Origin of the sequence: Rhizobium sp. 16-488-2b, from assembly GCF_017741815.1 — a bacterium.
GTDB lineage: Bacteria > Pseudomonadota > Alphaproteobacteria > Rhizobiales > Rhizobiaceae > Rhizobium.
Window position 1 is genome coordinate 169,557 of the sequence record NZ_JAGHMF010000012.1, and the last position, 55,658, is coordinate 225,214.

The following is a 55,658-nucleotide window of genomic DNA, read 5'->3' on the forward strand; positions in this document are numbered from 1 at the left end:
GTCATCGACGTCGTCTCGGATGTCGTCTGCCCTTGGTGCTATCTCGGCAAGGCCCGGCTGGAGTTGGCGATCGCGGAAGTCCAGGACGAAGTCGGCGTCGACGTCAACTGGCGCCCCTATCGCCTCAACCCCGATTACCCGCCCGAAGGCGTCGACCAGAAGGCAGCGCTCGAGAAGAAGCTCGGCGGCGCCGAGCGTGTCGCTGAGGGACACAAGATGCTGGCCGAACTCGGGCGCGAGGTCGGAATCAATTTCAATTTCGACGCCATCAAGATCGGCCCGAACACACTCGACGCCCACCGCCTCATTCACTGGGCGATGATCGAGGACCGCGACAAGGCTGACCGCGTGGTCGATGGACTGTTCAAGGCGAACTTCGAGCAGGGCCTGAATGTCGGCGATCACGCCGTGCTGCTCGATATCGCCGAGAAGTCCGGCCTCGACCGCGCCGTGACTGCCTCCCTACTTGCCTCCGAAGCAGACAAGGGTCTCGTCGTCGAGGAAATCGAATCGGCGCAGAAGATGGGCGTCAACGGCGTCCCCTTCTTCATCTTCGACCAGCAATACGCCGTCAGCGGCGCCCAGACGCCTGATGTCATCGCGGGCGCGCTGCGCGATATCGCCAAGGCCAAGGCCGAAGCCCGCGCCGGGATGAACTGATCGACCGGTTTTCCGACACTGTGGCGTGCATATCCGGACGGAAAGCTCAGGCTTTCCGTCCGGATTCGTTTCAGCCCTTCGCCAGCTCCGCCAGCTGCGTCATGATCACAGCCGCTCCCTGCAGCCGCTTCTCCGGCGTCGGCAGGTCGCGGGTCAGGAACACGCTGTGGTCGGGGCGGATCTTCGCCATCGAGCCCTGCTTGGCGATATAGCCCACCAGATTGCCGGGGTTCGGGAATTCCTTGTTTCGGAACTGGATGACCACGCCCTTCGGCCCGGCATCCACCTTTTCGACATTGGCGATACGGCAGAGCGATTTGACGTAGACGATCTTCAACAGATGCTGCACCTCGATCGGCATCGGCCCGAAGCGGTCGATCATCTCGGCGCCGAACGCATCGATCTCCTTGAGCTCGGTGATCTCGCCCAGGCGCCGGTAGAGCGCCATGCGCAGGTGCAGGTCCGGCACGTAGCCGTCGGGGATCATAACCGACGTGCCCACCGAGATCTGCGGCGACCAGCCGGTATCCTGGATCTCGTCGACACCCTTCACCTCGGCCACCGCCTCTTCCAGCATCTGCTGGTAGAGTTCGAATCCGACCTCCTTGATGTGGCCGGATTGCTCCTCGCCGAGCAGGTTGCCGGCGCCACGAATATCGAGGTCGTGGCTCGCAAGCTGGAAGCCGGCGCCGAGCGTATCAAGCGATTGCAGTACCTTCAGCCGGCGCTCCGCCGTCGCCGTCAGCACCTTGTTGACGGGCAGCGTGAACAGCGCGAAGGCGCGCACCTTGGAGCGACCGACGCGGCCGCGCAGCTGGTAGAGCTGCGCCAGACCGAACATGTCGGCGCGGTGCACGATCAGCGTGTTGGCCGTCGGCACGTCGAGGCCGGATTCGACGATCGTCGTCGATAGCAGCACATCGTAACGCCCCTCGTAGAAGGCGTTCATGATGTCCTCGAGCTCGCCCGGCGGCATCTGGCCGTGCGCGATCGCAACCTTCAGCTCCGGCAAGTCGGACTGGAGGAAGGCATGAACCTCTTCCAGATCGGCCAGACGCGGGCAGACGTAAAAACTCTGGCCGCCGCGATAATGCTCGCGCATCAGCGTCTCGCGGATCACCAGCGAATCGAAAGGCGAGATGAAGGTGCGCACCGCCATGCGGTCGACCGGCGGCGTGGTGATCAACGACAGCTCGCGCACACCCGTCATCGCCAGCTGCAGCGTGCGCGGGATCGGCGTCGCCGACAGCGTCAGCACGTGAACGTCGCTCTTCAGCTCCTTCAGCCGCTCCTTGTGCTTGACGCCGAAATGCTGCTCTTCGTCGATGATCAGCAGGCCGAGATTGGCGAACTGGATGCCCGAGCCGAGCAGCGCATGCGTGCCGACGACGATATCGGTCTTGCCATCGGCGATCTCCTTCTTCGTCAGCGCCAGCTCCTTGGAGCCGACGAGGCGCGAGGCCTGCTGCACGCGCACCGGCAGTCCGCGGAAGCGCTCGGAGAAGGTCTTGAAGTGCTGGCGCGACAGAAGCGTCGTCGGAACCACGACAGCGACCTGAATGCCGTTCATCGCCGCCACGAAGGCCGCGCGCAGCGCAACCTCGGTCTTGCCGAAGCCGACGTCGCCGCAGACCAGGCGGTCCATCGGCCGCCCGGCGCCAAGATCGGAGCGCACCGCCTCGATGGCGTTGTCCTGGTCTTCCGTCTCGTCATAGGGGAAGCGCGCGGCGAACTCGTCGTAGAGCCCCTCTGGCGTGGTCAGCACCGGCGCATGCCGCGTCAGCCGCTCGGCGGCGATGCGGATCAGGCCGTCGGCCATGTCGAGCAGGCGCTTCTTGAGCTTGGCCTTGCGCATCTGCCATGCGCCACCGCCGAGCTTGTCGAGCTGTGCTTCCGTCCCCTCGCCGCCATAGCGCGACAGGAGATCGATGTTTTCGACCGGAAGGAACAGCTTCGCCTCGTCGGCATATTGCAGCTCCAGGCACGCATGCTGCGCGCCGGCCGCCTGAATGGTCCTGAGCCCGATGAACCGGCCGATGCCGTGCTCAGCGTGGACCACAACGGATCCCTCATCGAGACCCGCGACCTCGGAGATGAAATCGGCGGCGCGCTTGCGGCGCTTTGAGCGGCGCACCATGCGGTCGCCGAGAATATCCTGTTCGCCGATGACGACGAGATTGCCGACCTCGAAGCCCGTCTCCAGACTGTAGACGCCAGCAGCCGCCTCGCCCTGATCGAGCTTGTCGATTTCCTTGAGCGCCGCGATCGGCTTGACCCGCGCCAGCCCATGCTCGGCGAGAACCTGCAGCAGACGCTCCAGCGATCCTTCCGTCCAGGCGGTGATCAACACCTTGGCGCCGCTGGCCCGCTTGTCGGCGATGTGCTTGACGACGACGTCGAACACGTTGACGCGCTCGGCATTACCGCCGCCCTCGGCACTCGGCCGCGCCCAACGTTCACCCTGTCGGGCATCGAGATTGACGACGCGGCGCGCCTCGCCCTCATGCTCGTTGAACGGCGTGATCCGCATCGCATCGAAGGCGTCGAGCGTCGCCGCAAACATCTTGCCATCAAGATAGAGCTGACCGGGCACGACGGGCTTGTAGGGCGTGCCCTGCGACATGCCCTTCACCGGCTTGCCCGAGTTCAGGCGCGCGTCGTAATAATCGAAGACCAGCTTCGAACGCTCCTCGGCCGCCTCCCGCACCGTGTGGTCGGTGACAAGGCGGAAGCCCTTGAGATAGTCGAACACCGTCTCCAGCCGGTCGTAGAACAGCGGCAGCCAATGCTCCATCCCGGGATAGCGCCGCCCTTCCGAGATCGCGAGATACAGCGCGTCGTCGCGGGTCGCGGCGCCGAAGGTCGAGAGATAATTCTTGCGGAAGCGGCTGATCGTATCGGGCGTCAGCGTCACTTCGCTCATCGGGTTGAGGTCGAGCGAACGTACCTGCCCCGTCGTGCGCTGGCTGGCCGGATCGAAGCTGCGGATACTCTCCAGCGTATCGCCGAAGAAATCGAGCCGCACCGGCTCTTCCGAGCCCGGCACGAAGACGTCGAGAATACCGCCGCGCACCGCGTATTCGCCGACTTCGCGCACCGTGGCGACGCGGTCGAAGCCGTTGCGCTCCAGCCGTCCGGCGATATCGTCCATCCGCACCTGGTTGCCCGGCCGCGCCGAAAACGTCAGGCTCTCGATCACATCCTGCGGCGCCACCTTCTGCAGCATGGCATTGACGGTCACCAGCACGATCGCCGCATGCGGCTTCTTGCGATGCGCGATCAGCCCGCCGAGTGCGGCGAGCCTGCGCGCGGAGGTGTCTGCGCTCGGTGACACGCGGTCGTAAGGCAGACAGTCCCAGGCAGGCAGCGTCAGAACGGGAATATCGGGCGCGACGAAACCGAGCATCTGCTCCAGATCGGCCATACGTTGACCATCCGAGAGCACGTAAGCCACCGGTTCGCCGGCGCGGGCAAGCTCGGCCAGCAGCATCGGCTCCAGTCCGGCCGGCACATTGCCTATCGTCAGCGGCACGTTGAGCGCCGTCAGCTTCTTCGCATCAAAACCGGGGATCATCATCCATTCCTGGGCAGGCTGTCGGCGGGGTATTCGAAATCGGGCTTGTAGGCGCACAGGCGCGTAAACATCGGTGTCTGGAAACGCTCGGGGATCGGCCAGGTTCCCATGATCCAGCGCACCAGATCATTATCCTCTTCGGCCATGATCGTCTCGAACTCGTCGAGTTCCGCATCCGAGAGCCCCGCGATCTCGCGCTCGGCGAACTGGCCGAACACCAGATCCATCTCGCGGATGCCGCGATGCCAGCAGCGGAACAGTATCCGGCGGCGGCGGGGATCGAGATCGGCGCTCGAGAGTGTGACACCTGTCATGGCATAGCTTCCTGTTGATGCGCCTCTATAGACCCTCGAAAGCGGCTTGTCAGCCTTGCCAAGCACGCATTGTTCGTCGCATTTTGCCGGCATGCGCCCCGCCATTCTCGATCCGCTGTTCTCCTCCGTCTCCGGCCTGCCCGGCGTCGGCCCGAAGATCGCCGAACTGCTCGCCAAGCTCTTCGGCCGCGAGACACCGGAGGATTGCCGTGTCGTCGATCTGCTCTTCCATGCGCCGCACTCGCTGATCGACCGGCGTAACCAGCCAGGCATCGCGCGCGCGCCGCAGGGCGCCATCGTGACCATCACAGGCCGCGTCGACCGCCATCAGCCGCCGCCGAACAAGAAGAGCAACGTCCCCTACCGCGTCTTCCTGCACGACGAGACCGGCGAGCTGACGCTCGTCTTCTTCCGTGGGCAATCGACATGGCTGGAGAAACAGCTCCCTCTCGACGAAGAGGTCACCGTCAGCGGCAAGATAGACTGGTTCAACGGCCGCGCCTCGATGGTGCACCCTGACTACATCGTGAAAGCCAGCGAAGCGGAAAACCTGCCACTGGTCGAGCCGATCTATCCGCTGACCGCAGGCCTGTCGCCGAAGACGCTACGCAAGATCATCGAAGCAGCCCTGCCGAAGACACCCGAGTTCCCCGAATGGATCGATGCGGCGCTAGCCCAAAAGCAGGGCCTGCCTTCGACCGCCGATGCCTTCCACGGCCTGCACGAGCCGCGCGACCCCGCCGATATCGATCCGCAGGCGCCGGCCCGCCGCCGTCTTGCCTATGACGAATTCCTGGCCGGCCAGTTATCTCTGGCGCTGGTGCGCCAAAGGTTGCGCAAGGTCGCCGGCCACCCGGTGCATGCGACCGGTCAGCTCAGCCGCCAGATCCTCGAGGCCCTGCCCTTTTCGCCGACCGGCAGCCAGACCGAGGCGATCGCGCAGATCCTCAAGGACATGGCCGGCGACGACCGCATGCTGCGCCTGCTGCAGGGCGATGTCGGCTCCGGCAAGACGCTGGTGGCGCTGATGGCGATGGCTGCGGTCATCGAGAGCGGCGGCCAGGCCGTGCTGATGGCGCCGACCGAAATCCTCGCCCGCCAGCATCATGCAACCATCGCCAAATACACGGCCGCCGCCGGCATCCGCATCGAGGTGCTGACCGGCCGCACCAAGGGCAAGGAACGCGACGAAATCCTGGAGCGTATAGCGTCGGGCGAGGCGCAGATCGTCATCGGCACCCACGCGCTGTTCCAGGATACGGTCAACTACAGGAACCTGATGCTGGCTGTCGTCGACGAACAGCACCGCTTCGGTGTCCACCAGCGCCTTCGTCTGACCGCCAAGGGCATCACGCCGCACATGCTGGTCATGACCGCGACGCCGATCCCGCGCACGCTGGTGCTGGCAGCCTTCGGCGACATGGACGTCTCCAAGCTCACCGAGAAGCCCGCCGGCCGCAAGCCGATCCAGACGATCACCATCCCCACCGAGCGCATCGGCGATATCGTCGGTCGCCTGAAGGCGGCGCTCGCCGACGGCAAGAAGGCCTACTGGATATGCCCGCTGGTCGAAGAGTCCGAGGAAAGCGACCTGATGTCGGTAGAGGAGCGTCACGCGACGCTCGTGTCCGCCCTTGGCCCAGGCATCGGCCTGATCCACGGCCGCATGAGTGGTGCGGAGAAGGACGCGGTGATGATGGCGTTCAAATCCGGCGAAATCCGCCTTCTTGTCGCGACCACGGTGGTCGAGGTGGGCGTCGACGTGCCGGATGCGACGATCATGGTCATCGAGCATGCCGAGCGTTTCGGTCTGGCACAGCTGCACCAGCTGCGCGGCCGCGTCGGCCGTGGCGACGAGGCATCGACCTGCATCCTGCTCTATCGCGGACCGCTCGGCGAAACCGGGCACGCGCGTCTCACGATCATGCGCGACACGGAAGACGGTTTCAGGATCGCCGAAGAGGATCTCAAGCTGCGCGGCGAAGGCGAGTTGTTGGGAACGCGGCAGTCGGGAACCCCGGGCTTCAGGATTGCGAGCCTCGAGGCGCATGCCGATTTGCTGGAGATTGCCCGCAAGGATGCGGCTTATCTGATCGAGCGTGATCCGGACCTGACATCCGAAAGGGGCAACGCCGTGCGCACCCTGCTCTATCTCTTCCGCCGCGACGAAGCGATCCGCTTCCTCCACGCCGGCTGATCGCCGATATCACCAGACATCGACAGATTGAAAAACGCCGCGCGCCCATTGGGCCGCGCGGCGTCCGAAATCAGATCTGAGCGCCGCGTGCCTTGGTCGTGGCGTCGAAGGCCTTCTGCACGTAGGTGTCGCGGTCGTAGACGTCGTTGAAATACTGGACGACGCCGTTCTTGTCCGGCCAGGCCGTGAAGTAGGCGATGTAGACAGGGAACTTCTGCGGCACCTGCACCGCATGGTTCTTGCCGGTCGCGATCTCCTGGCCGATCTTGTCGACCGTGGTGTTCAAGACGGCAGCCGCCATCGCGCGCGGATCGGCGAGACGCACGCAGCCGTGGCTCAGCGCACGCATGTCACGCTTGAAGAAGCTCTTCGAAGGCGTGTCGTGCATGTAGATGGCATGCGCGTTCGGGAACAGGATCTTCAGTTCGCCAAGCGCGTTGTCACCGCTCGGTGGCTGGCGCACGGACACGTTCGCCGTCGAACCGTACCAGTCGACGCTGGACGAAGGCACGGCGCGGCCGCCGACGGCGACTTCATAGCCCATGCGGTCGAGATAGTTCGGGTCGGAGCGCAGCTTCGGCAGCATCTCGTTGATGATGATCGACTGCGGCACGCCCCAGAACGGGTTGAATTCGACCGTCTGAATCTGATCCTGGAAGAAGAACGTCTGGTGCGACGGCTGGCCGATCACCACGCGCATCGACAACTGTTCCTTGTTGTCGTTGTTGTAGTAGACCATGAAGGCCGGCTGGTTGATGAAGACGTAGCGCGGGCCGAGATCGGCCGGCAGCCAGCGGGCCTGCTCCATCGCCACAACAACCTTCTCGATCTTCGAGCTGTTGCTGTCGCCGCCGGTCATCGTGCGAACTGTCGCCTGGCCGACGATGCCGTCAGGCTTAAGGCCATGTTCCTTCTGGAAGGCTTCGACCAGCGTCACGATCTCGGGCGAGTAATCGATACCGCCGGTGTAGGCTGCCAGCGTCGCGGCGTTCTCGCTCTTCAGCGCGGCCGAACCGTGCTTGTCGATCGCCTTGACGATGTTGGGGATTTCAGAGGAGGTTTCGCCGGGATGGAGAACGCCGCTGAGTTCGATCTTGATCGGCTGCTCGCCATTGCCTTCGCCCTTCAGCTTGGCAAGCTCGGCCTGCAGTGCTGCGAACTGCGGACCATTTGGCGTGCGGCTCGAGAGATAGGCGGCGACATCGGGGCTCATCCGCGCCAGCTTCAGCACCGGATCGAGATTGACCGTCTTGCGGGCGAAGTCGTGATAACCGGAAAGCTTGTTCGGGTCGACGCGGCCACGGATCGTGTCCTGCACATAGGCCAGAACCTTGGCCGACAGCGCCAGCTCGAACTGCGTCAGCGCGCGGTCGCGCATGGCAGGATCCGGGTTTGCCGGATCGACAGCGGGAACCTCGACGGCATAGTCGGCTGGGTCGAGACCGACGGAGCCGGCATTGGCGAGGAAGGCCATCGCTGCCTTGGCGCGATCGTTGACCTCGGTGCCGGTCAGCCAGACCAGTTCGTTCTTGGTGTCGCCGTAATAAGTCTCAAGAGCCTTGGCGACTTCGACAGGGGCGCGAACCTTGGCATCGATCAGATAGCGACGCTGCACCGACGGCGTGGCATCGCTCGGCGTACCGACGGCGGCAACCGCGCCGGTGACGACAGGATCGGTGAACTTGCCGGTATCGACGAGCCGCATCGGATCCACCTTGTAGGTGTAGTAACGCGGTGCGGATACCTTCGGCAGCGGCGCGCTGGTATTGACCTGCGGCGGCAGCACTTCGGGAGCCGGATTGATGATGGTGCTCTGGGTACGGGCACGATCACCTCGGATCATGTCCATCAGCGTATAGGCATGCGCGGGTGCGACACCCATCGCGGCCATGCCGCAGGAAAGTGCCAGTGCGGAAACCGCACCTTTCAAGAAGAATGTCATGCTTTTTCCAGTCCCAGTCTCATGCTGTCTTCGGTCATGGGCATCGCCCAGCTCAAACTCTTTACTCACCCGTCGCTGTCAGGTGACATGGCAGAAACGGGACGCCACCGCCACCCTCGAAGAACTCACTCTTCCGTAACGTAGCAAACCCGCCGCCTCCCGGCAGTTCACACAAAATTATGAAATTATTGGTTAATTTTTTACTTTATTTTCGCCTGCTCACACAGTCCCCCAAAAGACGTTGTTGGATAAAAAATAAGACGTGGCCAAAAAACCACGTATAGCGCAGCCACTAATATGACTTCTCGGCTCATATTTTTTGATCGCCGCTGTTTTCTTGGGCTGGCTTGAGACCTATAAGACGGCATCTCCGCAGCCGCTCACGCGAAAGAAAGGCATGGCCATGACTTCCACCCGTATCGAAACCGATACTTTCGGCGAGATCGAAGTACAAAGCGACAGGTATTGGGGCGCGCAGGCGCAGCGCTCGCTCGGCAATTTCAAGATCGGTTGGGAGAAGCAGCCGCTGTCGATCGTGCGCGCGCTGGGCATCGTCAAGCAGGCCGCCGCGCGCGCCAACATGGCGCTCGGCAAGCTGGACCCGGCGGTCGGCAACGCCATCATCGACGCCGCCCAGGAAGTCATCGACGGCAAGCTCAACGACCACTTCCCGCTGGTCGTCTGGCAGACCGGCTCCGGCACGCAGTCGAACATGAACGCCAACGAAGTGATCTCCAACCGCGCGATCGAGGTGCTCGGCGGCGTCATGGGCTCGAAGAAGCCGGTGCATCCGAACGATCACGTCAACATGAGCCAGTCGTCGAACGACACCTACCCGACGGCCATGCACATCGCCTGCGTCGAGCAGATCGTCCACCACCTGCTGCCGGGCCTGAAGCACCTGCATGCAGCACTCGACATGAAGGTCACCGAGTTCAGCCACATCATCAAGATCGGCCGCACCCATACGCAGGACGCGACGCCTCTGACGCTCGGCCAGGAATTCTCCGGTTACTCCGCGCAGGTCGCTTCCGCCATCGCCAATATCGAGCTGACGCTGCCCGCACTCTCCAAGCTCGCCCAGGGCGGCACCGCCGTCGGCACCGGCCTCAACGCGCCCATCGGCTTTGCAGAGAAGGTCGCGGAAGAGATCTCCGCTGTTACCGCCCTACCCTTCGTCACCGCGCCGAACAAGTTCGAGGCGCTGGCTTCGCATGACTCGATGGTCTTCGCACATGGCGCCATCAACGCGGCAGCGGCGGCCCTCTTCAAGATCGCCAACGACATCCGTTTCCTCGGCTCCGGCCCGCGCGCCGGCCTCGGCGAACTGTCGCTGCCGGAAAACGAGCCCGGCTCCTCGATCATGCCCGGCAAGGTCAACCCGACGCAGTCGGAAGCGCTGACGCAGGTCTGCGCCCATGTCTTCGGCAACAACGCCGCGTTGACCTTCGCCGGCAGCCAGGGCCATTTCGAGCTCAACGTCTACAATCCGATGATGGCCTACAACTTCCTGCAGTCGGTGCAGCTGCTCGGCGACGCCGCCGTCTCCTTCACCGACAATTGCGTCGTCGGCATCGAAGCCCGCGAGGACAACATCAAGAAGGGCGTCGAGAACTCCCTGATGCTGGTGACGGCGCTGAACGGCCGCCTCGGCTACGACATCTGCGCCAAGATCGCCAAGACCGCGCACAAGAACGGCACGACGCTGCGCGAGGAAGCCGTCGGCGGCGGTTACCTGACGAACGAGGAGTTCGATCAGTATGTCCGCCCTGAAACGATGATCGGTCCGAAGTAAAGCCATCCCGGATCATCGATGAACCACCAGACACCGCCACGGCCTCCGCGGCGGTGTTTTTTCATGCATTCTTGAGCGTTTCTCGAAGGTTTTAGAATGATTGCAATTCGCACATCGCCCGCATAGACCGTCTGCGATTTCCATTCCGGCCCGCATGAAAGGTCATTCGATGGCTGACGATCTGTTCCCCCTCGGCAAAGACTCCACCCAATACCGCAAGATCAGCAGCGACCACGTCTCTGTCGACAGCTTCAAGGGCCAGGACATCCTGACCGTCGAGCCCGAGGGCATCCGTCTGCTGGCCGAGACCGCCTTTGCCGACATCAACCATCTGCTCCGCCCCGGCCACCTGAAGCAGCTCGCCTCGATCCTCGACGATCCCGAGGCGACAGACAACGACCGCTTCGTCGCCTACGACCTCCTGAAGAACGCCAACATCGCCGCCGGCGGCATCCTGCCCATGTGCCAGGACACCGGCACCGCGATCATCATGGGCAAGAAGGGCCGCCGCGTCTGGACCGAGGGCGAGGACTATTCGGCGCTCGCCAAGGGCGTGATGGACGCCTACGAGAAGAAGAATCTGCGCTACTCGCAGCTCGCCCCGATCAAGATGTTCGAAGAGAAGAACACCAAGAACAACCTGCCGGCCCAGATCGACATCTACGAGGAAGGGACGGACGAATACAATTTCCTCTTCGTCGCCAAGGGCGGCGGCTCGGCCAACAAGACCTTCCTGTACCAGGGTACGCCCTCGCTGCTGACCCACGACCGGATGATCGACTTCCTTAAGGAGAAGATCCTCACGCTGGGCACGGCAGCCTGTCCTCCCTACCATCTGGCGATCGTCATCGGCGGCACCTCGGCCGAGATGAACCTCAAGACCGTCAAGCTCGCCTCGACGCGCTATCTCGACGATCTTCCGACCGAGGGTTCGGAAAGCGGCCACGCCTTCCGCGACGTCGAGATGGAAAGGGAAATCCACAAGCTGACGCAGCAGATGGGCGTCGGCGCACAGTTCGGCGGCAAGTATTTCTGTCATGACGTCCGCGTCATCCGCCTGCCCCGCCATGGCGCCTCGCTGCCGATCGGCCTCGGCGTCTCCTGTTCCGCCGACCGCCAGGCAAAGGGCAAGATCACCCGCGAGGGCATCTTCGTCGAGCAGCTGGAAACTGATCCGTCCAAGTACATGCCTGAGATCGACGAGGCAAAGCTGTCGGAATCGATGGTAAAGATCGATCTCAACCAGCCGATGGCCGATATACTTGCAGAACTTAGCAAGCATCCGGTAAAAACCCGCCTGTCGCTGACCGGCACGATCATCGTCGCCCGCGACCTCGCGCATTCGAAGATCCGCGAGCGCCTTGAGAAGGGCGAAGGCATGCCGGATTACATGAAGAACCACCCGGTCTACTACGCGGGCCCGGCCAAGACGCCCGCCGGCTACGCCTCAGGCTCCTTCGGCCCGACCACCGCCGGCCGCATGGATTCATATGTCGATCAGTTCCAGTCCTTCGGCGGCTCGATGATCATGCTCGCCAAGGGCAACCGCTCGCGCGCGGTGCGCGAGGCCTGCAAGACCCATGGCGGCTTCTATCTCGGCTCCATCGGCGGCCCGGCCGCCCGTCTGGCGCAGGATTGCATCCGCAAGGTCGAGGTGCTGGAATATCCGGAACTCGGCATGGAAGCGGTGTGGAAGATCGAGGTCGAGGACTTCCCCGCCTTCATCGTCACCGACGACAAGGGCAACGACTTCTTCCAGGAATTCAACCTCGGCTGATCGTTCAGTGGGCGGTTGCGGTCACGCCGCCGCCAGCCACTTCGCCTTTGCTTGTCGCGATGTAATCGCTCGCGACAAGCACGTCTTCGGCATTGACGCTTGCCAGTATTTCCGAAGTAAATGCGCCATGAAAGAAGCCTTGTTGCTGGATCAGAAAAAGAGATCCGGCAATAACAGCGGCAGCGAGCACGGCTGGAGGCGAGTTATGGGACGTTTGCATGGCCTGTTGCTTTCTCCTGACACCGCTACGGTGCCTTGAAATGCAAGTTGCCACGTCCTTATCGTTCACAAAAGAACCGATATCGGAAACCGATTGTCAATGGATCATTGACAGAAATGATGTCTGGCGAATATTTCGCTCAGGTCATCTAAAGAAAGATACCCTCAGGACGCGTAGGCGCGCTGCGTCGCTGCCGGGATTCCGATATAAAAATCATAAAGATAAGAACAAATCGGCCAATTCGAATAAAATTCACATGTAATCTCTGGTATATCCAACCTTAATCATTTCAAAACAATTGTAGCTTAAGAAATAAGAGAGGACTTTTGAGATGTACCATAAGGAGTGGCCGGATGACGACGGCTGTGGCGCCAAAGACGCAGGTTCCCGATGTGGCAAGCCAGATCACTTTTGCGATGCGCTCCATGGGTGTTGCGCCCATTCCGCGAAACTATGAACTGTTCTATGAAGCCTATATCGGCTCCAACCCGGCATTGACGCGCGATCTCGCGGCCCTTGGCAACCAGGCGACCCAGGAAGAACTCGACGAACTGGGCGCGCAGCATTTCAGCCACGGCGCCGGCCGCGTCTTCGACGACGCCCATACCCGCATCGCCGCCGAACTCGAATCGGTGCTGCGCGTCCTGCGTCAGGAGCAGACCTCGCTCGAAAGCTACAACAGACTGCTCGGCGAAACCTACAACCGTATCACCTCGAAAAACACATCCAGCGTCGACCTCATCCAGAATGCGTTGCATCTGCTGACCGAGGCGACCGGACACACCATGGCGCATGGTGAGCGCACGGTCGAAAACGTTGTGCAGCGCTCCAACGAAATGGATCAGGTCCGCAAGGAACTCGACGAATACAAGCGCATCGCCAATACGGATTCGCTGACCCGCCTCTCCAACCGCCGCGCCTTCGACGATCGCCTCGCAGCCGTCTTCAACAATCCGGCCATGCGCCCGATCACGGCGCTTGTGCTCGCCGATATCGATAACTTCAAGAAGATCAACGACACCTACGGCCATCCCGTCGGCGACAAGATCCTCGCAACGGTCGCTTCGGTCATCCGCGCCAACGTGCGCCGCGATGTCTTCGTTGCCCGCACCGGTGGCGAGGAGTTCGCGCTGATCATCGAGGGTAACACGGCAGAGGAAGTCATGGCCGTCGCCGAGCGCATCCGGCGCACGCTTGAAGCCACGCCGTTCAAGAATTCCCGCACCCGCGTCAACTATGGACCGGTCACGGTGTCGGTCGGCATCTGCATGGCGTCGAGCGCCGAAGATGCGGGCGAGCTCTATCACAAGAGCGACGTCGCCCTCTACGGCGCCAAGAACGCAGGCCGCAACTGCAGCGTCCTCTTCGAGGACGGCATGCAGAAGGATTTCACCAAGAGCTGGCTGATCTACAAGGCCTGAGCCGCGACGAACCGCGGCCCTATATCAAACGCTACCACATCGTCTTGGCCGCGCGTGCGGCCCATTCGCGATCATAGGTCTCGTGGTCGAACGCTTCCGTTGCCGCCTTCAGCATCAGGCCCGGCGTCGGAAGGCCTTTCGGATCGACGAAATTGTCGGGATTCCACAGCTCCGAGCGGATCAGCGCCCGAGCGCACTGGAAATAGACCTCCTCGATCGTCACCACGATAACCGTGCGCGGATGCTTGCCGTCCATCTCGAAGGAGGTGAGCAGCGCCTCGTCGTTCGAAACGACGCCGCGCCCGTTGATCCGCATCGTCGTATTCGATCCCGGGATGAGAAACATCAGCGCAAGCCTGGGATCCCGCACGATGTTCGACAGCGAATCCACCCGGTTGTTGCCGCGCCAGTCAGGCATCTGCAGCACCTTGTCGTCGATGACACGCACGACGCCGCCGAGGTCACCGCGCGGAGAACAGTCCAGCCCCTCTGGACCGACGGTCGCCAGCGCAACGAACGGCGAAGCCTCGATCATCTGCCGGTAAAGCGGCGTCAGGTATTTCGTCACCTTCGCCACGGAAGCTTCCGACAAGCCGCCGCCATAGAGGGCGGTCAGTTCTTCGACGGTCTCGATGATTTTCATGGCCGTTCCATCGCGTTGTTTCTCCACAGTAATTAGCCGCCTAAAATGACGCTGGCGTGACATGTGCCATCTCGTTTGAGGGTAGGCGCGCGGTCGCGCTCAGCGCGGCTTTTCCGATGTGTCGCGGTTCATGCCCTTCTCCCGCAACTCATTCTCGTATACCGCGAAAAGCTCTTCGCCGCGCTCGCCGAGTTCGCGCAGATACGACCATGTAAAGATGCCGGTGTCGTGCATGTCGTCGAAACCGATCCTGACGGCATAGTTGCCGGTGGGTGTCATCGACATGATTGCGACGTTGCGCTTGCCCGGCACGGTGACCTTCTGGCCCGGCCCGTGGCCCTGCACTTCCGCCGATGGCGACAGCACGCGCAGCATCTCGGCGCTGAGCGTGAAACTTTCACCATTATTGAAGGTGATGACCAGCTGTTGCCGATCCTTCGTCACCTTCAGCTCTGTCGGCCAGATGTCGCTCATGATGGTGCTCCTCTTCGTTTCGAGGAGTAGGCAATGCGCCTCTTTGAGGCAAGTTCAATTTAGCGTATGGGTGCCGCCTCTTGCTTGACGTTGCGGTGCACAGTACGCACATTGTCGGAAGATTGGAGACTGTAGTGAACAGCAAGGTTGGAACAATCGCCAACGCCGCACCGCTCGTGGCCGATGCGAAACCCATGATCGACCCGTTTCAGCGGGCCGTCACCTATCTGCGCGTCTCGGTGACCGATCGCTGCGATTTTCGCTGCACCTATTGCATGGCCGAGAACATGAACTTCCTGCCGAAGAAGGATCTTCTGACGCTGGAGGAGCTGAACAGGCTCTGTTCCGCCTTTATCGCCAAGGGCGTACGCAAGCTGAGGCTGACCGGCGGCGAGCCGCTGGTGCGCAAGAACATCATGCATCTCGTGCGCCAACTCGGCCAGCAGATCGGCTCCGGTCTCGAAGAGCTGACGCTGACCACCAACGGCTCCCAGCTCGCGCGTTATGCCGACGAGCTCTATGATTGCGGTGTTCGCCGCATCAACGTGTCGCTGGATACGCTCAATCCTGACAAGTTCCGAGAGATCACCCGCTGGGGCGACTTCCACAAGGTCATGGAAGGCATCGACGCCGCCCAGAAGGCTGGCCTGCATATCAAGCTCAACGCCGTCGCATTGAAGGATTTCAACGACGTCGAGATGCCCGAGATGATCCGCTTCGCCCATGGTCGCGGCATGGATCTTACCGTGATCGAAACCATGCCGATGGGCGAGATCGAGGAAGATCGCACCGATCGCTATCTGCCGCTCTCCAAGCTGCGCGCCGATCTCGAGAAGCAGTTCACCATGAACGAAATCGGCTACCGCACCGGTGGCCCTGCCCGTTACGTCACCGTCGAGGAAACCGGCGGCCGCATGGGCTTCATCACCCCGATGACCCATAATTTTTGCGAGAGCTGCAACCGCGTGCGCCTCACCTGCACCGGTACGCTCTACATGTGTCTCGGCCAGAACGACGCCGCCGATCTGCGCTCCGCCGTGCGCGCCACCGAAGACGACGGCTTGCTCTACGCCGCGATCGACGAGGCGATCTCCCGCAAGCCCAAGGGCCACGACTTCATCATCGACCGCACCCACAACCGCCCCGCCGTCAGCCGCCACATGAGCGTCACCGGCGGGTGACCTGCTGCGCGCGATAGGTTGAGCAGCGTCATTGTGCACTGCGCAATCGAATTATCTCGGGTGTGGCACCGATTTGATTTCAATCGCGCGCGGCAGGCACTAAGAAGTCCGCGGGATGGAATCGGAATTTCTAAATGCCGCGGTCGAGCAATACTGAGGGTGCAATCTACATGACGGCGGCCATGGCGGGTTTTTCCGCCAGCGACGCCCTGTCGAAATCCGTGATTTCAGAGATGAATGCCGGCCAGATCATGTGCCTGCGTGGTCTGTTCACCAGTGTCCTGGTCTTTGTCGTCGCCCGGCGGATGGGAGCCTTGCGCTCTTGGCGGATCGTTCTTGAGCCGATGGTCGCGCTTCGCGTCGGCTGCGAGATTTTGGCGGCGGTCACCTATATAACCGTGCTCGGCATGATGCCGATCGCGAACGCCTCGGCCATCCTGCAGTCCCTGCCGCTCGTCGTCACCGTTGGTGCAGTCCTCTTCTTCGGGGAACCGGTCGGCTGGCGCCGGCTGCTGGCCATTCTCGCCGGCCTGGCTGGCGTGATGATTATTGTCCGCCCCGGCGCCGACGGCTTCAATGCCGCGGCCCTGATCTGCATCGTAAGCGTCCTGGTGACCGCCGGTCGCGATCTGGCGACACGTGGCATCGATCCCAGCATTCCCTCGCTGATGATCACGGTAATCACCGCCGTGTCCGTCACCATATTCGGTGCGCTGCTGACGCCGCTTCTCGGCGGCTGGCGCCCGGTCAGCGCCACCTCGCTGACGCATATCGTTCTGGCAGCGGTCCTCGTGCTCATCGGCTACCAGTCCGTGATCGCCGCGATGCGCACCGGCGAAATCTCCTTCGTCGCACCACTGCGTTACACCAGCCTCATCTTTTCTGCGTTGCTCGGCTGGCTCTTCTTCTTCGAGGTCCCCGACAGCTGGACCATGATCGGCGCCGCGATCGTCATCGCCTCCGGGCTCTACACCTTCTATCGTGAGGCCAAGCGGCGCGGCGCGCCGGTCGCACAGGAATCCGAACCGAGAGTACCGGTCTGATGGCCAAGCCCCCGATCCTCACCCCAGCGAGCGGCTTCACGCTCGACCGATCCAACATTCCAGGCGTCGTGCTTGCTGGCGGACGCTCCTCGCGCATGGGCCGCGACAAGGCAGGCGTTCCACTTTCAGGTCGCACGCTGCTCGATCGCGTCATCGAGCAACTGTCGCCGCAGGTCATCTCCGTCGCCGTCAATGCCGACGCCGCGCCTGATCGCTGCAACCGCCCCTTCATTCCCGATATCGTCCCCGGCAAGGCCGGTCCGATGGCCGGCATCCACGCCGCCATGGCGCACGGTGCGAGCCTGCCCGCCGTCACGCATGTCGCAACCGTCTCCGTCGACAGCCCATTCTTCCCGCACGATCTCGTCGACTGGCTGGCAGCGGCCATCGACACGCCCACGCGGATCGCCATCGCCACCTCCGAGGGCCGCAGCCATCCCGTCTTCGGCCTCTGGCCGGTGGCGCTGGCAGGCGAGCTGGAAAGCTGGATCGCAAGCGATGAGAAGCGCCGTGTTCGCGACTTCCTGTTACGGCATGACGTTACGGAAGTTGCCTTCCCGCTGCGCCCGACGCGGGCAAGCCTTCTCGACCCGTTCTTCAACGTCAACACGCCCGATGACCTCGCCGAGGCCGAACGCTGGATGAAGGTACTGACATGACCGAACGGCCAAGGATCTTCGGAATTTCCGGCTGGAAGAATTCGGGAAAGACAGGGCTTGCGGTTCGCCTCGTCGAAGAGTTCACCCGCCGCGGCTACCGGATTTCGACGATCAAGCATGCCCATCATGACTTCGACATCGACAAGGTCGGCGCCGACAGCTACCGCCACCGCCAGGCGGGCGCGCACGAGGTGACGATCGTCTCCGGCACGCGCTACGCCATCATGCACGAGTTGCGCGGGGCAGCCGAACCGAGCTTCGAGGAAATCCTCGCCCGCATCGCCCCCTGCGATCTCGTCCTCATCGAGGGCTACAAGCGCGAGCCGATCCCGAAGATCGAGGCCCGCCGGCTGGAATCGGCAAACCGCGAGCCGCTGGCATCAGCCGATCCCCACATCGTCGCCATCGCCGCCGATCATCCGGTCGCCGACACTACCCTGCCCGTCTTTGACCTCGACGACACGCTGGCCATTGCCGATTTCATCGCGGCAACCGTCGCCCTCCCGCCGCTGAAATAAGCCCATCTGAAACAGGAGAGGCCGCCGATTGCCCGGCGGCCTCTCCATTCTCGATGCTTATGCGCGCTCTTAGTTGCGCGAGGCCACCGGCCGCACCAGCGCCGTGACGCGGCGAATGGTGACGCGGCGGTTTTCCTGCTCCGGTCCCTGTGTGTTGACCTTCAGGTAACGTTCGCCATAGCCCTGCGTCGCCAGGTTTTCCGGCGGGATGCCATAGACGTCGGTCATCACGTTGGCGACCGATTCCGCGCGCTGGTCGGACAGGATCAGGTTGCTCTGATCGGAGCCTACGGCATCGGTGTGACCTTCGATCAGGAAGGTTTCTGTCGGGTCCTTCTTCAGCACCTCGTTGATCGCATCGGCCACCTTGCGCAGGCTGCGCGCCTGACTCATCGGGATTTCGGCGCTACCGGTCGCAAACGTGACGGTATCCAGGTCGATACGACGAACCTTGTCGCGGATACGGGCCGAATACTTCACTTCGTTCAGAGAATAGACACGCTCGACAGGCTCGACCGGCGGCTCGCGCAGGAAGTCGTAATAGTCGCGATTGTCGTCGCTGCTGGTGTCCATGATGTAGTCCTGCAGCGGAATGCGCAGGCGCATCGGCGGCAGATCGGCACCCGGATCCTCGAAGTAGTCGCGGTCAGGATTGTCGTAGAGGTCAGGCGTATAATAGAGCACGTGCTCGCGGCCGCGATTGTCGATGCGCGAACGCTGGATAATATCGCCGTAGCGGTTGCGCACCGTCACGATCTGGTAGCCATCGCGATCGATCGTCTCGCGGTAGCGGTCACGCGGCAGCTGCTCGTAGATCGGCCGCTCGCCGTCGCGCAGGAACCGGCGGTCGTCATCGCCACGAACATAGGTCTGGTTGTTGAACTGGATGATGACACGGTTGTCGTCACCGCGCTGGCCGAAATTCGCGCCGTCGGGACGGGCGAATTGCGGGCGCTGGTCCAGACGCTGGCCCTGCTCGGCGGTGATCGCTTCGATCTTGATCGGCGCGGGCTTTGCGGCACCGGGCGCCGCCAACTGCGCGTCGGCGTCCGACTTCGGCACGCGCACCTGCTGCTCCTGACCACGCTGCTTGTCGCGGTCACGACGCGACTGCACACCGCCGGAACGATCCGCATCCTTGTCGCTGTCGAGAACGGCCGCACCGTTCTGCACCGGCAGAACGACGGTTTCCGTGCTCTTGCTCGGATCAGCGGCGATTTCCTTGCGGCGCTCGAGTTCCTGCGGCGTCACCTTCTCAGGGGCCGGGATCGGTTGCTCGGTCTGGGCAACGGGAGGCTGACCTGCCGGCGGCTGGCCGGCCTGATCGGCAGGCTGACCGGCTGGCGCGCCCGGCTGGCCCGGAGCGACCTGTTCGCCCTGCTGCTGAGCCGGTGCTTCGCCGGGCTTGGCCTGACCGGGCGCCACCTGGGGCTGCGCTTCGGCCGGCTGCTGAGCCGGAACGGGCGCCTTGCCCGCGGGTGCTTCCTGCGGCTTGGCGGCGTTGTCAGGCGCTGGCTGCTCGGTTGCAGGCGCAGTCTCGGCGGCCGGCTTTTGAGCGGGCTCGGCCTGCGGTGCTTCGGCCGTTGGCTTCTTGTGTGGCTTTGCGGGCTGTTCGCTGCCATCGGCAGCGGCTGGCTTGCCGTTCTTGCGTGGTGGCTTTGCCTGTTCGGGCTGTGCCTGCTCGGCCTGCGGCTGTTCAGCCTGCGGGGCGGCCTGCTCGGCGGGCTGCTGCGGCGCGGCTTCTTCCTGCTGCGGCTGCTGGTCACGCTTCTTGCGGCGCGGCTGTTCAGCCGGCTGCTCGGCACTCGGCGCTGCCTGTTCCTGTTCGGCGGCAGGCTGCTTCTGGCGGCGCGGCTTTTCGGCGGGCGCTTCCTGCTGGGCGGGCTCGGCTGCCTGCGGTTCAGCGGCAGGCTGTTCTGCTGCCGGCTGGCGCTTTCTCGGCTTCTCGGCAGGCGCTTCGGCCTGCGGCGCCGGTTCGGCGGCAGCCGGAGGAGCTTCGGCGGGTGCTTCGCGCTTGGGTGCCGGTGGCGGCTCGGCCGGAGGTTCAGCGGCCTTCGGCGCTTCGGCCGGTGCCTGCTGCTGCTGTTCCTGATCCTGCTGCTGGCGCTTCTTCAGGAGCTCCTCTTCGGACGTCGCATCCTGCGCAACCTCGAAGCTGCCCGCGACGGCCCGATGGCCTGCTCCGACCTCTTCAACGCTCGGCGCTGCCGCAAACACGTGCGCCGGGGGCAGCACAAGCGACAGGGACAGAAGCGGAAAGGCCGCGCTGGCAAACAATCTGGATTTCATTCCCATAAGGTTTCCTCGTTCCTTGTTTATTCTTCGCGTTCGCAACGACGTCTCTTTTCGGCACGCAAACAAGCCTTGCTAAACTGAGCACGCCAGGATTCGTTCCATGGTCTTAAGAATTGCCGCATTAACCCGGTATGAATATGACGGTCTGCAAACGTTCAGCTTCGCCATAGTTGCGATGCACAACAACGCGGTGAAAGCAGTTGCAATCCGCGTAAAAAAGGTTTGATTATCGCGGCAAGGCGTTGCAAAGCAGCGTCCTGCTTCATGCCACCAAAAAAACAAAGGGATGGCATGCGGTAACCAACAGAGAGGACTCACATGCATATCTCCACCCGTTTTCTCGCAGCCGCCTCGATCGCCGCGATGTCTCTTTTCGCGGGCTCGGCAATGGCCGATGGCGAGAAGTATGTCATCGGTACGGACTCGACCTACCCGCCCTTCGAATATGTTGACGCAAGCGGCCAGTTCCTCGGCTTCGACATGGACATCGCCCGTGCGCTCTGCACGCAGATGAAGGCTGACTGCACCATCGTCAGCAGCGATTGGGACGGCATCATCCCCGGCCTCAACGCCAAGAAGTTCGACATGATCATCTCGTCGATGTCGATCACGCCTGAGCGTTCGAAGCTCGTCGACTTCACCAACAAGTACTACAACACCCCGCCGGCAGTCGCCGTGCCGAAGGACTCCACCGTCACCGACGTTGCGGGCCTGAAGGGCAAGACGATCGGCGCGCAGACCTCGACCACGCACGCCAACTACGCTGAAAAGCACCTCGCCGACACCGAGCTGAAGCTCTACCCGACGGCTGACGAGTACAAGCTCGACATCTCGAACGGCCGCGTCGATGCTGTCATCGACGACGTCGTCGTTCTGTCGCAGTGGGTCAAGTCGGACGCCGGCGCATGCTGCAAGATCCTCACGACCCTGCCGGTCGACAAGGAAATCAACGGCGTTGGCGCCGGTATCGCTGTTCGCCAGGGCGATCCGCTCCGCGAAAAGCTGAACGCAGCGATCGCGGCGATCCGTGCCGACGGCACCTACAAGAAGATCCAGGACAAGTATTTCGATTTCGACGTCTACGGCGCCGAATAAGCTGTAGTCCTGAAACAAATGCGATGGCGGGAGGCTTGCCCTTCCGCCATTTTTGTTTGACAAAGAGTGCAATATCAAGGCGGCAAAAGCCGCGAGGGGAAACTTGGCATGGGCGGATTGTCCTCCGCACTGGGTTCGCTCTGGACCTGGATTGGATATGTGTTTGACCCGCTATGCGGACCCGTCGGCATTTTCACATGGCTCGGCCAATCCACGATTCTGGCCTGTGGCGACACCGGCTGGGGCGATGAGATCGCCGCTGGCCTGAAGGTGACGGTCGCCGTCGCCCTCGTGACGCTCCCGATCGGCCTTTTGATCGGCTTCATGGTGGCGCTTGGCCAGCAATCGGAAGAAAAGGCGGTACGTCTTGCCGCCGGCATCTACACCACCATCTTCCGCGGCCTGCCCGAACTGCTGACGCTGTTCATCATCTATTATGGCATGCAGATCCTCCTCCAGTCGCTGCTCGCCTGGGTCGGCTACGACGGCCGCGTCGAGATCAACGCCTTCGTCTCCGGCGTCATCGCTCTGTCCGTCGTGTTCTCGTCCTATTGCTCGGAAGTGCTGCTGTCGGCCTTTCGCGCGATTCCCAAGGGCCAGTACGAAGCCGGCGACGCGCTCGGCCTGCATCGCGGCCGCACGATGGTGCTGATCATCCTGCCGCAGCTGGTGCGCATCGCGCTGCCCGGCCTCGTCAATCTCTGGATGATCCTGCTCAAGGATACGTCCTACGTCTCGATCATCGGCCTTGCCGACGTGCTGCGCCAGACGGGCGTGGCGGTGAAGGTCACCAAGGAGGCGTTTCTGTTTTACACACTGGCCTGCGGCATCTATCTCGGGCTTGCCATCATTTCCTCGTTCGGCCTGCGCTATATCGAACGTTGGGCGAAGCGCTCGGAGATCAGCCGATGAGCCACGCAGAGGTGCTGATCCCCCCGCAGCCGGCCCCGAAAAACCTCGATAAGCCGCTGACGCTTGCCCGCGTCATGGGCTGTCTCGTGGTTGGCCTGTGGATCATTCTCGCCATCGCGCTGATCGGCATGATCATCGAGGGCTGGGATGTCGAGAAATTCACCCGCTACGGCCCGCGCTATCTGCACGGATTGATGACCACGATCGTGCTGGTTGCCGTCTCCGTCGTCTGCGGCGCAGTTCTCTCCGTTCCGCTCGCCTTCGCCCGCATGTCGAAGAACAAGGTCATCAACGGCCTCGCCTTCTGCTACGTCTACGTCTTCCGCGGCACGCCGCTGCTCGCCCAGCTCTTCCTGATCTATTACGGCCTCGGCCAGTTCCGACCGCAGCTGGAATCCGTCGGCCTCTGGTGGTTCTTCCGCGACGCCTGGTATTGCGGCCTGTTTTCCATGACCATCAACACCGCCGCCTATCAGGCCGAGATTTTGCGCGGCGCCATCGAGAGCGTACCGCGCGGCCAGCATGAGGCCGCTTCCTCGCTCGGCATCCACAAGATCATCGCCTTCCGCAAGATCGTGCTGCCGCAGGCGCTGATCGTGGCGCTGCGCCCCTACGGCAACGAGATCATTCTGTTGATCAAGGGATCGGCCGTCGTCGCCATCATTACCGTGCTCGATCTCATGGGTGAAACGCGCTACGCCTTTTCGCGCACCTTCGACTACCAGACCTATCTCTGGGCGGCGATCTTCTATCTCGCCATGGTCGAAAGCCTGAGGCACCTGTGGAACTGGATCGAGCGCCGCCTCACCCGCCACCTGAAGCGATAGCCCCCTTGGCAGCACTCTCGACGGAGAGCTGCCAAGCTATTGAAAATAAATAATGATATCCATTTTCTTGTAGCCTTTTGGCAAGCTTCGCGTAACCATGTCATGCTCTCATTTAAACGGACGCTAATAAGCGCCGAATGGGAACAGCGAGGCATCAAATGCACAAGGACATGGAAAGACAGCTTCAGGGTTACGGCCTGACGACGGCCCAGATCCTATATCGCATGCCGGATCATCATGCGATCCTGCAGACCTACATCTGGCAGGATTACGATCTTGCTCCCGACTTTCCCGAAATGCGCGGCTTCCTGAAGTTCTGGCAGGAAACGCTCGACGGACCGCTGCACTCGGTGCGCTACATTCACCGCAAGCTGATCTCGGCCACGGAATGGCGCGCACTGAAAGGCGAGTTCATCATCAACTGAGCAGCCGCCATCAACGTCGCCATTGCAAAACCGGGCCGCTCGCCTTAGACGCAGGACAACAAACGAACGATGGTGAGCAGACATGGCCCAGAAGATCGACGAAGAAGCACTCGCGGAAGCCTATAACCGCGCCCTTTCCCTGGAAAAGGCCGGCGATGTCGATGCCGCCGTGAAGGCCTACGAGGAAGTGCTGGCGATCGACCCCGACGATCACGGCGGCGCTGCCGTCCGTATCGCTGCCATGGGCCGCGGCGAGACGCCGACCAAGGCCCCAGACGCCTATGTCGAAACCCTCTTCGACCAGCACGCCGAAGTCTTTGAGGACGTTCTCGTCGAGCAGCTCGGCTACCACGTGCCGATGCTGGTGCGCCAGCGCCTGCAGGCGCTGAACCTCGGCCCCTTCAAGCGCCTGCTTGATCTCGGCTGCGGCACCGGTCTGACCGGCGGCACGCTGCGCGATCTCTGCGAGGAGATGACCGGCATCGACCTCTCGGAAAACATGGTCGAGATCGCCCATGAGAAGGACCTCTACGAAACCCTGTTCGTCGCCGAGGTCGAGGACTTCCTCGACGACAATGACGAAGAGCCCTTCGATATCATCACCGCCACCGACGTCCTGCCCTATCTCGGCGGTCTCGAGCCCCTGTTCTTCGGCGCCGCCGAGAACCTGACACCGGGCGGCCTCTTCATCTTCTCCTCGGAAACCCTGCCTGCCGAAAAGCTCGCCGGCCGCGCCTACATGGTCGGCCCGCACCAGCGCTTCGCGCACTCCGAGGCTTACGTCCGCGAACGCCTCGACGCCACCGGCTTTGAGCTGATCGAGATCACCAATATCAACGTCCGCATGGAAGAAGGCCAGCCGACGCCGGGACACCTGGTGATTGCGAAGTTGCGATAGGTCAAAGGACTTAAAACCTTACCACAAAAGAGCAAGATACCGGGATACACAATCATTGATTGCGTCTCGTTGCTAGACCCTTGTCGGATTTGCGCCGACCTTCCCGCAAACGTGTGGGGAGGTATAGATGGAAGGTGTCAAGCCGACAGACAATACAGGAATCTGGCAGGGTATCAGTTCGGCGCTCGGCCACTTGCCGCATGTCGACTGGCGTGTGGCACTTCTCGCGGTTTTCATCCCATTCTTGCTGATCTATGCCCGCAACGATATCCGAGTGCGGCGCCTGCGGATCATCTCGGACTTCATTGCTTCCTACCCGACCACGCGTGATGCGAAATCGGCAAGAGGCGAAAACAACGACACGAAGTCGGGAAGCAATCCGTCTCTGGAGTTCGTCACCTCCAAATACCTCTCAGATCTGCGCGAACCCACCGACCAACCGATCCGCCTTGGCTCGTCGGAGTTGATCAAGGAGATCGAGCAACGCATCCGCTCGTCCCGCATCATTGGCAATCTCGGTGACCTGAGGCTCTTTCTTTCATCGCTGGGCTTCGTGGTCATCTGCTATTTTGGGTTCAGCGCGCTGCTCAAGGCGCTGAGTACGGGGTTACAGGTGGCGGGCGTCGATGGCATCCCGATCTGCGGGGCGCCCGCCGAGTGCTGCCCGCCTGGGAGCTTTCGCAGCCAAATCGAAATCATTGCGGCACTGGCGTTTGTCGGCGCCTTCATTGCGGCCGTAAGGCAGTTCATCCGCAGCCTCGCGGTATTCGATCTCTCTGCTTACACCATCATATGGCAGACGGCGGAAATCTTCGCGTCGGTGGCCATTGTGATATTCCTCTATGTTGCCTTTACAGACCCGACGCGGCTCCTCACAAACCCGCTCGGTTCACCACCTCGGATGGTCGACTGCACTCACATCCACTGGATGTGGCTAGTCCTCGCTCCCTTGCTCGGGCTCGCCCCGCAAAGCGCCACGAAGTTTCTCTTCCTCAAGCTGCAATCGCTTGTATCGTGGGTAAAGATGGACGACGACCGCTTCTATGACGTAACGCGCATCACTCCGCTCGACGTTATCGATGGCATCGACTATCCGACCCGCTTCCGGTTGGGCGAATGTGGCATTTACGATGTACAGAACCTGGCGACCTACAACCCCATCCAACTGCACATAGAATCTCCCTACGGCATCTACCAGACCATCGACTGGATCGCGCAGGCACAGCTGTGCAACATCCTAGGCATCGAAAAATACCTCGTGCTGAAGCAGATGAACGTACGCACCATTTTCGATCTTGAAAGAGCGCTGGACTACAAGACGTCCGAAACCGGCCAGCGCATAACTGACGGCCCCGACGAATTCGACAAGATTTACGCCGGCATACTATTTGCCGCGACGGAGAACATCCGGATGATTGCAAAGACCGCAGGCGTCAAGGCATTCATCATTCGCAACGAGCCGGGCGACATAGCAGCAATTCCGCAGGCGGCAATGCCTCCCATTGAGGCCGCGACCATCGACGAATACTGTGAATGGGCCTGTCGCACCATCACCGCAAATCCGGCCAGAACCAAGGCCTGCGTCGAGCATCTTATGGGCTGGATTGCCGATGACCTCCATGTGCGTCGCCTGAGACGCATATGGCAGGAGATGTCCGACGACCTCGGCGAACGATCGAAGCGGCTGGACAACCTGCCGGATCGGCCTCCGACCGCTACCCAGAAGTGAACTGAACGATTTCGTTGCATCGCTTTGTTCACTTTGTCTCAACGTGGTATTCGTTCACGCTGGCCCGTTTGAACCCGGAAAGCGCAACCTCATGACACTCGTCCTGCATCAGCATCCGCTTGCCTCCTTCTGCCACAAGGTGCTGATCGCGCTCTACGAAAGCGGCACGCCGTTCGAGCGCGTGATGGTCAATCTCGGCGACGAAGCCTCGCGCACGGCCTTTCTGGCGCTCTCGCCGCTCGGCAAGATGCCGGCGCTCGAGGATCAAAGCCGCGGGCGCACCGTTTTCGAGACCTCCATCATCATCGAATATATCGACCGCCATCATCCCGGCAGCGCGCGACTGATCCCAGAGGATTTCGACGCAGCACTTGATGTGCGTCTATGGGACCGCTTCTTCGACCTCTATATCCAGGACCCCCTGCAGCAGATCGTCAGCGAGCGGATGCGCTCCGATGGCAGCGAGGCCAGAGCAGAAGAAGCCCGGCAGGCGCTGAGGCGCGCCTATGCGGTGATCGAGGGCAAGCTTGCGGCCGACGGCTGGATTACCGGAGAGAACTTCACCATGGCCGATTGCGCCGCCGCACCCGGCCTGTTCTATGCCGAGACGCTGGTGCCTTACGACAGCGACTTGCCCAAGCTCGCGGCCTATCACGCGCGCCTGATGGAGCGCCCGTCGGTGGCCAGGGTGCTTGAGGAGGCCATGCCCTATTTCAAGTATTATCCCTACAAGGAGAACCTGCCCGCCCGCTTCAAGCCGAGCGACGCTGAGGCCTGAAACGCACCCGTCACCGATCAGTGACCGCCATCCGTTCCAAGAATGGCCGACAATAGCCGCCCCTCCAGTTCCGCCAGATCGGCGTTGCCGTGACGGCGCGGATGCGGATAGGGAATGGCGAGGTCGAGCGACACCCTGCCCTCGTCGAGCACGATCACCCGGTCCGCCAGATGCACGGCCTCGCTGACGTCATGTGTAACAAGCACGGCGGTAAAGCCGAGTTCGCGCCAGACCCGCGCCAAGAGCTCCTGCATGCTGATCCGGGTCAGCGCATCGAGCGCGCCGAGCGGCTCGTCCAGCGCCAGAACACCGGGACGGCTCACCAGCGCACGGGCAAGCGCCACGCGCTGCCGCTGTCCACCCGAAAGCCGCGCCGGCCACTCGCCGGCCTTTTCCGCAAGCTGCACTTCCGAAAGCACGGCCTCGACCTCCCGCGCCGCCACCCACCGGTCGACCTTGTCGCCGAGCCCGACCGCGACGTTATCGGCAACATCAAGCCATGGCAGCAGCCTCGGCTCCTGGAAGACGATACGCGCATTGGCCTCGCCGCCATCAGGCGTATCGAAGGTCAGCTCTCCCGACGTTGGCTCGTCCAGGCCCATGAGAGTGCGCAGAAGCGTGCTCTTGCCGCAGCCGCTCTTGCCGATCACGGCGACGAACTGCCCAGCCGGAATGTGCAGGTTGATCCCCCGCAGCACCCTGTTGGCGCCAAAGCTCTTCTCCAGCCCTTTCAGGGTGATCGCGGCGGCACCGCTGCGCGCGGGCCTATGCGCGTCGATTGTGTACTCCGACGCATCGGCAGCGCCCTGGAAGCGCTCATGTGCGATGAGGGTCATGGCCTCTCTCCTACTTCTGATAGACAGGGTTCCACCTGAGCGCCCGGCGCTCGAGCGAACGGGCCACGACATCGGCGAACTTGCCGAGAAGCGCGTAGATGACGAGCGCCAGCACGACGACATCGGTCATCATGAACTCGCGCGCATTATTGGCCATGTGGCCGATCCCCGACGACGCGGCGATCGATTCCGAGACGATCAGCGTCAGCCACATGATGCCAAGCGCATAGCGCAGCCCGACGAAGATCGAGGGAAGCGCGCCGGGAAAGACCACCTTGCGAAAGAGCGTCCAGTTGCTCATCCCATAGACCCGGCCCATTTCGATCAGATCGCGATCGACATTGCGCACGCCGTGATAGCTGTTGAGGTAGACGGGAAACAGCACGCCGAGCGAGGTCAGGAACAGTTTCGATTCCTCGCCGATCCCGAACCACAGGATGACAAGCGGGATCATCGCAAGATGCGGAATGGTGCGCAGCATCTGCAGCGTCGTATCGGTCAGCTGTTCGGAAAGCTTCGAGACGCCATTGGCGATCCCGAGCAGAAAGCCGATCGCCCCGCCAACGACGAGGCCGGCGAAGGCGCGGCCGGCGCTGACGAGAATATCATGCGGCAACTGCCCTGACAGCGTCGTCGACCAGAAGGCCACGGCGACATCCGCCGGCGACGGCATGATGCGCGACGAGATCCAGCCTAAAGAACAGCCAAGCTGCCATGCCGCGATGATGGCAAGCGGCACCAGATAGGGCAGCAACCGCTCGCGCCCCGGCATCGGCAGCCGGAAACCTTGTTTCGGTGCCGTCCTGCCCGCTGTCCGCTCCGTCAGCGCGCGGCCGATCGGCGTATCGAATGTCGACATGGAGTTCTTCCTCGCCTCTGTGTCGCCACGGCCTCAAGCCCGCTGGCAGACATGCGTCCATTGAAGCGCTGCTCGCGCACAGCCAGCAGCGCATCCGTTCGATCAGGATCCGGAGACCACCTTGAGATTGCCGCCATGGCTACCGCCGCCGAAGACCTGGCGCTTGCCGAAGTCGCTGTCGAAGCCGTGGCGCTGCTCCTTGCGGGTGATGCCGAGTTCCGGGAACAGCAGTTCGGCGACGCGATAGGCTTCTTCCAGATGCGGGTAGCCGGAGCCGATCACCGTATCGATGCCGACATCCTGGTATTCGCGCAGCCGCGCCGCCACCGTCTTCGGCGAGCCGACCAGAGCCGTGCCAGCACCGGCGCGCACCAGCCCGACGCCCGCCCAGAGATTGGGCGACACTTCAAGCTTGTCGCGGCGGCCGCCATGCAGCGCCGCCATGCGTTTCTGGCCGACGGAATCGGACTCGTTGACGAAGCGCTGCTGCGCCTCCTGGATCGTCTCGTCGTCAAGCTTGGAGATCAGCCGGTCGGCCGCGGCCCAGGCCTCCTCGTCGGTCTCGCGCACGATGAAATGCAGGCGGATGCCGAAGCTGACCTCCCGGCCCTTCTCTGCTGCCGCGGCGCGCACCTTCTGAACCTTCTCGGCCACCTGCGCCGGCGGCTCGCCCCATGTCAGGTACTTGTCGACGCGCCCGACCGAGAAATCGATACCGGCATCCGAGGAGCCGCCGAAATAGAGCGGCGGACGCGGGTTCTGCACGGAGGGGAAACCGAGGCGCGCATTGGTCGCCTTGATATACTTGCCGTCATAGCTGGCGACACCCTTCTCCAGCAGCTCCTCGAAAACCGTGAAGAACTCGTCGGCATGAGCGTAGCGCTCGTCATGCGCCAGCGTGATGCCGTCGCCGGCAAGCTCGCCCGGACTGCCGCCAACGACGATATTGAGCAGCAGACGCCCGTTCGAGATGCGGTCGAGCGTCGTCGTCAACCGCGCGTAATAGGCGGGCGACGCCGTGCCGGGGCGGATGGCGACAAGGAACTGCAGCTTCTCCGTCTTGGTCGCAAGTGCCGCCGCCGTCACGAAGGATTCCTCGCAGGACACCCCGGTGGGAAGAAGCACGCCGGAATAGCCGAGACGGTCGGCCGCCTGCGCAATCTGCGTGAGATAGTCGAATTCCGGCGCGCGGTTCAGATCGTTGGAGCCGAGATAGGCGCCGTCGCCCGATGTCGGGATGAACCAGAGAAAATTGATGGGATCGTGCTTGTTGCTCATGGAAATGATCCTTGTATGGAAGACGGCTTAGCTGGCGGGATGCCAGATGGCATTGCTGACGGTGAGCTGCTTCGGCACGATGCCGAGATTGTAGAACTCGTCGGCCAACGCCTGCTGGTATGCGGCCGCATCGTCGCTGATGGTCGACACGCCGCCGAGATCGGCGCCCGCCCGCGTCAGCGTCACGCGGGTGATATCGACGGGAACGCCGGTGATCTCGGAAAGCTCCTTGATCGTGTCGTCGAGCTTGCCCTGCGCGGACCGGCCGACCTTGGCGAGTTCATCGATCACATCGCTGACGACCTGGCCGTTCGCATCTGTGAAGCCGGCATTGGCGAGGAAGTAGCTGTAGGACGGCACGATCCCCTCGGCGGTGGACAGGATACGCGTCTGCGGATCGGCCTCGACAATGGCGAGATAGGGATCCCAGATCGACCATGCATCGATGCTGCCGTTCTTGAAGGCGGCCGCAGCGTCCGGCGGCGACAAATCGATCGGCTCTACATCGTCGATCTTGAGGCCGGCCTTGCGCAGGATCTTGACGGTCACGTTTTGGGCGCTCGATCCGCGCTTGAAGGCGACCTTCTTGCCCTTGAGGTCTTCGACCGTCTTGATATCGGAATCCTTGCGAACAACGATCGCCGAGCCGGCGGCGCTGCCGCGATAGGTGCCGACATAATAGAGCTGGCCGCCCGCGGCCTGCGCAAACAGCGGCGGCACATCGCCCGTTGCCCCGAAATCAAGCGCGCCGGCTCCCAGCGCCTCAAGCAGCGGCGGCCCCGAGGTGAATTCGGACCAGCTGACGGTGATGCCCTTGTCGGCAAGCCGTTTCTCCAGCGCCCCTCTGCGCTTGGCGAGCGCCAGCACGCCGTTCTTCTGCCAGCCGATGCGAAACTCGGTGGCGGCGGCGCGCGCCGGCCGGATGGCGGGCATTACGGCGGTAGCGGCCACGGCGCCGAAAAGCCCCAGTGTCTGTCGACGAGAAATCATAGCTGTCCCCTTTCGATCAGCGTGTTTCGGGTTCGATCTCCGAAGCCGCTGTGTTTGCGATGGGGAAATTCTGCTGAAATCTATAAATTAGATCGACAATTATGTTTGTGATTTTCGGCCCGCTCGAAATTATCCTGACCCGTTTTTGGGCGTTGAACGGAAATTTGTTCCAACAGCGAACGCCTCGCATCATCTCGGCGGCTTTTCGCCCCGCCCTATTTGGGCTACTCCTCAAGCACGCATTCATGAAAGGATAGGTACATGGCAAAAGTCGCATTCATCGGTCTCGGCGTCATGGGTTTTCCCATGGCAGGTCATCTGAAGGTGAAAGGCGGCCATGATGTCACGGTCTATAACCGCACCGCCGCCAAGGCGGCCGCATGGGCCGAGAAATTCGGCGGCAAGTCGGCCCCGACGCCGGCAGAAGCGGCACGCGACGCCGATTTCGTCTTCACCTGCGTCGGCAATGACGACGATCTCCGCTCGGTGACTTCAGGCAAGGACGGCGTTCTGCAGACGATGAAGGCAGGGGCGATCCTGATCGACAACACCACCGCCAGCGCCGATGTCGCCCGCGAACTCTACGCCGCCGCCAAGGAAAAGGGCGTGGGCTTCATCGACGCTCCTGTATCGGGCGGCCAGGCCGGCGCCGAGAATGGCGTGCTGACGGTCATGTGCGGTGCCGAGGACGCCGTCTATGAGAAGGCCAAGCCCGTGATCGACGCATTCGCCCGCATGGTCGGGCTGATGGGCGCTCCGGGTGCCGGCCAGCTTACGAAAATGATCAACCAGATCTGCATCGCCGGCATTGTCCAGGGTCTCGCCGAAGGCATCCATTTCGGCAAGCGCGCAGGTCTCGATGTCGAGAAAGTCGTCGACGTCATCTCCAAGGGTGCCGCCGGCTCCTGGCAGATGGAAAACCGCCACAAGACGATGAACGAGGGCAAATACGACTTCGGCTTCGCCATCGACTGGATGCGCAAGGATCTCGGCATCGTGCTCGACGAAGCCCGCCACAACGGCGCCAAGCTGCCCCTCACCGCGCTCGTCGACCAATTCTACGGCGACGTCCAGGCCATGGGCGGCAATCGTTGGGACACGTCCTCGCTGCTCGCGCGCCTCGAAAAATGATCGGCCCCTCCTCCAGCGCAGCGGAATTGATCGCGCATCTGCGCACGTTGCGCTCGGAGGAAACGATATCAGGAATGCGCCGTTTCGGCATCGTGACCGATACGGCGCTCGGTATCTCCAACCCGGCCATGCAGGCGATCGCCCGCACGGTGAAGAAAGACCACGCGCGGGCGTTGGCACTGTGGCAAAGCGATATCAGGGAAGCGCGCCTGCTCGCGCTTTACACGGCCGACCCGAAGCAGCTGACGGATAGCCAGGCCCGAAAATGGGCCGGTGACTTCCACTCCTGGGAGATTGTCGATACCGCAGCCGACCTCTTTATCAAGGCAAGGCTGCTCTCGCTAATCCCGGATATGGCCGCGGATGATCGCGAATTCGTCCGCCGTACCGCCTTTGCGATGATCGCCAGCGCCGCCGTTCACATGAAGACGGAGCCGGACGAGACGCTGATCGGCTTCCTGCCGCTCATCGAACGCCACGCCAACGATCCGCGCAACTTCGTGCGCAAGGCCGTCAACTGGGCGCTCCGCAACATCGGCAAGCGCAACCAGCATTGCCACGCCCTTGCGTTGACGCTGGCGGAACGGCTGGCTGCCGACGCGGACAAGACCGCCCGATGGATCGGCAAGGATGCGGCAAGGGAACTGACGAGCGAGAAAATTCTCGCCCGCGTTCAAAAGAAGGGCTCAGTCCTCTAGGGCTGAACTCAGTCCTCGTTGGACTTCGAGTTGTCGAGGATCATGTAGTCGAGCGGCAGCTGCGTCGAATACTTGATCTGTTCCATCGCAAAAGCCGAGGAGACGTCACGGATTTCGATCTTGGCAATCATCCGCTTGTAGAAGGCATCATAGGCCGCGATATCCGGCACGACGACGCGCAGCAGGTAATCCACGTCGCCGCTCATGCGATAGAATTCGACGACTTCAGGGAAGTCCGCCACCACTTCCGAAAACCGCCGCAGCCATTCGATGGAATGCGTGGCGGTGCGGATGGAGACGAAAACCGTGACCTTGGTGTTGACCTTCTCGGGATCGAGAATGGCCACACGGCGCTTGATGACGCCGTCTTCTTCCATTTTCTGGATACGACGCCAGCAAGGGGTCGTGGAAAGGCCGACCTTCTTTGCGAGATCGGCAACCGCCAATGTGGAATCTTCCTGCAAAAGACGCAGAATCTTGCGGTCTAGACGGTCCATTTACCCCACCCCTACGAATTATTTTCTATGTATAGCGTGATTCCGGCCAGTTGAAAGAAATTTGTTTCAGTTCACAAGCATTGTGATGCGCGCCCGCAAGGCCGGCAGCAATTCCTCTTCGAACCATGGATTGCGCCGGATCCAGCCCGTGTTGCGCCAGCTCGGATGCGGCAGCGGTAGAATGGCCGGTGCGCGATTGGCAAACAGGATCTCCCGCCATGCCCGTACTGTCTCGGTCACGCTGCCGCGCCGCTCGCTCCCCAAATGCCAAGCCTGCGCATATTGCCCGATGACGAGCACCAGTTCGATCTGCGGCATGGCCGCGATCACGGGCAGCCGCCAACGAGGCGCGCATTCACGCCGGGGTGGCAGGTCGCTGCCCTTGGCCTCGTAACCCGGAAAGCAGAAGCCCATCGGCACGATGGCGAAACGATCGCGATCGTAGAAGGTGTCGCGATCGACCTGCAGCCATTCGCGCAGCCGGTCGCCCGATGCATCGTTGAAGGGAATGCCGCTCTCATGCACTTTCAGCCCCGGCGCCTGCCCCGCGATCAGTATCCTCGCCTTGGTCGAAATGACAGCCACCGGCCGTGGCTCATGCGGCAGCCGATGATCAGGCCCGCGCAGCGGCGCGTCGCGACAGATCCGACAGTCCGTGATCGCCTCGCGCATTTCCTCCAGCCCATCAGGCGCGCCTACCATCCGAAAAACCCTCTGACGCCGCCCGAACGTTCGGTATCCTGCCTGTGATCGCGGAAGTCACGCGGCCTCTCAAAAGCGCCGGCCCAGAGACCGGCCTTCTCAGATCGCGCCTCAGCCTCCTCGTCACCATAGGCGCCATAGGAAACCGCCATGCCCCGCCGTACCATCACGGCATTGAGATCGGCTCCACCCGCATGGCACACGACAAGCAGCCGCTGAAAGCGATCCCTCTCGGTTCCCACGCAGCGCGCATCATCGCCGGCAACAAGGCTCTGCAGCAAGCGCTTGGCTTCCTGCCCGCACGCCCATCGCGCCCCACCACGCTCGCAGGTCTGGGCAAGTTCGGGCGCATCGATACCTTTCAGCCGCATCCTCTCCTCGCCGATCGCAAGGCTGTCTCCATCAGCCGCGTGGAAACGGCCGGAATGGGAAATCTCGGCGACATCATTCAGCTTGGCCGCGATCAGCCAGATGAACGCGAGCAGCGCAAAGGCCGTCACACCGTCACGAACGGTTCTGAAACCCCGCGTCACGGTTTCGCCTCCTTCAAAAACAAACCCTTGGGAAAATTGGCAAACAACTTCTTAATATTTGAGCCCTAATGTTCACGTACCCGCAGATCAAGCGTCACGTGTATAATGAGTAACGGCGTAAGCACATCGACAGATAAGAATATCGTCGACAAATCACGGAGTCACCGCAACAAGCCCGTCGCAAAGGCTGTGCGGGTGACGCGTGAGCGCCTGCAATCGAGCCATGCGCCAAGCGGCGCCTTCGATCGCGATGTGCTGAACCTCTATATCAATGCCGTGCTTCAGGGCGCCTCGATCATCCCGCTTTTCGTGATCATCATCGCGATCCTCGGCATCTATTTCACCGGCGACACCCAGATCGTGCTCTGGGCCATACTGACGCTGACGGCCCATGCCGCCAATGTGTTTCTCGCGCGCCGCGCCCGCAAGCGCGAGATGACGGCGATCCGCACCCGCAAATGGCGCCGCCTGCTGCTCCTCGGCCAGTTCCTCATCGGCTGCTGCTGGGCCTATTTCGCCATTCAGGACTGCGCCGCCTGCGAGCCGGCCAACCTCGTGCTCTACAAGGGCGCGACGCTTCTGATCGCGCTGTCGCTGACGGCGATGTGGAACTACATGCTGACGCTGTGCGTGCTGGTGACCTTCTCGCCCGTCGTCTTCGCGCTCGTCGCCAAATCCGGCATTTCCCGCGAGATCCTCGAGATCAGCCTGACCGCCACGCTGACCACGACGGTCATCTTCTTCCACTATATCAGCGACCGCCTCTTCCGGCAGAACCTGCGCATCCTCTCCTACCAAGTGGAAAAAGACGACCTGATCGCAGAACTCGAAGTCGCCAAGTCCATGTCCGACGAAGCGCGGCGACGTGCCGAAGAGGCAAACCTCGCAAAGTCCCGCTTCCTCGCCTCCATGTCGCACGAACTGCGAACGCCGCTGAACGCCATCCTCGGCTTCTCCGAGGTGATGTCGGCCGAGGTCATGGGACCGCTGAACAACGCGACCTACAAGGAATATACGAGCGACATCCACCGCTCGGGCCAGCACCTATTGAACCTGATCAACGAAATCCTCGACCTCTCCCGCATCGAGGCAGGAAAATACGAGCTCAGCGAAGAAGCGATCTCGCTGCTGGATATCTCGGAAGACTGCATCGGCATGGTGCAGCTGCGTGCCCGCGGCAAGAACATCACCATTTCGCAGCAATTCGAGCTCGAACTACCGGCAGTCTGGGCCGACGAGAAATCGATGCGTCAGGTGATCCTTAATCTCCTGTCCAACGCCGTGAAGTTCACCCCACAGGGCGGCGAGATCATGGTCAAGGTCGGCTGGACGGCCGGCGGCGGCCAGTACATCTCGATCAAGGACAACGGGCCGGGCATTCCCGAAGACGAAATCCCGGTCGTCCTTTCCGCCTTCGGCCAGGGCTCGATCGCCATCAAGAGCGCCGAACAGGGCACCGGCCTCGGCCTGCCGATCGTTCAGGCGATCCTCGCCAAGCACGACGGCCAGTTCATCCTGAAATCGAAGCTTCGCGAAGGCACCGAAGTCATCGCCATCCTGCCGGCACGACGCGTGCTGCAGTCGGTTCCGGCTGTCGAAGACGCCCAGGCCGTCTCCCGCAAGCGCCGCAGCTTTGCCTGATAGGCTCAGCCGAACATCAAATGCTTGCCGATCGTAAACAGCATGAAGATGCCGCAGGCGGTCAGCATGCAGAGCACGGCGAACGAGCCGAGATCCTTGGCGTGCTTGCCGACGCTTGATATCTCAGGCGAGATACGGTCGATGACCTCTTCGATCGCGGTGTTGAGCGCCTCGATGGCGAAGACGATCAGGAACAGGACGACCGCGATCATCAGTTCGACAAGCGTCGCGCCCACCGCCAGAAGCAGGATCAGCGCGACGGCGGCGAAGAGTAGCTCCTGCCGGAACGCGGCCTCCTTGATCAGTCGCTTGAAGCCGCCGAGCGAGTAACTGGCGGCAGCAAAGAAGTGGCTGATGCCGGTGAGTTTGGTCACGGCAGGTTTCATCAGGCGTCCTCGTCGTCAGGTCGATGGCGGCAATGCCTGCCGCTTCATATCAGAAAAATGCGAATAGCGTGTACACGCCCGCGTCGCAAGCCATCTGTCATAAACCTGTCACGAACCTGAACGCCGTCCCTGAACCCGGGCGATGACTTCAGTGTTCGTGCTTGTTTGTCACACCTGCCTGCGCGAAGGTCGCCATGCCGGAGTGGCATGCCGCAGCCGCCTTGACGATACCGGCGGCCAGCGCTGCCCCCGTGCCCTCGCCGAGCCGCATGCCGAGCGCCAGAAGCGGCGTCTTGCCGAGCATCTCGATCGCCTTCAGATGGCCCGGTTCGCCGGAGACATGGCCGATCAGGCAGTGATCGAGCGCCGAAGGGTTGGCGGCCTGCAGGATGGCGGCGGCGGCCGTTGCCACGTAGCCGTCGATCAGCACCGGAATGCGCTCGACGCGCGCGGCAAGAATTGCACCCGCCATCGCGGCGATCTCGCGACCGCCGAGGCGGCGCATGATCTCCAGCGGATCGTCGAGATGATCACTGTGCAGCGCCACCGCCTTTTCGACGGCCGCAACCTTGCGCTCGAACATGTCGCCTTCCGAACCGGTGCCGGGGCCGACCCAGTCGCGGGCATTGCCCCCGTAAAGCGCGTAGTTGATCGATGCGGCGATCGTCGTGTTGCCGATGCCCATCTCACCGATGCAGAGCAGATCGGTGCCGCCTGCGATCGCCTCCATGCCGAAGGCCATGGTGGCGGCACAATCGCGCTCGGAGAGCGCGGGCTCCTCGGTGATGTCGCCGGTCGGGTAATCGAGCGCCAGGTCGAACACCTTGAGCCCAAGATCATAGGCCACACAGATCTGGTTGATCGCAGCACCACCGGCCGCGAAGTTCTCGACCATCTGCTGCGTCACGGTCGGCGGAAACGGCGTGATGCCCTGCTTCACCACACCATGGTTGCCTGCGAAGATCGCCACGAGCGGCCGGTTGACGGCGGGCGTGCGGCCCGTCCAGGCGGCGAGCCAGAAGGCGATTTCCTCAAGGCGCCCGAGCGAGCCCGGCGGCTTGGTCAACTGGGCATCGCGCTCGCGGGCAGCGACCAGCGCCCGTGGATCCGGCCCCGGCAGATCGCGCAGAAGTGTCCGGAAATCGTCGAACGGCAGGCCTGAAACGCTCATGGATGCGGCTTCCTTGTCTCGTCTGTAAACTTGTCTTATGGCTGCAAATCAGCTTCTTTCGCGGCCACTCTTAAATCCAGCCGCGAAGCGGAACAACTCTAAAAAGCGCCAGACATCATCCCCGGGAGCGGACGCGCCATGAACATCGCAACCTATGTGGCGGATATCGCGCGTGCCGTCGCATTCCTGAGCCGTATTCCGATGCCTAGCGCGGCCTTTGCGGGGTACGACGGAAAACTCGGTCGCGTCGCGCGCGCCTTTCCGGTTGCCGGCATCATCATCGGCCTGCTGCCCGCAATCGTTCTGTTCGTCATGCTCGGGCTGCGCGCCGATCGGCTGATGTCGGCGCTGGTGGCACTGGCGGTACAGGCAATCGTCTCGGGCGCGCTGCACGAGGATGGCCTTGCCGATTGCGCCGACGGCATCGGTGGCGGCCGCGACCGCGCCCAGCGGCTGTCGATCATGAAGGACAGCCGCATCGGCACCTATGGCGCCATCGCGCTGATCCTCTCTTTCTCAATTCGCGCCGCCGCCATCGCCGCCATCGCGCGCGGCGTCGTGCCATTCGCGGCAGCACTCGCCCTGCCGGCTATCGGCTGCATCAGCCGCGGCGCACTTGTCTGGCACTGGCACCGCCTGCCGCCGGCCAAGGCGGATGGCGTGGCCGCAGCCGTTGGCCAGCCCAGCGAAGGCGTCATGCAGATGGCGGTCGTCTTGGCCTGCGCACTGGCAGCGCTGCTGATCTGGCCGAGCCTCGGCCTTCTGCCGCTCATCTGCGCCCTGCTCGCCTGCGGCCTCAGCGCAATGATCTTCACCCGCGTGGCCCGTGTGACCCTCTCCGGCCATACCGGCGATACGCTGGGCGCCACCGCTCAAATTTCCGAGATGGCGGCACTGTGCGCTCTTGCCATGGCTTTGTGAAACAACGATATCATCTGTCATGATAAGCCCGTGCATCAACATCTGCTCCATTGATTCATCCAGCGGCTTTTGCGCGGGCTGCGGCCGAACGATCGAGGAGATTGTCGGCTGGGCGGCGTTTTCGGATGAAGAGAGGCACGCGGTCATGCGCCTGCTGCCCGCCAGGATGAAAGCGATCCCCTCAGCGGCATCGCGCGAGACGATGGCAAGCACGGAGCTCACCACATGAACAGGCTGACGATTGGACTTGGCGGTCTCGGCATCGGCCTTCTCATCTTGCTCTTCAACCACGATAGCCCCAAGATCCTCGGCGTCAGGACCGACGATTTCGGCCGCATGCTCTATCTTCTCCCCATCGCGCTGATGCTGGCCGCGGGCATCTGGGGGCGGCGTATCAGCGTCGGCGAGACGATGCGCCACATGATGATCTGGCTGGTGTTGATCCTCGGCCTCGCCACCGTCTATCTCTATCGCTACGACGCGCTCAGCGTCGGCAACCGTCTGCTGGCGGGCCTCATTCCCGGCCGCGCCGTGGTCGTGACCACCAGCGAAGGCGGCAAGGAAGTCATCCTACACAAGCTGCTGAATGGTCATTTCGAGGCCGATGTCGAGATCAACGGCCAGACGATCACGATGCTTGTCGACACCGGCGCCAGCATGATCGCGCTGTCGCGCGAGGACGCCGAGCGTGTCGGCATCATCCCAGATAACCTGACCTATTCGATGAGCGTGATGACCGCCAACGGCCGCGCCCAGGCAGCCCCCGTCACGCTGTCTGAAGTGGCGATCGGCCCCATCGTGCGCAACAACGTCGCCGGCAGCGTCGCCGAGGACGGACGGCTCGACCAGAGCCTGCTCGGCATGAGCTTCCTCGAGACCTTGGGTTCGCTGCAGATGCAGACCGACGAACTCAGGATGCGCGACTAGCTGCTGCGTGCGCCCGGCAAGTTATCAGTTGCGCAGCTTGTAGCCGGTCCTGAACATCCAGCCGAGCGTTCCCAGGCAGATCGCCAGGAACAGCGAGATCATACCGAGGCTGATCAACGGATTGACGTCGGCGATGCCGTAGAAGCTCCAACGGAAACCGCTGACCAGATAGAGCACCGGATTGAAATGGCTGACCGCCTGCCAGAAGGGCGGCAGCATGTTGATCGAATAGAAGCTACCACCAAGGAAGGTCAGCGGCGGCACGACCAGCATCGGGATCAGGTTCAACTGCTCGAAATTGTTCGCCCAGAGACCGATCATGAAGCCGAACAGGCTGAAGGTCACGGCCGTCAGCACGAAGAACAGCGCCATCATGAAGGGATGCTCGATCCTCACCTCGACGAAGAAATTCGCCGTCAGCAGAATGATTACCCCGATCATCAAGCCTTTGGTCGCGGCCGCCCCGACATAGCCGAGCAGGATCTCGGCCATCGCCACCGGCGCCGACAGCACTTCGTAGATTGTCCCGGTGAACTTCGGGAAGTAGATGCCGAAGGAACCGTTGCCGATGCACTGCCCGAGCAGCGTCAGCATGATCAGGCCCGGCGTGATGAAGGCGCCATAGGAGATTCCCTCGACTTCCTGGATGCGCGACCCGACGGCCGCACCGAAAACGATGAAATAAAGCGACGTCGAGATGACGGGCGAAACCACGCTCTGCAACAGGGTGCGGCGTGTGCGGGCCATTTCGAAGAAATAGATGGATTTGACGGCTTCGAAGTTCATTTTGCGCCTCCCACGAGCGCCACGAAGATATCTTCGAGCGAACTCTGCTGCGTCGACAGGTCTTTGAAATGGATGTTGTGTTCGGCAAGCCGTGTCAGTAGCGCGGCGATGCTTTCCTGGTCGTTCTCGGCGTCGAATTCGTAGGTCAGCCGGTTGCCGCCGGCGGTGAGCGCAAGCCCGTTGCCGGCGAAGCTTGCGGGCAGCTCTTCGAGCGGCTCGGTGAGCTCCAGGATCAGCTGCTTGCGACCGAGTTTGGCCATCAGTGCCGTCTTGTCCTCGACCAGAAGTAGCTCGCCGCCATTGATCACGCCGACGCGGTCGGCGATCTCCTCGGCCTCTTCGATATAGTGCGTCGTCAGGATGATGGTGACGCCCGCCTCGCGCAGCTTCTCGACGGCGTGCCACATATCCTTGCGCAGCGCGACATCGACGCCGGCGGTCGGTTCGTCGAGAAACAGGATTTCAGGCTCGTGGCTCAGGGCCTTGGCGATCAGGACGCGTCGCTTCATGCCGCCGGAGAGCTGGCGCAGCGTATTGTCCTTCTTGTCCCAGAGCGACAGGTCGCGCAGCACCTTTTCGATATGCGCGGGATCGGCCTTCTTGCCGTGCAGGCCGCGCGAGAAGCTCACCGTGTTCCACACCGTCTCGAACTGGTCGGTGGTCAGCTCCTGCGGCACCAGCCCGATCATCGACCGGGTCGCCCGGAAGTCCTTGACCACGTCGTGGCCGCCGACAAGCACGGTTCCCCCGCTCGGATTGGCAATGCCGCAGACGATCGAGATCATCGTCGTCTTGCCGGCACCGTTCGGGCCGAGAAGCGCGAGGATCTCGCCCTTCTCCACATCGAGATCGATGCCCTTTAGTGCTTGGAAGCCGTTACCGTAGATTTTCGTGAGATTGCGGATGGAAATAATGGGGGCCATGAAGGGCTCTTGAAGACGAAAGGAAGGATTTCGCCGCTATATAGCCGCTCCGCGACAGTTTTACATCCCATTGACTGCGAACAGAGTATTCATTTGCTCGAAAACGATGCAATTGAAAACGCGGTTCCGCGATCGTCAGGACTTCAAGGCCCCCACAGCCTTGCTACCAGGCACCGTTCACGCTGCAGCCAGCCGGCGGCAGCGTCTTGCCTTCGAAGCGCGCCTTCAACATCTCGCAGCCTTTGACGCGAATGAACTCGGGCATCTTCATATTGAGGCTGATGCCCATTTCATCGAACGGATCGCTCGCATAGGCCACATAGGCATACCAGCGGCCGCCGAACACCGCGACAGCGGCGATCACGACGATCGCGATGAAAAACAGAATATTCGGGCGCTTTTTCTCGGCCACAACGATCTCCTCTTACTGATAGGGAGCCCGTTTAAAGCGATTCCCGCAGCCGCGTCGATGCCGGGCCGCGAATGCCGTCAGTCGCAATAGACCTTGCCGCTCTTGCGCTCGCGCAGATCGAAATGGAAGTGGTTCCAGTGCTCCGGATTGCTGCCGGGGCCGAGCACCGTGTTGAAATACTTGCAGCTATCGGTCCGCACGGCCTTGAGCAGCTTGCCCTCGCGGAAGGAGAAAAGACCCTTCTTGCGCACATCGATCTCGTGACCGCTCTTCAACACGAACTTGCCGACATCGATCGCGTTGCCGTGTGCGTGCTCGGACATCGGATTGTAGCGCTGGCGGCTGTTGTTCATGCGGCGGCAGCTATAGCCGCCGAGCGGCTGGATCGTCTTGATGCCGGACCAGTAGCGAAACCGTGCCGACGGAGCGAGCTCGTTCTTCACCCACTTGGCAAACGCGAGCGTCACCTGGCAGTTCAAAGTCACCGCCGGGCGGACGCCGATATTGCCGGACAGACCCTGCAGCGAGATCGGGTAAGGCACCTGGCACGCCGGCCCGTTGGAGATCGGCGGCTTGTCGGTGAAGACCACGCCCATCCGCTTCAGTTCGCGCCGGCAGGAAAGCTCAGAACTCGGCATCACGCCGGGCACCACCGGCGCCGGCTGGCTCATCTGCGGCTCGCTATCCATCGGATTGTTCGGCCGCAGCATCGCCACTTCCTGCGGCTCGCTCTCTTCAGGCACGCGCGCCGGCGCCACGACGGCACTGCCGTCGCCCCAGACCTGCTGCTGTTGTCCCATCGCAGCCTGGCTCGCTGGCCGTCGTGCGCGCATCCGGTTCATCTGCGTCGGGTTATCGGTGCCGATGCCATCGACGACGGGCTGGTCCGACTGTCCCTCGGCGATCTGCTGTTGCTCTTCCTGCGCGAGACCGGTGACCGGCTCCGCCCCCAGCTCCGCATCCATGTTGACGCCCTCGGGCGGTACGGCAAGCGCCTGGGTCCCGCCCCAGGTGGCCGGCTGGCCGCTGAACTGGCCGGCGACACCGCGTGCGCCGGCAGACGCCTGATCGTTCGTCATCGGAGGTGCCGCGCTCGCCTGTCCGCGACCGGCAAGATTGGGCGTATTCATATAATCGACGGAGCCCTGAACGGGCTGGTTGCCGGCGGGATAGGCCTGATCGATGGCGCTGGAGGGCATGTTGACCGGCGCCTGGCGCCGCGGCGGCGAGATGGAACCGACCTTCGTGCCGCTGTCCACGCTGCCGGGCGGAACGAGCGCATCCGTCGAGCACGTCGTCAGCGCTGTCGACAGCAGCACGGGCAGCACATAACGCCGCATGATGGAAACAAACGCCATACTCTCATCGCTTCCGAAGATCGGCAGTGACCAAAAAACTTCGGTCCAAATTTAATAAAAAGCGGTGAACGAAACCTTACCCCCAGCCCGGACAAGGCCAGCGTGGCCGATCACGATTGCGGAAGCGTTTGAAACAAAAGCCCTAATCCGGGCGAAAAATCCGGGATCGGCGCGCGATAGTCACCGATCGGCGACATATGCGCAGGTTTGTCTGTCAGGCTGGAAAGAGGTGCTGCGAACAGCATGGCGGGAACTGCAGAGCGGACGAGCCGCAGCGTCAACTGACGTAACGCAGATCCTTGTCGTCGGACAAGTTGATCGCGGCGCGACGAACCGGGCGGCCGCTGCCATAGATCTCGTTCATGATCTTGGCGACCTCGACGGCATGGCCTTCGGTCAATCCGTTGAGGATCTGGCCGCCAAAGCATGCGGGCTCTTCTGCCTGATGGTCCCAGACCATCCACATGTCGAGCGGATCGCAAATTACATCGTAACGAGGTGTGGAGCTATTCATCGGGTAACGCCTTCAATACCCCACTCTCTTAGGTTGCCGTAAATTAATCGTTTACTTGCGCCACCCATGAAAACAAATGAGTGATTTATTGTAGTGGAGCCATATCCGGCAGAGTAAGCCGTTATGAATTGGCAAAGCCGCCCTAAGCGGCTTCGCCGGATCGCAGAGAATTACCGCGCCGGCACACTTCCGGTGACGATGCGATCGGTCTTCGTCAGTTCCATCTGCGGCCAGTTGGACGCGGTCTCGGACGCAGGACGGCTGCCGATCGCAAGGATCGTGATCAGGCCGGCAACGACGGCGGAAAGAAGCAACCCGCTATAGGTCATCAGTTTGAACCTCAAAGATGTGGTTTCCCAGCCACGCCCGGGCAAACTGCTACGGGAGCCTAAACGAACCCATAATGAACGTGGTTAATCACGATCATATTCCAGCTTATGAACAGTCGAGACGGCACAAACCGTCATCGCGCCACCCGACCTCAGTCGTTCCCGCCTTGAGCGGCTGCTTGCGCGAAACGCATCTTGAGCGCCGCCACCTCGCCGGGATCAACCGTCAATCCGGCAACGGCGATCCAGGCGTCGATATAGTGCTCGGGCGCATAGACATGGCCGTAGCCCATCGGCGACGTCGTCGCGATCATCAGATCGAACAGCAGCTGGAACATGGTCAGCACGGGAAACCACCTGAGGCTCGGCGAGACATCCGGCCCGCGCGGCGCCTGCATCCACGCCGGCTCGCGATAGAAGGAATGTGGATCGAAGAACGTCACCGCATCGCTTGCATATTGCAGATAGACGATCCGCATCGGCCCCCATTGCGCAGCACCCGGAAGGTCCAGATGGTTCTCCTGGTTGGTGAAACGGATCATCGATCCGTCGCGGAAGGTCGGCAGCCAGGCCGGCGATTGCGGATTGCGCCCCGCCGTCACCGCATTCCACATACGGCTCTCGAAAGGCGGACCGCTCCACAGAGCACCCTGGAACGGATCGGCGATCACGTCGAAGATATCGGCCGATAGCTGCGAGTTCAGCGCGCCTAAGCTCAATCCATGCAGATAGAGCTTCGGCCGCTTGTCGTGCGGCAGCGTCGTCCAGTAACCGTAGACCTCGCGAAACAGCGCCTTGGCCGACTGCGCGCCATATTCCGATTCAACCAGCAGCGACAGCCAGCTCGAGAGGTAGGAATATTGCAGCGCCACGCTCGCGACATCGCCCTGCTTCAGATATTCCAGCGTATCCATCGCCGCCGGATCGACCCAGCCGGTGCCTGTCGGCGCGATGATGACGAGCATCGATCGCTCGAACGCCCCGTCCCGCTTCAGCTCCTCGAGAGCAAGCTTGGCGCGCGCCTCGATCGTATCGGCATTGTTGAGGCCGACATAGACGCGAATGGGCTCGCGCGCCTCGCCCTTCCAGAAGCCGCCGATATCGGAAGCGCTCGGCCCCGACGCCACGAAATGCCGCCCCTGCCGCCCGAGTCCGTCCCATGCGACCAGAGACGCCTTGCTTCCCGTCTTGGCCGGATCGGCGGGCATCGGAACGTTATCCTCGATCAGCGCGTCCAGCCGCTGCATCGACGAATCGATCGCATGCAGCGCCCCGCGCATCAGCACCCCTTCGGCCACCGACCAGAAGACTGCCACCGCGATCGCAAAGCCGATGACATTGGAAACGCGCCGCGGCACGAAGCGATCGAGCCGCCGCGATGTCCACCGGAAGGTCAGCAGGAACAGGCGGCCCAGCAACACCGCAACGAGAAAGACGACGAAAGCAAGCGCTCCGAGCTTGAACGGCTCAGCACTTTCGAGCTGCTCCATATGCCAGAGCTCGCGGATCGAGTTCTGCCAGCCCGCCGCCTGCCAGAGAAAGACGACGGCCACGATCAGCCCGCAGATCAGCACGGCCATCCTCTGCGACAGAAGCGGCCCGCGATAAGGCAGTTCGAGATACTTCCACAGGCTGACGGCGGCGACCCCGATGAGATAGCCGACGGCCGCGCAAATACCCGACAGCGCCCCCTGAACGATGTAGGATCGCGGCATCAGCGTCGGCGTCAGCGACGCGGCGAAGAAGGCGAAGGCGAGCACCAGCCCGATCACCGACAGAGAGCGAAAAAGACCACCGAGCAGACGTCTCATGCAACTCCCCAACCTTTAGCCGCAACGATCGACGGCGATCTCAGACGAAGATAAGCCCCGCAGTCCGCGCCTTCTACTCACCCAGGCCAAGAAAGACGAAGGGCTTGGCATCCTTGAATTCCGATGTCGCGTTGCCGGAGTAGGTATGGTCCTGGCTCTCGCCGAGGTCGAGCCGTTTCACCTCGCCGGTCTCCTTGGCGAAGTCGATCGCTTTCAGGTCTACCCAGAAGGTGTTGGGCGTCAGCGCCGACTCGAAGAAGTAGAGCTTGCGCTTGTGATCGAACACGGTGCGCCAGCGCGTCGACGAGATGTTTGGCTCCTCCGGCGTGTTGAGGCCATAGGGCACCGAGACATTGCGGATGACGCTGAAGACGCTTGCGAGTGCCCGGTTGGGGCTCTCGTCCTTGGGGATCGCGTTGACATAGAAGGAGGCGCGCGCGAAGCGGTCGGCGGCCCGGTTGGTGCCGGGCAGCATGACGGTGCCGCCGATCTGCTTCCAATAGGAGTTCAAGGCGAGCTGCTCATCGAAAATCGGCGAATTCGTCATCACCTGATATTTGCGATCGTGATGGATGACCTGCTTGCCGCCGATATATTCAACGATGGCGCTATCCCCTGTCGCATCCGACATCGACAGATGCAGCGTCGTCAGCCGGTTCTCCCCGGGCACATTGTCGGTGACGACGGTAAAGGGCTCCTTCCGAAGCGCCTCCACGGCCTCGTCGACGGTGGCGAAATTATCGAGCACATATTGCGCCCAGGCCGCGATGGTGAGGCCGGGCTTGCTGGACTTGTCGAAGGGCGGATATTCGGATTCGACCAGCCACAAGAGGTTGGCGTTCAGCCCCGCCTCGTTCACCCCATCGGTGGTCGACACATCATAGCCGGTCGCGACGACGCTCCCGTATTTGGAGGTCCAGTGAATGGAATTCGGTCCGGCCTTGCCGCTGCGCTCAGTGCCGCGCGGCAGGATGTAGAGATTGGTGGTGATATCGCTCTTCCAGTCCATCGACCGTGCGGTGATGACGTTCGCGTCGGGACCGAGATAGACCACGCGGGTGCAGGCATCGGCGACGTCGGCGAAAAGCAGCGCGGACGCGATGATGGCGGTCGCGACCGTGCGAGCGCGTAAACGAGATGGACGGCGGTTCGAAGACACGGGGCTTCTCCAATATCGGTAATCGCGGAAGCTAGAAGCGCATGGAAAACCCGATCGCAGGGCCGTGCTGGCTGACGTCCCATTTGAACTTGTTCGCGCCGGTGAAGTCGTCGTTTTCGTAATCCTGGTAGAGAAGCCTGTACCCTGCCCTGAGCACGGTCGGATGACCGAGCATCATGGTGCGATAGCCGAGATAGGCCTGCGCGTTGACGCTCACCTTCGACCCCACGCCGAAGCCACCGACATCGGCCTCGGCAAACAGGTTCCAGCGTTCGGTGAGATCGGCATTCAGCCGCAGGCCGACGAAGGGATCGGTCCAGTCGGAACTCTTCGACGCGCGAAGGCCGAACGCCGCGACATCGGCCTCGAGCTTCGTCCAGCGCACACCGGCGGTCGGCTCGATCGACAGCGTTCGCGGCTTGCCGAACACCGTGTCGTCGCCGAGAACCGCCTCATAGGCCTTGAAGAAGGCGCCGGCCGACAGGGTGGTCGTGGTGACGTCGAGCCCGATCTCGTGCGAGAACACCTGCTCGTCCTGGCTGGTCTTTACATGCTGGCCGTCGAAATAGACGCCCCATTGACCATTGGTGATCTCGATATTGCCCATGAGAGCGAAATCGAGATGGTCGAAGATATCGGAGAAAGGAACGTCGACATCCGTGTCGAAACCGGCCAGCGATCCGCTGCCATTCAGCGATGCGGCCCACACGTAAGGGCTGACGATGACGGCCCACTCGCGCTCCGGCGCGATCCTGCTGTTGTCGAAATCGGCCGCAGCGGCCCTTCCAGGCATAAATGAGAGAGCGGAAAACAGCGCAAGGCTCACGGTCGCCACACCCATCGCCAAAAGCCGCATCGAAAGCCCCCATTTTCAATGTCCCGCCGCGACCTTACTACCGGAGGGCGAAAACTCAAGCGAGATCAGCAGGATTGCTCGCTGACGGCGATCGAATGCCGATTGCGAAGTTCAAAGAGACGGGTGGTCGCAAGGGCGCGACACTTTTGTCTGAACGCTCCGATTTCGGTTTTTCGGCCGATACGCTAGGGTCCGCAGGAATCGACCTGAAAATCCGCCTTCAAAAGGAGCGCCAATGACCGAAGACCCCAAGCCGAAAGGCACGCTGACCCTGAGGACCATGGCGATGCCCGCCGATGCCAACCCGGCCGGTGACATTTTCGGCGGATGGGTCATGGCGCAGATGGACCTTGCATCCGGCATCTCGGCCGCCGAGCGCGCCAAGGCGCGTGTCGTGACCGCCGCCGTCAAGGAGATGGCCTTCGCTCTGCCCGTCAAGATCGGCGACACGCTGTCCATCTACACCGAGATCGAGCGCGTCGGCCGCACCTCTATCACGCTCTGTATCGAGGCCTGGGCGACCCGGGCCCGCTACAACAAGATGGAAAAAGTCACCGCCGGCACCTTCATCATGGTGGCGCTCGACGAGAACGGCCAGCCCAAGCAGGTTCCGGCCGAATAGCCTGAAACAAGAGAAGGGCAACTTTTCGGTTGCCTTTCTCAACGAACCGAGCGATAAAAAGGCAACCAGGAGGTTGCCAATATGTCCGATCGCATCGAAAAGACCATTGAACTCAATGCCCCGGTTGCCCGCGTCTGGCAGGCCATCAGCGATTACCGTGAATTCGGCGAATGGTTCCGCGTCAAGATCGACGCGCCCTTCGTCGCCGGCGAGGAAGCCACGGGCAAGATCCTCTATCCCGGCTACGAGCATCTCCGCTGGACGGTCACCATCAAGCGCATCGAGGAACCAACGCTGTTTTCGTTCACCTGGCTCCCCTATGCGGTCGATCCCGATAGAGACTATTCCGCCGAAATCCCGACGCTGGTCGAGTTCCGTCTTGAGCCGATATCGAAGGGCACCCGGCTGACCATCACCGAGTCCGGCTTCGACAAGGTGCCCGAATACCGCCGCGCTGAGGCCTTCCGCATGAACGACGGCGGATGGGCCGAGCAGATCAAGAACATCAAGGCCCATGTCGAACGCTGAGCAAATGTCGAACCCTGGCGCCACCACGGCCGGCCGAGACGCCGCCGCACTTTTCGCGGCCCTCGGCGACCCCACCCGCCTATCCCTGCTGGCCGCACTAAGCGACGGCCATCCGTCCTCGATCGCCGGACTCTCCGGCGGCACCGAGCTGACACGCCAGGCGATCACCAAGCACCTGACTGTCCTTGAAAAAGCCGGCCTCGTCGAAAGCATGAAGGTCGGCCGCGAAAGCCATTACAGTTTCCGCCGTGATCGCATCGATATCATGCGCGCCTATCTCGACGGCGTCTCCAGGCAGTGGGATGACGCACTAGAACGCCTGCGCGCCTTCGTCGAGCGTTGAGCCCGGCGAAACCCGTCAGCCGGCTCACGCCCGCAGGAACTGCGATCCCTTGTCGAAGCTGACACCCGGAAATATCTTGGCCGTGAGATCATCCATACTCACATCGAACTGCCGATAGAGCATGGCGGCGGCGATCTCCCGCACATCCGCGGTCGGCGCCAGATCGCGCTGATCGAGCAGCTGCTGATCGCCAAGCCCCGGCCAGCGGCCGAGGATGCGACCGCCATTGATCGCGCCACCCGCCAGCACGGCACAGCCGCCCGTGCCATGGTCGGTCCCTCCGGATCCATTCTCCCGAACCGTCCGGCCGAATTCGGTCATCGCGAGCACCACGGTCTTCGCCCAGATATCCGGCCCCAGCGTCGACTTCAGCGTGGTGATGGCATCCGTCAGATCTTGCACCGGACGCTTGAACTGTCCGATCTGGCCGACATGCGTGTCCCAGCCGGTGATCGAGAAGCTGGCGATCCTGTAATCGCCCTTCAGCATGTTGCCGGCAAGGGCCGCCACATCCGCCACCTTCTGCCCGCGCGGCCCTCCGGGCTCGGCGACCATGGACGCGCTGTTGGCGCGGGTCGCCTCCTCCATGGCCTTCGCGAAAGCAGGGTCGCCGGCATAAAGCCGCTGAAGGAACTGCGTCTCGTCGCGGGCCGGGCCGAGATTGGAATCCGACGCCCAGACATCGACGTTGTTGGGCCCGGTCAGGATAAGCTCCGTCGAGGTGTTGACGTCGATCGCCTTGCGCGCATCCGATCGCGGGATGACGGCAAGCGCCCGGTTCAACCACCCGGTCTTTTCTTCCGAGACATGCTCGCCGCCCGATTCCAGCATGTCCTGGCCGTCGAAATGGCTGCGCTGGTCGCGATAGGGCGTCGACACCGCGTGCACGAAGGCGAGCTCGCGGCTTCGCCACAGGGGCATGAGATCGGCTGCCGAAGGATGGAGGCCGAAATGCCCGTCGAGATCGATGAGCCCAGTCTCCGGCGTCAGCGCCAGCGTCGGCCGGAACGCGGCAAAACCGGCATCGCCATAAGGCTGCACCAGCGCCAGCCCGTCCATCGCCCCGCGCAGCACGATGGTGACGAAGCGCTTGTCTCCCGGCATCGACGCGAAGGTGACGGGGGTGAGGATCGGGGCCGCCGCGAGGCAGCAGGCGGAAGCAAGGAAGCCGCGGCGCGATAGCGTGAAATCGGTCATTTCAAAGCTCCTATCGACGGTTGAACTCGGGCGACGCAAGCGCAAGCATCAGGCCGGTTGTCTTGTTGGGTGCCTGGCTGACGACGCGGATCGTGTCGTCGCGCGCGGCATCGCCAAGCGTTGCCTTCAGGAATTCACGGGGATCGAGCCCATGCCCGAACTGCGCGGTCGCCCGCCGCGCCCAGCCGAGCCGCTCGGCAAGTTGGCTGGCCGTGATCCAGGCCGAGAAACTCTCCTCGAAGCCAGCAGGGCTCGGCGGCAACCAGATCGGTTGCCCCATGCGCCTCAGCGCGCCCTGCCCGAGCGCCCTTGCCGTCTGCATCGCCTTGCGGCGCTTCACCCTGTCCTCGTCGCCGGGATCGATCATCGACGGCACGCCGCCAGCAGCGGTGTCTCCGCCCTTCATATCGTCTTTGGCGCCACCATTCATCGCACCGCCCATATCAGGAGCGCCCGGAGCCATGGCCCCCTGCGCGCCCATAGACTGAGCGTCGTCATCCTGCTGGTTGTCCTTGAGAAAGGCGACAACGGTGCCATCGCCAGAGCCTGCATTCAGCGCCCTGAGACCGGCAACGACGAAATCGAATGGCTGGCGCGCCTTCGCGCCCTCGTTCGCCCAGGCGGCGGGATGGTCGAGCATGGCGCCATAGACGGCCCTGAGATCGCCGTCGGTCTTCTTCCACGCACCGGTCATCGCGGCGATCAGCCCGTCATCCGGCTGATCGGAAACGAAATGCACCGCCAGCTTGCGACAGATATGCGCGGCCGTCTTCGGATTGGCGGCAAGATCGTCGAGCATGGCGAGATAGTCGCCCGGCCGCCGCCTGTCGCCACCATAGCTGACGCCGAGAACCTCGTGACGACCGGGCTCGGCGATGTTGGGGCGAAACGCCATGTCCATCTCCTGCCGGTCGATCGTCAGCCCGGTCAAAACCATGGCCGCGGCCCGCACATCGGCCTGCGTATAGCCGCTGCCGGCCCCAAGCGTGTGCAGTTCCAGCAATTCGCGCCCGAGGTTTTCGTTAAGCCCCTTCTTCTGCCGCATGCCGCCCTTGGAATCCGGCCCGAGCGACTCCGCCTGATCGAGATAGATCAGCATCGCCGGATGCTCGGTCGCGCTGCGCAACAGATCGGCGAAGCGCCCGCCGATACGCGGCCGGATCGCTTCGGCCTCGTAGAGCGGCACGAGCAGCCGCATCGGCAGGCTCTTGTTGGCGCTGGTGGAAAAATGATTGGTCCAGAAGGTAGAAAGCCGCTCCTGGAAACCGTTCGGCGACATCACCGCCTGCAGCAGCCGCGCATTCGCATCCTGCTGGAACGTGCGCTGCGCCTGCTTCTGCAGAACCTTGCGCCGCTCGCGACGCGTCTGGTCATCGTCGCCGCTTTGCCTGAGATCGCGCAGATTGGCCTGCAGGTCGGCGATCACCTGATGCCGTTGCTCGATACCGCCGACGGGAAACGCGACCGGTGCCCGCGCATCCGCGTTCACCTGTTTCAACAGGTCGTCCTTGTTCTGCGCCGCCACCTCGCCCGGCCGAAAACCGTAGCCGAAGCGGATCGCCGCCATCGTCGGAAAGGAAAGACTCATGACCTGTCACCTCCATATCCCTGGATGGTGACAGGCTGGGGTCAAAACCGTCGGAAATTGAGGCAGAGACGTGACATGGACAATTTGTAATTCAAGGACTTACCCGGTCCCATCAGGCAGGATCGCAATCATCCACGGAAGATGAAGGACGCTCCGACCGCGATCAGCGCAAATCCGATCGCATGGTTCCAGGTCAGGCTCTCGCCCAGCCAGAACACCGAGAAGCCGGAGAACACCAGAAGCGTGATCACCTCCTGCATGGTCTTCAGCTGCGCCGTCGAATAAACCGCCGAGCCGATACGATTGGCCGGCACCGCCAGGCAGTATTCGAAGAAGGCGATCGCCCAGCTGACGATGATGGCGACGAAAATCGCCGTCCCCTTGTGCTTGAGATGCCCGTACCAGGCGAATGTCATGAAGACGTTGGAGGCAAGCAGCATGACGATCGGCCAGATGGCCGCGGGGCTGAGGGCAAAGGGCATGTGTGATTCCCGAGAGTTGAAGCTGGCGGCAGCATGTACCGCTGAACGAAAAGGCTTCAAGAGGTCGGGGAGCCTCCGCGAAATATATCGTCTCCGAGGCATCAGAACGTCACGCGAACCGGAACATTTCACCGGACCGGCCGTTTGAGGCAGCACCGGAAGCCAGGCAGCCCGAATGATGTCTCTGGCAATCGCGGGTCAACAGGCCCTTTGGCGGAGACATGGCGTGAACTCAGTTTCGAACAGTGGTCTGTCCGGTCGCTCGCTGGTGGCGCTGGCGGTTCTGAATTTCTTCCTCGCCGATGCCCGCGACGGCCTTGGCCCCTTTCTCGATGGCTTCCTTGCAACGCACGGCTGGACCCCGATGACGTTAGGTATCGTGGCAACCCTTGGCGGTATTCTCGGTCTGATCGCCACGCCCCTGTTCGGAGCCCTTGTCGATGCCTCGCCGCACAAGCGCCTGCTGATCATCATCCCGGTTATGCTGGTCACGGCAGCCGCACTCTGGACGCTTGCCAGTCCGGGCAATGCCTCGGTTTTCGGCGGCCAGTCGATGACCGCGATCGTCGGCGCGGTGATCGGCCCGGCGCTGATGGGACTGACACTCGGCCTCGTCGGCGAAAGCGCCTTCTCCCAACAGGTCGCCCGCAACGAATTCTGGAACCATGCCGGAAACGTCTTCTCGCTCGCCTGCGTCTACGCCGCCACCATAGTCTGGGGGCTGAACGGCGTGATCGGCCTTATGCTCATCACCGCGCTCGCCGCGATCGTCGCGACGCTGGCGATCCGCCCTGAGGATATCGACAACGACGTCGCCCGCGGCCTTACCAAGGACAAGGACCTAGCCAACCACCCGGACGATGGATCGGCCGCAACAGCCAGCCCTTCCGGCTATTCGGTGCTGGCGAATTCGCGTGGTCTCGTGCTGCTGGCGCTGACCTTGCTGGTCTTCCACTTCGGAAACGCGCCGATGAGCCGGCTGATCGCCCAGAACTTCTCCATCCAGCTCGGCACGCCCTTTCGCACCACTGCGATCGTCACCGGCGTGTCGCAGCTGTCGATGATCGCCATGGCGTTGCTCGCACCTTTCCTCATCAGACGCTTCGGCCTGGCATCGGTCTTCGTCATCGCGCTCTGCGCGCTACCCCTGCGCGGCGCGATCGCCGGCAGCGTGCCGAGCTTCGGCTCGATCTATCCCGTGCAGTTTCTCGATGGAGTCGGCGCCGGCCTGATCGGCATCGCGACGCCCATCGCGGCCGAACGCATCCTCGCCGGCACCGGCCGCTTCAACGTCGGCCTTGGCGCGGTGATGACCGTACAGGGCATCGGCGCATCGCTGAGCAACGTGGTCGCTGGATGGCTGACCGACCGGGGCGGATATGGCCTCGCCTATTGGGTACACGGCGGCGTCGCGCTCTTCGCGCTGGCGCTGTTCATGCTCGGCCGCGAGGCAATCGCGCCGCGCGCAGCGACAAAGCTCAACGCCGAACCGAAGCTAACGCGAGCCTAGGACGCCACATGAATGGCAGGCGCTTCCCGCGCCGGCGTGCCTTCCAGCATCACCCGGTTGCGCCCGGCATCCTTCGCCGCGTAAAGGGCTGCGTCCGCGCGGCCGATCGTTTCGGTCAGCGACGCGTCGCTTGATGCCACGCAGGCAACGCCGAAGCTCGCCGTGATCTTGCCGACACTCTCGACATCAGGTTGTCCGGCCGCCGAGAAGGCGAGCCGGATCGCATTCGCGACCTTGCCGCCATCGGCGAGCTCCGCGCCCGGCAGAAACGCTACGAATTCCTCGCCGCCGAAACGCGCGGCAAAGGCTCCCTCAGGCAGGCGCGCTTTCAATAGTTCCGCGAGACCCGCGATCACGCTGTCGCCGGCGGCGTGGCCAAATGTGTCGTTGATCCGCTTGAAGTGGTCGATATCGCACAGAAGTATCGCGCCCTTCAGCGCGCCCCGCGCCTTCAACCGCCTCACCGCTTCCTCGAAGCCACGCCGGTTCAGCAGTCCAGTTAGCGAATCGCTCTCGGCCGCATCGCGGTAGCGCTCGATCGTGTCGAGCGTCGTCGCAGCCAGCGCCGAAAGCGCAAAGAGCAGCGCGATGACGGAAGCGCCCGCCTGCATGACGAACGCGTAAGTGGAGGTGCCGAAGCTCTCCAAGTCGCCCCCAGGCGAGAATATCACCAGCAGGATGGCATTGCGGACGATCGCTTCGAGCACGATCAGCGAGGCGACGCCGAGCAGAATGCGGTCGATCGCCCTGCGCGTGCTGCGCAAGGAGGAGCCGATCGCGAAGATCAGCAAGGCCGAGCAGGCGATATCGCTGATGAGGAGTTCGGCGGGCAGGCTTTCGAGCACGAGTACCGAATAGGCGAGCGCTGCGTAGGCCACGACGCAAACGCCCAAACGCAAAACGATACGCGACGGCCGGCGAAAGCGCTTCAGGATAGCGCCGCTGTAGAAATAGAAGGCGGAGAGAAAGAGCGCGTCGGCGCTGAGCGCCTGAACGGGGATCGGCAGCCAGGAGAAAAACATCGGTACCGAGAAGGCGACGGCAGCGGAGAGAAAACCCGCTGCCCACAAGCCTGCTTCGCGCGATCCGAACCTTGAAACGACGAGGAAGGTGCAGCCGAAGGTCAACATCATGACCGGAAGCATAAAGGCAAAATTCACTGCGGCACCCATCGAACGATGATGACGAGGCCCGGTGCGCAAACACCGCCTCGATGAAAAGCGCTAGCCACTCAACGTTAACAAAAGCCTACCTGCGGTAGACCACATATCGATCGATACGGGTGCAAGGGGC

Annotated in this window: 57 protein-coding genes (1 of these 57 only partly in view); 27 read left to right on the plus strand and 30 right to left on the minus strand. The window is 62.4% G+C overall.

What is annotated here, in order from left to right:
* A protein-coding gene (locus J5286_RS12810; protein WP_209190630.1) for a DsbA family oxidoreductase crosses the window boundary here: on the plus strand, positions 1-660 show its 3' portion. It extends 12 nt beyond the left edge of the window; only the last 660 of its 672 coding nucleotides appear in the window; its start codon lies off the left edge, out of view; its stop codon occupies positions 658-660.
* 70 nt (positions 661-730) lie between these two features.
* On the opposite strand, the gene mfd is transcribed toward J5286_RS12810, so the two are convergent.
* Together mfd and J5286_RS12820 are read right to left on the minus strand one after the other, a co-directional pair.
* Positions 731-4,234 (minus strand): transcription-repair coupling factor, encoded by a 3,504-nt coding sequence (mfd, locus tag J5286_RS12815; RefSeq protein WP_209190631.1) that lies wholly within the window; start codon positions 4,232-4,234, stop codon positions 731-733.
* Positions 4,234-4,548 carry an FAD assembly factor SdhE gene (locus tag J5286_RS12820; RefSeq protein ID WP_026283364.1) on the minus strand — a complete coding sequence of 105 codons (315 nt, stop codon included), beginning with the start codon at positions 4,546-4,548 and terminating at the stop codon, positions 4,234-4,236. Before J5286_RS12820 ends, mfd begins: the two co-directional genes overlap by 1 nt.
* A 91-nt stretch (positions 4,549-4,639) precedes the next feature.
* Here J5286_RS12820 and recG point away from each other — a divergent pair, with 91 nt between their 5' ends.
* Positions 4,640-6,745, plus strand: a complete 2,106-nt coding sequence (recG, locus tag J5286_RS12825; protein WP_209190693.1) for an ATP-dependent DNA helicase RecG — start codon at positions 4,640-4,642, stop codon at positions 6,743-6,745.
* 70 nt (positions 6,746-6,815) lie between these two features.
* On the opposite strand, the gene J5286_RS12830 is transcribed toward recG, so the two are convergent.
* Positions 6,816-8,687 (minus strand): L,D-transpeptidase family protein, encoded by a 1,872-nt coding sequence (locus J5286_RS12830; RefSeq protein ID WP_209190632.1) that lies wholly within the window; start codon positions 8,685-8,687, stop codon positions 6,816-6,818.
* 403 nt (positions 8,688-9,090) lie between these two features.
* On the opposite strand from J5286_RS12830, the gene fumC reads away from it, so the two are divergent.
* Positions 9,091-10,482: a class II fumarate hydratase gene (gene fumC, locus J5286_RS12835; RefSeq protein ID WP_209190694.1), complete on the plus strand. Its 1,392-nt coding sequence runs from the start codon at positions 9,091-9,093 to the stop codon at positions 10,480-10,482.
* A gap of 154 nt (positions 10,483-10,636) precedes the next feature.
* Complete coding sequence (locus tag J5286_RS12840; RefSeq protein ID WP_449090057.1) at positions 10,637-12,259, plus strand: fumarate hydratase; 1,623 nt, start codon at positions 10,637-10,639, stop codon at positions 12,257-12,259.
* Positions 12,260-12,263: 4 nt separating this feature from the next.
* On the opposite strand, the gene J5286_RS12845 is transcribed toward J5286_RS12840, so the two are convergent.
* Entirely contained in the window at positions 12,264-12,479 is a 216-nt protein-coding gene (locus tag J5286_RS12845) for a hypothetical protein (protein ID WP_209190695.1), read from the minus strand.
* Between the two features lie 353 nt (positions 12,480-12,832).
* Here J5286_RS12845 and J5286_RS12850 point away from each other — a divergent pair, with 353 nt between their 5' ends.
* A complete protein-coding gene (locus J5286_RS12850; RefSeq protein ID WP_209190634.1) occupies positions 12,833-13,900 on the plus strand; it encodes a GGDEF domain-containing protein in 1,068 nt (355 codons plus the stop codon).
* A gap of 31 nt (positions 13,901-13,931) precedes the next feature.
* On the opposite strand, the gene J5286_RS12855 is transcribed toward J5286_RS12850, so the two are convergent.
* Both J5286_RS12855 and J5286_RS12860 read right to left on the minus strand, forming a co-directional pair.
* Positions 13,932-14,543: a pyridoxamine 5'-phosphate oxidase family protein gene (locus J5286_RS12855; RefSeq protein ID WP_209190635.1), complete on the minus strand. Its 612-nt coding sequence runs from the start codon at positions 14,541-14,543 to the stop codon at positions 13,932-13,934.
* 99 nt (positions 14,544-14,642) lie between these two features.
* On the minus strand, positions 14,643-15,017 hold the full coding sequence (locus J5286_RS12860; protein ID WP_209190636.1) for a gamma-butyrobetaine hydroxylase family protein: 375 nt from the start codon (positions 15,015-15,017) through the stop codon (positions 14,643-14,645).
* Between the two features lie 194 nt (positions 15,018-15,211).
* On the opposite strand from J5286_RS12860, the gene moaA reads away from it, so the two are divergent.
* The 4 genes from moaA to mobB all read left to right on the plus strand — a co-directional run bounded on the left by moaA (position 15,212) and on the right by mobB (position 18,418).
* The gene (gene moaA, locus J5286_RS12865) at positions 15,212-16,198 is read left to right on the plus strand and encodes a GTP 3',8-cyclase MoaA (RefSeq protein ID WP_245205916.1); all 987 of its coding nucleotides are present in this window, start codon (positions 15,212-15,214) and stop codon (positions 16,196-16,198) included.
* A 134-nt stretch (positions 16,199-16,332) separates the two neighbouring features.
* On the plus strand, positions 16,333-17,241 hold the full coding sequence (locus J5286_RS12870; RefSeq protein ID WP_209190638.1) for a DMT family transporter: 909 nt from the start codon (positions 16,333-16,335) through the stop codon (positions 17,239-17,241).
* The gene (mobA, locus tag J5286_RS12875) at positions 17,241-17,900 is read left to right on the plus strand and encodes a molybdenum cofactor guanylyltransferase MobA (RefSeq protein ID WP_209190639.1); all 660 of its coding nucleotides are present in this window, start codon (positions 17,241-17,243) and stop codon (positions 17,898-17,900) included. The genes J5286_RS12870 and mobA overlap by 1 nt, the downstream gene beginning before the upstream one ends.
* The gene (gene mobB / locus J5286_RS12880; protein ID WP_209190640.1) at positions 17,897-18,418 is read left to right on the plus strand and encodes a molybdopterin-guanine dinucleotide biosynthesis protein B; all 522 of its coding nucleotides are present in this window, start codon (positions 17,897-17,899) and stop codon (positions 18,416-18,418) included. Before mobA ends, mobB begins: the two co-directional genes overlap by 4 nt.
* 69 nt (positions 18,419-18,487) lie before the next feature.
* Here the strand turns inward: mobB and J5286_RS12885 are convergent, their stop codons facing one another.
* Complete coding sequence (locus tag J5286_RS12885; RefSeq protein WP_209190641.1) at positions 18,488-20,713, minus strand: OmpA family protein; 2,226 nt, start codon at positions 20,711-20,713, stop codon at positions 18,488-18,490.
* 318 nt (positions 20,714-21,031) lie between these two features.
* On the opposite strand from J5286_RS12885, the gene J5286_RS12890 reads away from it, so the two are divergent.
* The 7 genes from J5286_RS12890 to J5286_RS12920 all read left to right on the plus strand — a co-directional run bounded on the left by J5286_RS12890 (position 21,032) and on the right by J5286_RS12920 (position 27,377).
* Entirely contained in the window at positions 21,032-21,808 is a 777-nt protein-coding gene (locus J5286_RS12890; protein WP_112941661.1) for a transporter substrate-binding domain-containing protein, read from the plus strand.
* 108 nt (positions 21,809-21,916) lie between these two features.
* Complete coding sequence (locus tag J5286_RS12895; protein ID WP_112941662.1) at positions 21,917-22,720, plus strand: ABC transporter permease; 804 nt, start codon at positions 21,917-21,919, stop codon at positions 22,718-22,720.
* The gene (locus J5286_RS12900; protein WP_018900580.1) at positions 22,717-23,547 is read left to right on the plus strand and encodes an ABC transporter permease; all 831 of its coding nucleotides are present in this window, start codon (positions 22,717-22,719) and stop codon (positions 23,545-23,547) included. The genes J5286_RS12895 and J5286_RS12900 overlap by 4 nt, the downstream gene beginning before the upstream one ends.
* 158 nt (positions 23,548-23,705) lie before the next feature.
* Positions 23,706-23,972 carry an usg protein gene (locus J5286_RS12905; protein ID WP_018900581.1) on the plus strand — a complete coding sequence of 89 codons (267 nt, stop codon included), beginning with the start codon at positions 23,706-23,708 and terminating at the stop codon, positions 23,970-23,972.
* 82 nt (positions 23,973-24,054) lie between these two features.
* Positions 24,055-24,870 (plus strand): class I SAM-dependent methyltransferase, encoded by an 816-nt coding sequence (locus tag J5286_RS12910; protein WP_209190642.1) that lies wholly within the window; start codon positions 24,055-24,057, stop codon positions 24,868-24,870.
* Positions 24,871-24,997: 127 nt separating this feature from the next.
* On the plus strand, positions 24,998-26,599 hold the full coding sequence (locus J5286_RS12915; RefSeq protein WP_209190643.1) for a hypothetical protein: 1,602 nt from the start codon (positions 24,998-25,000) through the stop codon (positions 26,597-26,599).
* 91 nt (positions 26,600-26,690) lie between these two features.
* On the plus strand, positions 26,691-27,377 hold the full coding sequence (locus tag J5286_RS12920; protein WP_209190644.1) for a glutathione S-transferase family protein: 687 nt from the start codon (positions 26,691-26,693) through the stop codon (positions 27,375-27,377).
* Between the two features lie 17 nt (positions 27,378-27,394).
* Here the strand turns inward: J5286_RS12920 and J5286_RS12925 are convergent, their stop codons facing one another.
* The 4 genes from J5286_RS12925 to J5286_RS12940 form a co-directional block, all read right to left on the minus strand.
* The gene (locus tag J5286_RS12925) at positions 27,395-28,213 is read right to left on the minus strand and encodes an ATP-binding cassette domain-containing protein (RefSeq protein WP_209190645.1); all 819 of its coding nucleotides are present in this window, start codon (positions 28,211-28,213) and stop codon (positions 27,395-27,397) included.
* A 10-nt stretch (positions 28,214-28,223) separates the two neighbouring features.
* A complete protein-coding gene (locus tag J5286_RS12930; protein ID WP_209190646.1) occupies positions 28,224-29,072 on the minus strand; it encodes an ABC transporter permease subunit in 849 nt (282 codons plus the stop codon).
* Positions 29,073-29,174: 102 nt separating this feature from the next.
* A complete protein-coding gene (ssuD, locus tag J5286_RS12935) occupies positions 29,175-30,350 on the minus strand; it encodes an FMNH2-dependent alkanesulfonate monooxygenase (protein WP_018900586.1) in 1,176 nt (391 codons plus the stop codon).
* Positions 30,351-30,377: 27 nt separating this feature from the next.
* Positions 30,378-31,340 (minus strand): aliphatic sulfonate ABC transporter substrate-binding protein, encoded by a 963-nt coding sequence (locus tag J5286_RS12940; protein ID WP_209190647.1) that lies wholly within the window; start codon positions 31,338-31,340, stop codon positions 30,378-30,380.
* Between the two features lie 261 nt (positions 31,341-31,601).
* On the opposite strand from J5286_RS12940, the gene J5286_RS12945 reads away from it, so the two are divergent.
* Both J5286_RS12945 and J5286_RS12950 read left to right on the plus strand, forming a co-directional pair.
* Complete coding sequence (locus J5286_RS12945; protein ID WP_209190648.1) at positions 31,602-32,471, plus strand: NAD(P)-dependent oxidoreductase; 870 nt, start codon at positions 31,602-31,604, stop codon at positions 32,469-32,471.
* Positions 32,468-33,169, plus strand: a complete 702-nt coding sequence (locus J5286_RS12950) for a DNA alkylation repair protein (RefSeq protein WP_209190649.1) — start codon at positions 32,468-32,470, stop codon at positions 33,167-33,169. Before J5286_RS12945 ends, J5286_RS12950 begins: the two co-directional genes overlap by 4 nt.
* 8 nt (positions 33,170-33,177) lie before the next feature.
* Here J5286_RS12950 and J5286_RS12955 read toward each other — a convergent pair whose 3' ends face one another.
* From J5286_RS12955 to J5286_RS12965, 3 genes are all read right to left on the minus strand, one after another.
* Positions 33,178-33,666, minus strand: coding sequence for an Lrp/AsnC family transcriptional regulator (locus J5286_RS12955; RefSeq protein ID WP_113236224.1), 489 nt, complete (start codon positions 33,664-33,666; stop codon positions 33,178-33,180).
* Positions 33,667-33,732: 66 nt separating this feature from the next.
* Positions 33,733-34,368: a uracil-DNA glycosylase family protein gene (locus J5286_RS12960; protein ID WP_245205911.1), complete on the minus strand. Its 636-nt coding sequence runs from the start codon at positions 34,366-34,368 to the stop codon at positions 33,733-33,735.
* Positions 34,362-34,901, minus strand: coding sequence for a thermonuclease family protein (locus tag J5286_RS12965; protein WP_209190650.1), 540 nt, complete (start codon positions 34,899-34,901; stop codon positions 34,362-34,364). The genes J5286_RS12960 and J5286_RS12965 overlap by 7 nt, the downstream gene beginning before the upstream one ends.
* A gap of 105 nt (positions 34,902-35,006) precedes the next feature.
* On the opposite strand from J5286_RS12965, the gene J5286_RS12970 reads away from it, so the two are divergent.
* Positions 35,007-36,542, plus strand: coding sequence for a sensor histidine kinase (locus J5286_RS12970; RefSeq protein ID WP_209190651.1), 1,536 nt, complete (start codon positions 35,007-35,009; stop codon positions 36,540-36,542).
* Between the two features lie 5 nt (positions 36,543-36,547).
* Here the strand turns inward: J5286_RS12970 and J5286_RS12975 are convergent, their stop codons facing one another.
* Complete coding sequence (locus J5286_RS12975; RefSeq protein ID WP_018900596.1) at positions 36,548-36,928, minus strand: diacylglycerol kinase; 381 nt, start codon at positions 36,926-36,928, stop codon at positions 36,548-36,550.
* A gap of 148 nt (positions 36,929-37,076) precedes the next feature.
* Complete coding sequence (gene cobT / locus J5286_RS12980; protein WP_209190652.1) at positions 37,077-38,099, minus strand: nicotinate-nucleotide--dimethylbenzimidazole phosphoribosyltransferase; 1,023 nt, start codon at positions 38,097-38,099, stop codon at positions 37,077-37,079.
* Positions 38,100-38,237: 138 nt separating this feature from the next.
* Between cobT and J5286_RS12985 the strand changes: the two genes are divergently transcribed.
* Genes J5286_RS12985 through J5286_RS12995 form a run of 3 tightly spaced genes read left to right on the plus strand, consistent with a single transcriptional unit; the run spans position 38,238 to position 39,947 of the window.
* Entirely contained in the window at positions 38,238-39,020 is a 783-nt protein-coding gene (locus J5286_RS12985) for an adenosylcobinamide-GDP ribazoletransferase (RefSeq protein ID WP_209190653.1), read from the plus strand.
* A gap of 19 nt (positions 39,021-39,039) precedes the next feature.
* Entirely contained in the window at positions 39,040-39,249 is a 210-nt protein-coding gene (locus J5286_RS12990; RefSeq protein WP_209190654.1) for a DUF1289 domain-containing protein, read from the plus strand.
* Positions 39,246-39,947 (plus strand): TIGR02281 family clan AA aspartic protease, encoded by a 702-nt coding sequence (locus J5286_RS12995; RefSeq protein WP_018900600.1) that lies wholly within the window; start codon positions 39,246-39,248, stop codon positions 39,945-39,947. Before J5286_RS12990 ends, J5286_RS12995 begins: the two co-directional genes overlap by 4 nt.
* Before the next feature lie 24 nt (positions 39,948-39,971).
* On the opposite strand, the gene J5286_RS13000 is transcribed toward J5286_RS12995, so the two are convergent.
* The 10 genes from J5286_RS13000 to J5286_RS13040 form a co-directional block, all read right to left on the minus strand.
* Positions 39,972-40,733 carry an ABC transporter permease gene (locus J5286_RS13000; RefSeq protein WP_018900601.1) on the minus strand — a complete coding sequence of 254 codons (762 nt, stop codon included), beginning with the start codon at positions 40,731-40,733 and terminating at the stop codon, positions 39,972-39,974.
* The gene (locus J5286_RS13005) at positions 40,730-41,656 is read right to left on the minus strand and encodes an ABC transporter ATP-binding protein (protein WP_209190655.1); all 927 of its coding nucleotides are present in this window, start codon (positions 41,654-41,656) and stop codon (positions 40,730-40,732) included. Before J5286_RS13005 ends, J5286_RS13000 begins: the two co-directional genes overlap by 4 nt.
* Before the next feature lie 163 nt (positions 41,657-41,819).
* Positions 41,820-42,068, minus strand: a complete 249-nt coding sequence (locus J5286_RS13010) for a hypothetical protein (RefSeq protein ID WP_209190656.1) — start codon at positions 42,066-42,068, stop codon at positions 41,820-41,822.
* Positions 42,069-42,145: 77 nt separating this feature from the next.
* Positions 42,146-43,426, minus strand: coding sequence for an extensin-like domain-containing protein (locus J5286_RS13015; protein ID WP_209190657.1), 1,281 nt, complete (start codon positions 43,424-43,426; stop codon positions 42,146-42,148).
* Positions 43,427-43,536: 110 nt separating this feature from the next.
* Complete coding sequence (locus J5286_RS31535) at positions 43,537-43,671, minus strand: hypothetical protein (RefSeq protein WP_280638473.1); 135 nt, start codon at positions 43,669-43,671, stop codon at positions 43,537-43,539.
* 32 nt (positions 43,672-43,703) lie between these two features.
* Positions 43,704-43,940: a hypothetical protein gene (locus tag J5286_RS13020; RefSeq protein WP_026283371.1), complete on the minus strand. Its 237-nt coding sequence runs from the start codon at positions 43,938-43,940 to the stop codon at positions 43,704-43,706.
* A 170-nt stretch (positions 43,941-44,110) separates the two neighbouring features.
* The gene (locus J5286_RS13025; RefSeq protein ID WP_155947803.1) at positions 44,111-44,284 is read right to left on the minus strand and encodes a hypothetical protein; all 174 of its coding nucleotides are present in this window, start codon (positions 44,282-44,284) and stop codon (positions 44,111-44,113) included.
* Positions 44,285-44,421: 137 nt separating this feature from the next.
* Complete coding sequence (locus J5286_RS13030; RefSeq protein WP_209190658.1) at positions 44,422-46,080, minus strand: alpha/beta hydrolase; 1,659 nt, start codon at positions 46,078-46,080, stop codon at positions 44,422-44,424.
* A gap of 73 nt (positions 46,081-46,153) precedes the next feature.
* Positions 46,154-47,185 (minus strand): linear amide C-N hydrolase, encoded by a 1,032-nt coding sequence (locus tag J5286_RS13035; protein WP_348529260.1) that lies wholly within the window; start codon positions 47,183-47,185, stop codon positions 46,154-46,156.
* Between the two features lie 85 nt (positions 47,186-47,270).
* On the minus strand, positions 47,271-48,080 hold the full coding sequence (locus J5286_RS13040; RefSeq protein ID WP_449090058.1) for a hypothetical protein: 810 nt from the start codon (positions 48,078-48,080) through the stop codon (positions 47,271-47,273).
* Positions 48,081-48,190: 110 nt separating this feature from the next.
* Between J5286_RS13040 and J5286_RS13045 the strand changes: the two genes are divergently transcribed.
* From J5286_RS13045 to J5286_RS13060, 4 genes are all read left to right on the plus strand, one after another.
* Complete coding sequence (locus tag J5286_RS13045) at positions 48,191-48,334, plus strand: hypothetical protein (RefSeq protein WP_209190661.1); 144 nt, start codon at positions 48,191-48,193, stop codon at positions 48,332-48,334.
* Entirely contained in the window at positions 48,331-48,717 is a 387-nt protein-coding gene (locus J5286_RS13050; RefSeq protein ID WP_209190662.1) for an acyl-CoA thioesterase, read from the plus strand. Before J5286_RS13045 ends, J5286_RS13050 begins: the two co-directional genes overlap by 4 nt.
* A gap of 81 nt (positions 48,718-48,798) precedes the next feature.
* The gene (locus J5286_RS13055; RefSeq protein WP_209190663.1) at positions 48,799-49,245 is read left to right on the plus strand and encodes an SRPBCC family protein; all 447 of its coding nucleotides are present in this window, start codon (positions 48,799-48,801) and stop codon (positions 49,243-49,245) included.
* A gap of 4 nt (positions 49,246-49,249) precedes the next feature.
* Entirely contained in the window at positions 49,250-49,588 is a 339-nt protein-coding gene (locus J5286_RS13060; RefSeq protein ID WP_209190697.1) for an ArsR/SmtB family transcription factor, read from the plus strand.
* 24 nt (positions 49,589-49,612) lie between these two features.
* Here J5286_RS13060 and J5286_RS13065 read toward each other — a convergent pair whose 3' ends face one another.
* The 3 genes from J5286_RS13065 to J5286_RS13075 form a co-directional block, all read right to left on the minus strand.
* A complete protein-coding gene (locus tag J5286_RS13065; protein WP_209190664.1) occupies positions 49,613-50,785 on the minus strand; it encodes a DUF1501 domain-containing protein in 1,173 nt (390 codons plus the stop codon).
* Between the two features lie 10 nt (positions 50,786-50,795).
* Positions 50,796-52,373 (minus strand): DUF1800 domain-containing protein, encoded by a 1,578-nt coding sequence (locus J5286_RS13070; RefSeq protein ID WP_209190665.1) that lies wholly within the window; start codon positions 52,371-52,373, stop codon positions 50,796-50,798.
* A 128-nt stretch (positions 52,374-52,501) separates the two neighbouring features.
* The gene (locus J5286_RS13075; protein ID WP_047512340.1) at positions 52,502-52,855 is read right to left on the minus strand and encodes a DMT family protein; all 354 of its coding nucleotides are present in this window, start codon (positions 52,853-52,855) and stop codon (positions 52,502-52,504) included.
* A gap of 226 nt (positions 52,856-53,081) precedes the next feature.
* On the opposite strand from J5286_RS13075, the gene J5286_RS13080 reads away from it, so the two are divergent.
* A complete protein-coding gene (locus tag J5286_RS13080) occupies positions 53,082-54,365 on the plus strand; it encodes an MFS transporter (protein WP_209190666.1) in 1,284 nt (427 codons plus the stop codon).
* Here J5286_RS13080 and J5286_RS13085 read toward each other — a convergent pair.
* Complete coding sequence (locus J5286_RS13085; RefSeq protein ID WP_348529258.1) at positions 54,362-55,525, minus strand: GGDEF domain-containing protein; 1,164 nt, start codon at positions 55,523-55,525, stop codon at positions 54,362-54,364. The genes J5286_RS13080 and J5286_RS13085 overlap by 4 nt on opposite strands.
* Between the last annotated feature and the right edge of the window lie 133 nt (positions 55,526-55,658).

Excerpts from the sequence above, each read along its gene's own strand:
- J5286_RS12870 (WP_209190638.1), top strand. The coding sequence starts at position 16,333 with ATGCCGCGGTCGAGCAATACTGAGGGTGCAATCTACATGACGGCGGCC.
- fumC (WP_209190694.1), top strand. The coding sequence starts at position 9,091 with ATGACTTCCACCCGTATCGAAACCGATACTTTCGGCGAGATCGAAGTA.
- J5286_RS12990 (WP_209190654.1), top strand. The coding sequence starts at position 39,040 with ATGATAAGCCCGTGCATCAACATCTGCTCCATTGATTCATCCAGCGGC.
- mfd (WP_209190631.1), bottom strand. The coding sequence starts at position 4,234 with ATGATCCCCGGTTTTGATGCGAAGAAGCTGACGGCGCTCAACGTGCCG.
- J5286_RS12910 (WP_209190642.1), top strand. The coding sequence starts at position 24,055 with ATGGCCCAGAAGATCGACGAAGAAGCACTCGCGGAAGCCTATAACCGC.
- mobB (WP_209190640.1), top strand. The coding sequence starts at position 17,897 with ATGACCGAACGGCCAAGGATCTTCGGAATTTCCGGCTGGAAGAATTCG.
- J5286_RS12940 (WP_209190647.1), bottom strand. The coding sequence starts at position 31,340 with ATGATTTCTCGTCGACAGACACTGGGGCTTTTCGGCGCCGTGGCCGCT.
- J5286_RS13040 (WP_449090058.1), bottom strand. The coding sequence starts at position 48,080 with ATGGGTGTGGCGACCGTGAGCCTTGCGCTGTTTTCCGCTCTCTCATTT.
- ssuD (WP_018900586.1), bottom strand. The coding sequence starts at position 30,350 with ATGAGCAACAAGCACGATCCCATCAATTTTCTCTGGTTCATCCCGACA.
- J5286_RS12950 (WP_209190649.1), top strand. The coding sequence starts at position 32,468 with ATGATCGGCCCCTCCTCCAGCGCAGCGGAATTGATCGCGCATCTGCGC.
- mobA (WP_209190639.1), top strand. The coding sequence starts at position 17,241 with ATGGCCAAGCCCCCGATCCTCACCCCAGCGAGCGGCTTCACGCTCGAC.
- J5286_RS12905 (WP_018900581.1), top strand. The coding sequence starts at position 23,706 with ATGCACAAGGACATGGAAAGACAGCTTCAGGGTTACGGCCTGACGACG.
- J5286_RS12995 (WP_018900600.1), top strand. The coding sequence starts at position 39,246 with ATGAACAGGCTGACGATTGGACTTGGCGGTCTCGGCATCGGCCTTCTC.
- J5286_RS13030 (WP_209190658.1), bottom strand. The coding sequence starts at position 46,080 with ATGAGACGTCTGCTCGGTGGTCTTTTTCGCTCTCTGTCGGTGATCGGG.
- J5286_RS13005 (WP_209190655.1), bottom strand. The coding sequence starts at position 41,656 with ATGGCCCCCATTATTTCCATCCGCAATCTCACGAAAATCTACGGTAAC.
- J5286_RS12925 (WP_209190645.1), bottom strand. The coding sequence starts at position 28,213 with ATGACCCTCATCGCACATGAGCGCTTCCAGGGCGCTGCCGATGCGTCG.
- J5286_RS12830 (WP_209190632.1), bottom strand. The coding sequence starts at position 8,687 with ATGACATTCTTCTTGAAAGGTGCGGTTTCCGCACTGGCACTTTCCTGC.
- J5286_RS13000 (WP_018900601.1), bottom strand. The coding sequence starts at position 40,733 with ATGAACTTCGAAGCCGTCAAATCCATCTATTTCTTCGAAATGGCCCGC.
- J5286_RS13065 (WP_209190664.1), bottom strand. The coding sequence starts at position 50,785 with ATGACCGATTTCACGCTATCGCGCCGCGGCTTCCTTGCTTCCGCCTGC.
- J5286_RS13020 (WP_026283371.1), bottom strand. The coding sequence starts at position 43,940 with ATGAATAGCTCCACACCTCGTTACGATGTAATTTGCGATCCGCTCGAC.
- J5286_RS13050 (WP_209190662.1), top strand. The coding sequence starts at position 48,331 with ATGACCGAAGACCCCAAGCCGAAAGGCACGCTGACCCTGAGGACCATG.
- J5286_RS13070 (WP_209190665.1), bottom strand. The coding sequence starts at position 52,373 with ATGAGTCTTTCCTTTCCGACGATGGCGGCGATCCGCTTCGGCTACGGT.
- J5286_RS13075 (WP_047512340.1), bottom strand. The coding sequence starts at position 52,855 with ATGCCCTTTGCCCTCAGCCCCGCGGCCATCTGGCCGATCGTCATGCTG.
- J5286_RS13060 (WP_209190697.1), top strand. The coding sequence starts at position 49,250 with ATGTCGAACCCTGGCGCCACCACGGCCGGCCGAGACGCCGCCGCACTT.
- J5286_RS12945 (WP_209190648.1), top strand. The coding sequence starts at position 31,602 with ATGGCAAAAGTCGCATTCATCGGTCTCGGCGTCATGGGTTTTCCCATG.
- J5286_RS12850 (WP_209190634.1), top strand. The coding sequence starts at position 12,833 with ATGACGACGGCTGTGGCGCCAAAGACGCAGGTTCCCGATGTGGCAAGC.
- J5286_RS12855 (WP_209190635.1), bottom strand. The coding sequence starts at position 14,543 with ATGAAAATCATCGAGACCGTCGAAGAACTGACCGCCCTCTATGGCGGC.
- J5286_RS12985 (WP_209190653.1), top strand. The coding sequence starts at position 38,238 with ATGAACATCGCAACCTATGTGGCGGATATCGCGCGTGCCGTCGCATTC.
- J5286_RS12820 (WP_026283364.1), bottom strand. The coding sequence starts at position 4,548 with ATGACAGGTGTCACACTCTCGAGCGCCGATCTCGATCCCCGCCGCCGC.
- cobT (WP_209190652.1), bottom strand. The coding sequence starts at position 38,099 with ATGAGCGTTTCAGGCCTGCCGTTCGACGATTTCCGGACACTTCTGCGC.
- J5286_RS12885 (WP_209190641.1), bottom strand. The coding sequence starts at position 20,713 with ATGGGAATGAAATCCAGATTGTTTGCCAGCGCGGCCTTTCCGCTTCTG.
- J5286_RS12970 (WP_209190651.1), top strand. The coding sequence starts at position 35,007 with ATGAGTAACGGCGTAAGCACATCGACAGATAAGAATATCGTCGACAAA.
- J5286_RS12840 (WP_449090057.1), top strand. The coding sequence starts at position 10,637 with ATGAAAGGTCATTCGATGGCTGACGATCTGTTCCCCCTCGGCAAAGAC.
- J5286_RS31535 (WP_280638473.1), bottom strand. The coding sequence starts at position 43,671 with ATGCTGTTCGCAGCACCTCTTTCCAGCCTGACAGACAAACCTGCGCAT.
- J5286_RS12900 (WP_018900580.1), top strand. The coding sequence starts at position 22,717 with ATGAGCCACGCAGAGGTGCTGATCCCCCCGCAGCCGGCCCCGAAAAAC.
- recG (WP_209190693.1), top strand. The coding sequence starts at position 4,640 with ATGCGCCCCGCCATTCTCGATCCGCTGTTCTCCTCCGTCTCCGGCCTG.
- moaA (WP_245205916.1), top strand. The coding sequence starts at position 15,212 with ATGATCGACCCGTTTCAGCGGGCCGTCACCTATCTGCGCGTCTCGGTG.
- J5286_RS13055 (WP_209190663.1), top strand. The coding sequence starts at position 48,799 with ATGTCCGATCGCATCGAAAAGACCATTGAACTCAATGCCCCGGTTGCC.
- J5286_RS12975 (WP_018900596.1), bottom strand. The coding sequence starts at position 36,928 with ATGAAACCTGCCGTGACCAAACTCACCGGCATCAGCCACTTCTTTGCT.
- J5286_RS13045 (WP_209190661.1), top strand. The coding sequence starts at position 48,191 with ATGCCGATTGCGAAGTTCAAAGAGACGGGTGGTCGCAAGGGCGCGACA.
- J5286_RS12845 (WP_209190695.1), bottom strand. The coding sequence starts at position 12,479 with ATGCAAACGTCCCATAACTCGCCTCCAGCCGTGCTCGCTGCCGCTGTT.
- J5286_RS13015 (WP_209190657.1), bottom strand. The coding sequence starts at position 43,426 with ATGGCGTTTGTTTCCATCATGCGGCGTTATGTGCTGCCCGTGCTGCTG.
- J5286_RS12955 (WP_113236224.1), bottom strand. The coding sequence starts at position 33,666 with ATGGACCGTCTAGACCGCAAGATTCTGCGTCTTTTGCAGGAAGATTCC.
- J5286_RS12920 (WP_209190644.1), top strand. The coding sequence starts at position 26,691 with ATGACACTCGTCCTGCATCAGCATCCGCTTGCCTCCTTCTGCCACAAG.
- J5286_RS12915 (WP_209190643.1), top strand. The coding sequence starts at position 24,998 with ATGGAAGGTGTCAAGCCGACAGACAATACAGGAATCTGGCAGGGTATC.
- J5286_RS12890 (WP_112941661.1), top strand. The coding sequence starts at position 21,032 with ATGCATATCTCCACCCGTTTTCTCGCAGCCGCCTCGATCGCCGCGATG.
- J5286_RS12930 (WP_209190646.1), bottom strand. The coding sequence starts at position 29,072 with ATGTCGACATTCGATACGCCGATCGGCCGCGCGCTGACGGAGCGGACA.
- J5286_RS12960 (WP_245205911.1), bottom strand. The coding sequence starts at position 34,368 with ATGGTAGGCGCGCCTGATGGGCTGGAGGAAATGCGCGAGGCGATCACG.
- J5286_RS12895 (WP_112941662.1), top strand. The coding sequence starts at position 21,917 with ATGGGCGGATTGTCCTCCGCACTGGGTTCGCTCTGGACCTGGATTGGA.
- J5286_RS12860 (WP_209190636.1), bottom strand. The coding sequence starts at position 15,017 with ATGAGCGACATCTGGCCGACAGAGCTGAAGGTGACGAAGGATCGGCAA.